Source organism: Enterococcus sp. AMC1251 (assembly GCF_058216535.1).
Genome location: NZ_CM177098.1, coordinates 1,498,045 through 1,555,715, shown reverse-complemented (window position 1 = coordinate 1,555,715; position 57,671 = coordinate 1,498,045). Strand labels below are relative to the sequence as shown.

Sequence of the window (57,671 nt, the reverse complement as noted above, 5' to 3'; positions counted from 1 at the left end):
TCTTTTGCCATGTTATTTTGCCTCCTTCGTCGCTTGATTTTCTTTGTTTAAAAGTGGAAATCCAAGTTTTTCACGTTCTGCCACGAAAATTTTCGCTACAGCTTTTGCCATGTTTCTGATACGAGCCAAATACCCAGCTCGCTCCGTTACAGATACCGCACCACGAGCATCCAATAAATTAAAGGTATGACTACATTTCAAAATATAATCATAAGCTGGATGCACTAAGCTTTCATCAATACAACGTTTCGCTTCTTTTTCAAATTTATCAAAGTTTTCTAATAGCATTTCTTGATTACTAATTTCAAACGAATATTTTGAATGTTCATACTCTGGCTGATTGAAAATTTCTCCATACTTAACGCCTTGCGTCCATTCTAGATCATAAACACTTTCTACTTCTTGAATGTAAGATGCAAGTCGCTCAATCCCGTAAGTGATTTCTGAAGTTACGGGATGACAAGCGAGTCCGCCTACTTGTTGGAAATAGGTAAACTGAGTAATTTCCATTCCATCAAGCCAAACTTCCCAACCTAGACCTGCACACCCCATAGAAGGGTTTTCCCAGTTATCTTCAACAAAACGAATATCATGGGCTAACGGATCAATTCCTAGCAATTCTAAACTTTCTAAGTATAATTCTTGAATATTTTCTGGAGAAGGTTTCATTACAACTTGGAATTGATGATGTTGGTATAAGCGATTGGGATTCTCGCCATAACGACCATCTGCCGGTCTTCTAGAAGGCTCTACATACGCCGCATTCCAAGGTTCAGGGCCAATTGCTCGTAAAAAAGTATAAGGACTCATTGTCCCCGCCCCTTTTTCCGTGTCATATGCTTGCATTAACATGCAACCATTTGATGACCAAAATTTTTGTAAGGTTAAAATCATTTCTTGAACAGTAAGTTTCTTTTCCATTGTACTCCTCCTAAGTTAAAAGCTGAAAGAGCTTGTCAGCCTCGACTAGAAAATAGGAAAAATGAACGAGAGGTGCTTTTCCTCATTCATTTTAATCTTTTCCCCGGGGAGACTAGCCCTTACAGCTAGATAGATTTAAACGCATAGCGGGCTCGTTTAGGCTCGTCTGAAAAATAGGGAATTATGACTGAAGTATTTTTTACCTCATTCATAATTTATCTCTTTTCCGAGAGACTAGCCCACGAAGCTAGATAACGCTAAATACTTAAACACATAAATTGAACTCATTTTTCTATAACGCCGTAATAACTGGATAAAATTCGATTACTTCATCTGGAACAACTGAAACTTCAACTTTCATCGTTGAAACTAATTCTGTATTGATTTTGTAGATCTTTTCGCTAGGATTGGTTTCAAACTCTTCAATTATCGTTCCATCATTGTCTATTATCCGAACAAACAATCTAACTAGTGATAAAACTTTCAACTTATTCTCTGAAAAATCAGTAGGTAAGAATGTTGCATTGAATTGCATGCTATACCTCCTTTCGATAATATAAATGTTCAACAAAGTAATGCTCTTTTTGATTATACCAATACATACTTGGAAAATTGCTACGACAATCTTTGGCAAAAAAACAAAAAGTCCCTATGCCTCTAAGAGACATAGGGACGAATAATCGCGGTTCCACCCTACTTCCGATACCAACTATCGGCAGCTTCGTTTAAACATACTCAAAAGCGCCATTCAAAAGTTGCATGTACCTGGCTTACACTCTCCCAGATTCGCTATGACAGCAGTTCTTTTTACTCTTCTTTTTCAACGTATTTATTTAATTACTCTTTATAATAATCTTTGATTGATGAGATGTCAAATTATTTTTTAAGATTCAAACAGCATTTGGAAAAATTGTTCTTTTTTTTCAAAAATCATTGCCCAATCTTGATAGATTTTCGTTTCTTCCAGTGTACGTTTGATAATTTCACCATCAATAAATTCATAAATTCTAGCATTTGGAAAAAACAATAATACTGGGAAATGAGTAGCAATCACAAATTGTGAGTCGGCGTTTACTAATTCCTGCATTGAAACCATTAATTGCAATTGGGTACTAAGAGACAAACCTGTTTCCGGTTCATCTAGTAGATAAAAACCTTGATCAAAAAAACGAGTTGTAACTAACTCATAAAACGATTCCCCTCTTGAATACTTATGTAGCTCTCTATCAAAAACTCCTTCTCCGTCTTGGTCACGCAAATCAATATCTGTCATTAAATTGTAATAGGATTCTGGTCGATAAAAATAACTATCCCTCAGATAATTAGGATACTTTATTGGTCGACTCGCTTCAACTAATAAAGATTGTTCTTCATAAGAAACAAATAAATTATTTTTTGAGCCACCTTCAAGAGTTAAATCCATTAGTCCAGCTATTGTTTCTATAATTGTTGACTTTCCAGAGCCATTCTCACCAATCAAAAAAGTAACTGGAGTTTCCAAAACGAGTTGATCTAGACCAGTTAAAATAGGCAAATTAAAAGGAAATCGCAATAACGATCTCTTTTTATCATACTTTATCCCTTTAATATATAGTTTTATCATCATCTTCATCTTTTTTTTCACGTTTAGGCAACTTCAAGGTGTCTTCCCAACTTTTCATTTGATCGATAAATTTCTTACTCTTCAGATGAATTCCTACATACTCATCATATAATTCATCAACCGTTTGTCTTATCGCGGTTTTCGTCTCTGGTTTAACATTGATATCTTGAACCTTATCATACGAAATAGCCGAAAAAAGACGAATAAAATGGATTGCTCTAGGATCAGCGTGGTAACGATGGCTGTCAAGATGCCAATGTCGTTCACAAAGAATCCCACTATATTTTGAAGAATAATCAAACTTCCCTCGCGTTTCTTGGCAAACTGTACAACATCTCCATTCGGGTGTAATACCAAAACGACTTAATAATTGGATTTCAAAAATATTAGTGATAATCTCCGCATCTTTATTCTCGTTCAACAAGCAAAGTGCTTGTTGAACAAAATGATACAAGTTCGGATCATATGTCCGATCATCGATTGCCGCATCAACTAAATTTAAAATATACGTTGCATAAGCATTTATAAAAATATCTTCCTGAATCATTCGAAACGGTTGGACATCTTTACTTCCATTTAAAAATGACAACCCATCTTCTCTATAATCTCCGATATATACAGCTTCTGTAAAAGGTAAAATTGCAGGACCGATTGGATTATTTTTACGATGTGCTCCTTTGACAAAAAACATCAATTTACCAAACGATTCCGTAAAAATCTTTACTAGTTTATCTTTTTCTTTGTAATCCTTGGTAAATAAAATAATTCCTTTTGTTTCCCCTAAGGTCATGTTTTCGCCTCCTATATATTCTAATCTATTTTAGCAGAGATACAAACAAAAAAACAATCCCGTAAAAATACAGAATTGTTCCTTCCTTTCTCATTAATAATCGTCTTTGCGATAACCAAAGTCTTGTAAATGAACTTTTTTATCACGCCAATCTTTTTGCACTTTTACCCAAAGTTCTAAGTAAACTTTATCATCAAGTAAATGTTCAATATCTTGTCTGGCTTTGGTTCCGATTTGTTTAAGCATCTTGCCGCCCTTGCCGATAATGATCCCTTTTTGACTATCACGTTCAACGATGATCGTTGCTTGAATGCGTACTTTATCATTTTCATCACGTTTCATTGAATCAACAACAACCGCAACTGAGTGAGGAATTTCATCTCTTGTAAGCAGTAGTACTTTCTCGCGAACTAGTTCCGAAACAATAAAATACTCAGGGTGATCTGTCACTTGATCATCTGGAAAATACTGTGGCCCTTCCGGCATTTGATCTACTAAAACATCCATCAAACGATCCACATTATTCCCTTCAGTAGCTGAAATCGGCACAACTTCTGCAAATTCCATTTGGCTAGCATAATCTTCTATGATTCCCAAAAGCTGATCTGGATGAACTGTATCGATTTTATTGATCACGAGATAAACAGGGCTAGTCATTGTTTTAAGACGTTCAATGATGAAATCATCACCTTTACCTCTTTTTTGATCTGCACTGATCATGAATAGCGTTGCATCTACTTCACGTAATGCACTATAAGCTGTTTCAACCATAAAATCACCTAAGCGATGTTTTGGCTTGTGTATACCAGGTGTATCAATAAAAACGATTTGAGCTTCTGGAACTGTATAAATACCTTGTATCTTATTTCTAGTTGTTTGAGCCTTATCACTCATAATCGCAATTTTTTGTCCGACAATTCGGTTCAATAAAGTAGATTTACCAACATTTGGTCTTCCTACTATCGCTACAAATCCAGATTTATGTTCTGTTGTCATTGTTTCTCTCCTCTATAAAAAACCTTGTAGTATCTGCCAAATTTTTGGGACAAACAGCAGAGCTCCAACAACCACAGCAAATCCTGTCGTTAAAAGAACTGCGCCTGCAGCCATATCTTTGATTTTTTTGCCAATTGGATGAAAATGGAAATCCGTTACCATATCAACTACATTTTCAAATACAGTATTGATGATCTCCGTCACTAACACAAGAAAAATTGCAAGTAACAACCACAACCATTCTGAAATCGCTAATCGAAAAATGAAACCGATAATGATTGCTACTATTCCCATTGACAAGTGTATCCGCATATTTCGCTCTTCTTTAAATACTGTTTTGATCCCTTGAAGAGCAAATTCCAATGAAGCTATAAAATGTTTATTCTTAGTTGTCCGTTTATCTTTTGAGTCCATAAGCATCTAAGATCTCTTTCTGTAAACCAAACATTTCTTTCTCATCATCAGGTTCCATATGATCATAACCATTTAAATGTAAAAAACCATGCACAGCTAAAAAACCTAATTCACGTTCAAAAGAATGACCATATTCAGCCGCTTGTTCGGACGCACGTTCAGTTGATATCATAATATCGCCAAGGTTTCTCGGAAAAGCTTCTGCTGCATTTTCAAAAATAATCGGCAACTCATCTTCTCCTTCTTCTTCCAAAGCAAAACTGATAACGTCTGTAGGTACATCTTTCCCACGATAATCTCTATTTATCACCTGAATACCTGCGTCATTCATAAATGATACGGACATTTCAGTATCTTCAGATATTTTCAGAAAATCAGCTGCAAACTGCAGCAGATTTTCTACTTCTTCCAAATTTTCTTTTGATAAATTAGTTGTTTCATCAATGAATGAAATATCCATTAGTCATCTCTCTTTTCTTGTTCAACTTTCATTTCTTCTGCTTCGGATTTCATTTTTGGATATTTGATTCTAGAATGAAATGTACTACATAAGCCGTTAACTAGAGACTTCTCTACGATCCGAATTTCTTTCATCGTTAAACCGCAATCATCTAGTTGTCCATCTGAAATCCGATCTTGAATAACATTATGAACAAAGGCTTGGATTTTTTCATTCGTTGGGTGATCCATCGCACGAACTGCAGCTTCACAGGTATCAGCAATACTAACAATACCCGCTTCTCTAGTTTGAGGTTTAGGACCAGGATATCTAAAATCCGCTTCAGCGATCTTAGGATTGCGTTCTTTCGCTTTCACATAGAAAAATTTCATTAAAGTCGTTCCGTGATGTTGCCGACAAATGTCGATCACCATTTCAGGCATATGATCATCTTCCAAAATTTTAGCTCCGTCGATAACATGGCCAAAAATAATTTGTTTACTATCTTCCGGCAATAAGAAATTGTGCGGGTTTTCAGCTCCAGCCGGTAAGTTTTCAACAAAGAAATTTGCATGTTTTATTTTTCCAATATCATGATAATAACAAGCAACTCGTGTTAATAAGGAACGACCACCGATCTCAGCTACTGCATTTGCGCTTAAACTTGCCACCATCATACTGTGGTGATAAGTTCCAGGTGCTTCTTCAAGTAATTGCTTCAGAAGAGGATGATTTGGATTACTCAATTCATTTAAAACAATCACACTATCATCTGTCACAAGCAATTCAATATACGGGTGTAGCCCCATTGTTGCAAGAAAAGACAAGACCGTTCCAGCTAAAGCACAGATCATCATCGTCCAAGATTTCCCATCAACAAAGCTCATTCCTTGATAGATCATTAAAATAAAGTCTAAACAAACAGGAAAAATAATCACCCAAAATACTGCAACTAATCCTTGCTCAGCGATCCGTGTCCGTTTAACTACTGTTGCCAATAACCCGGAAAACATATATCCTACTAAAATAATCGTCAACGAGTTAGTTCCTATAGAATTATAAAACACGAATAGTGAAAAAATAACTTGGAATACAGCTGCTAATACTCCAGCTCTTCGGCTTACAAAATAATTTAACACAAGGGGAGTAAATGCTGCTGGGAAAAACAATGAAATATACATCATTTGTTCCGTTTGGAATATTTGGAAAAACTTCATTAATAAGACACTTAAAGACATTGCTCCAACATAAAATAAAATGAAATGCCTACGTTTGCCTTCTTCTGTCACTTGTTTAGTAAAGAATAAAAGAACTAAGATTTGCAACACAATTGCTAATGCTAATGCCGCCATTGGAAATATTGACGTGCTTTGATTTGTCATACCTAACAATTCAAGTTTTTCCATTGCTTTACTATCGATCTGGGTTCCTTCACGAACAATAATTTCACCTTGATAAATCATCGCAGGGGGAACGGCATCCATCGCATTTTGACGCATCTCTTTTGTCTTTTTGTCATTAGCAAAATCATTCGCCACGATACCTTGATTTACAATATAACGGATTTCTTGCTGCATGGTGCTAGTCACATCAAGAAACTGTATTGACTCAATCGCATTTTGACGAATGTTATCCAGATCAGCCTCACGAACATGATCTTTCATCTTTTCGTCTACAATTCTTAAACTTTCAGTTTTTACTTGCTGAAGCTGATTTTCATCCAATGAAAAAATATTTTCATAAAATACATTAGGAAATTTTTGGTAAAAAGCTACCTCATCTTGATCCAGCGATTCAAATTGAGCTTTCAAATTAGCAATTCTTTCTTCTATTGTTGGTTTTGGAATTGTTTCATCCTTTTTTGCTTTCGCCTTTTTCTCTTCATAATCTTTATCTGTCTTCTCATTTGCATTCATAATCAATTTAAACAGCTTTTCGATTCGTTTATGCTGAATATCCGCTGTTTCTTCTTGATAAATGTACTCTGGTGTGATAGCTTCAGCAGCCAGCTTTTTCTTTTGAGCTGTTTCATACGTATTCTCAACATTTTTGTTCGCGCGAATTGTATTTTCAGCAAGTTGCCCTTCTTTTATTTCTACTTTTTTTTGGTGTACACTCCCAAACATAATAATAAATAGAAAACATGAAAAAATGAGTAAAAGTATAGGAATATAGGCTTTTCCTAATTTATCGCGTAATTTTAGTAACGAGTATTTCAACGGAATTTCCACTCCTTTCCGCAGGTTTCAAACTATTTTGTACTTTCTTTTTCATACGCTCGAATAATCTGAGCAACAACAGGATGCCTCACAACGTCTCCTGCATCAAAATGAACAAATGCGATTTTATCGATCGACTGTAATGTTCTTTCAGCATGAATCAAGCCACTAGTCACACCTTTAGGTAAGTCGATCTGACTTGTATCACCATTGACGATCATTCTAGAGTTAAAACCGAGTCTCGTCAAAAACATCTTCATTTGAGCAACGGTCGTATTTTGCGCTTCATCTAGAATGACAAACGCATCATCCAAGGTTCTTCCTCTCATATATGCTAATGGTGCGATCTCGATTACACCGCGTTCCATTAAACGGTTCGTATGATCCATGCCGAAAATTTGATACAATGCATCGTAAACAGGGCGGAGATATGGATCAACTTTTTCTTTTAAATCACCAGGTAAAAAGCCCAGACTCTCTCCCGCTTCAACAGCTGGGCGAGTCAAAATAATTTTTTGGACTTCCCCTTTTTTTAACGCTAACACTGCCATGACCACGGCTAAAAAAGTTTTTCCGGTTCCTGCTGGGCCAATTCCAAAAATAATATCACGTTTTCGTACAGCATCGATATATTTTTTTTGTCCAACATTTTTAATCCGAATCGCTCTACCATGGTGATCTTTTAGGATCTCTTCTTCATACATCGTCACAAAAACATCCAACTCGCCGTTTCTTGCCATTTTCAAAGCAGAAACAACATCTGGTGTACTGATTTTAATGCCGCGCTTAATCAGCACTTGTAAAGTGCGCAGAATAGAAGCAATCAAATGAACCTCAGCATCTTCACCGAGTAGTTGGATCATCTCACCGCGCGTGTTGATCGTTACTGTAGTATTTTCTTCTAAATATTTTATATGTTTATCATGGGTTCCTAAAAGCATACTCACATCATCAGAATCATTTAATTTCAATTCCAAAGATATTGACTGATTTTCTGTCAAAAAATGCCCATCTCCTTTATTTTTCATTCTTTACAATCATACCATATTATTTATTTATTAAAAAGAGAGTGAGCTAAAACTAGATACTTGTTTTTTTCTCCTTAGAATCTTAAAGTACATATTTTGTTCCCAAAACTTCTTTATCAGTTTTTTTGAACAAAAAAACCAACGGAATTCCGTTGGTTTTTCATTTTAACTAATTCTCTTGTAGTAATTCTTTTACAATTGCATTGACCTGATTGCCATTTGCTTTACCTTTTACTTCTGGCATCACAGCACTCATAACTTTACCAAATTCTTTTGGCGAAGACGCTCCGGTCTGATCAATTGCCGTCTGAACAATCTGGCGAATCTCTTCTTCAGAAAGTTGTTTTGGCATGTATTTTTCAACAATTGTGATTTCGACTTTTACTTTATCAGCAAGGTCGTCACGTCCCGCTTTTTCAAACTCTGATAAAGAGTCCCTTCGTTGTTTCATCTCACGAGACAAAACTGTTAACTCTTCTTCTCCGTTCAAATCACGGCCAGTTTTAATCTGCTCATTTTGAATGGCTGCTTTCAACATGCGAAGTACAGACAGAGTATCTTTGTCTTTTGACTTCATCGCTGTTTTGATATCGTCATTCAATGTTGTTAGTAATGACATACAACCAACCCCAATTCATCGAAAACTAGAATTTTTTACGTTTTCTAGCTGCTTCAGATTTTTTCTTACGCTTTACACTTGGTTTTTCGTAGAATTCACGTTTACGAGATTCTTGTAAAGTACCCGCTTTTGAAACGGAACGTTTGAAGCGACGAAGAGCATCGTCAAGAGATTCGTTTTTACGAACGACAGTTTTTGACATGTTAATTCCCTCCCTCCGAGCTTAAAAAGTAACCGTTTTTTCTATTTACGCATTAATTTAACATAAATAAAATACCGTTCTTTTTACATTATATCGAATGGTTATTTTAACGTCAACCTTTGTATTAAAAAAATGTATAAAAAACACCAAAATGAGTAAATTTTCACACCCATATGTAATATTCATAGTTTTTTCTGAAAAAAATGATCATTTGCAGTCTTCACAGCGTCCAAAAATCTCAAAACGGTGTCCTTCAATATCACATCCGCTTAATTGTTCTTCAAAAAAGTCCATCGGGCACATGTGAATTTCTTTTGTTTTTCCACAAACCGTACAAATAAAATGATGGTGATGTCCTACTTCCTGACAACAATGAAAACGAAATTTCTTTTCTCCATTCAACTCCGTTGTCTCCAACAATTCAAATCTTTCAAAATCGTGTAGATTTCGGTAAATAGTATCATAACTTACACCTTTATATTCTTGATTCATAAACTCATAGACTTCTCTTGCAGAAATATAACGATTCCTTCTAATTAAATAGGTGATCATCGCTTCTCTTTTTTTTGTATATTTCAAGCCATACTTTTTCATCACTGCTAATGACTGTTCTACTTTGGAATTTGACTGCACCATTTGATAACCTCCAGCTTTCAAATCAGAATCATTACGAATAAGATTCATGAAGGTATGGTATACTAAAATTATAAAAAAAGCAAGAGAGGTTATCCTACTATGACAATTGATGAACAAAAAAAATGTGTAACAATCTTCGTTATTTCTGATTCGGCTGGCGAAACAGCTTCAAAATTAGCTGCAGCTTCTATGGCTCAATACCCTACTATCGATTTCTCATTATTTAGACGAACATTTGCAAAAGAAGAAGATAAACTTAGAAAAGCACTTGAAGATGCAAAACGTGAAAATGCTATGGTTTTACATACAATCGTTAATGATCGTTTAGTGAAGATTGCCAATGATTTTTTTAAAAAGCATAATTTATATCATTTTGATATATTAACACCACCTGTAGCTGAAATCGAGCGGCTAACTGGTATTGCTCCTACTAGAGAAGCAGGTGCTCTACATCATTTAAATGAAAACTACTTTAAACGGATCGAAGCTATGGAATTTGCCGTAAAATATGATGATGGGAAAGATACTAGAGGTTTCTTGGAAGCAGATGTACTTTTGTTAGGCGTTTCAAGGACATCAAAGACGCCGCTTAGTCTATTTTTAGCAAACAAAAATTTGAAAGTTGCCAACTTACCTCTGATCCCAGAAGCTCATTTGCCAAAACAACTATGGGAAACAAATCCTAAAAAAATTGTTGGTTTAACAAATGATCCTGATATCTTAAATGGTATTCGCAAAGAGAGAATGAGAACTTATGGACTACCAGCGGATACTTCTTACTCAGATATTGAAAAAATCAGAAAAGAACTTGCTTTTGCAAATGATTTATATGAAAAACTTGGTTGCGTTGTGATCAATGTCGCATCATTGTCTATTGAAGAGACTGCTTCAATGATTTTAAATGCTTTGAATTTGGAAGATCATAGTTACTATGCAACAGAATCGCCTGAAGGCTAATAGACAAATAAAAAAACTAAGAGTGTTCGGTATGAGAAAAAAACGACCTGGCTACTCTTAGTTTTTCTGTTTTAAAACACTTGAATTCCTTCTTGATCTATTGATAACACATTGATAGTAGCAGATTGAGGTAATTTCTCCAATTTTCGAACCATTTGTTCCGTTTTTTCTTCTGGGGACAAAACTAAAACAGTTGGTCCAGCACCACTTAAAAATGCTCCATAGACTCCAATTTCGTGGCTGAGAGCTCGAATTTTATCTAAATGTGGCACTAATTTTCTCCGATATGCTTCATGCCAACGATCTTTTTCCATCATTTGACCAGCTAAAGGTAAATTTCCATTTAAAATTGCAGCGATCATAACATTTGCGATTGAGCTCGCTTGGACAGCTTCTTTATAAGGAATAGAAGTAGGAAGTACACTACGACTTTCAGCCGTTAATAGATGAACATCTGGAATATAAGCAATCACATCACACATTGGAAAATGGTGTTTCGCAGAATACACTTCGCCATCAACATAACTTGCAACTACAAAATCTCCACATATGGCTGGAGCAACGTTGTCTGGATGCCCTTCAATTTCAGTAGCTATTTGTAATTTCTCTTTTTGCGACAAGTTCAAGTTGCCTAGGCGGTTGGCTAATTCAATTCCTCCAACAATGACACTGGAGCTACTCCCTAAACCTCTAGCTAAAGGAATATCTGAAGTCATTTTCAGCACTTTAGGCGGAAGACCAGGTACTAATTTTAGTGCAGTTTGAATCAATAAATTCGTCGCATCAGATGGGATGTCACTTCCTAAGGAATGTAATACTCTCCATTCTTTAGCGTTTTCCAACACTTCGATATTCAGATAATGTGACAAAGCAATGCCACATGAGTCAAAACCCGGACCTAAATTTGCGCTGGTTGCGGGAATTCTTATTTTCATAGTTCTGATACTCCATTACGTAAGTGCATTCGCATTTCTTCTAAATCGCTCATTTTTGAGATTTTGACATCTGTTGCAGTGATTGCGGTATCAGGGTCTTTCAATCCATTTCCAGTGAAAACAGCTACTACCGTCTCACCTGATTTGATTTTTCCATTTTTCACGTGTTGGATTACACCTGCTAAAGAGGCTGCAGAGCCAGGTTCAATGAATACACCATCTTGTGCAGCTACTTTACGGTAGGCGTTTAAAATTTCTTCATCTGTCACAGAATCAATATAACCTTTTGACTCATCACGAGCAGCTTCTGCTAATTTCCAACTAGCTGGATTTCCGATACGGATCGCTGTTGCAATTGTTTCAGGTTCTTCAATTACTTCTCCTTTCACGATAGCTGCGGCTCCTTCTGCCTCAAAACCATGCATTCTCGGCAAAAGTGTTTCTTTTTTGTCATGCCATTCTTTAAAACCTTTCCAATAAGCAGAAATATTTCCTGCATTTCCAACTGGGATTGCTAAAACATCTGGTGCTTGTCCAAGTTGTTCACACACTTCAAAAGCAGCCGTTTTTTGACCTTCTAAACGATAAGGATTTACAGAATTTACAAGAGCTACTGCTTCTGTTTCTGCAATCTTACGCACAGCTTTCAACGCCTCATCAAAATTTCCAGGAATCGAAATGATGTCAGCACCATAAATAATTGCTTGAGCTAGTTTCCCCATTGCAATTTTGCCATCCGGAATAACGACATAAGCTTTAACACCTGCTCTTGTTGCATAAGCAGCTGCCGCAGCACTCGTATTTCCAGTCGAAGCACAAACAATAGCTTTTGCGCCTTCTTCAACTGCCTTAGCCACAGCCATAACCATTCCACGGTCTTTAAACGACCCTGTCGGATTTAGACCTTCATATTTTCCATATAAATTGATTCCTAATTCTTTTGATAAACTATGCAATGGAATCAATGGCGTATTTCCTTCTGTTAATGAAATCATTGGTGTTTTATCCGTGATTGGTAAATATTCCTTATATTGTTTTAATAATCCTTCGTACATTGATTAATCCTCCAATACTTTAAATGTATTTAATAACTCGAATCCCTCTGTTGATTCGATTTCTTTCGCAACTTGTTTCATTTGCTCTTTTGTAATTGTATGTGTGATTGCAACAATTCTGGCTCTGGTTCCATCAGATTTTTGTTGAACTAATTGATCAAAACTAACATCGGCTTCAGTCATAATCTGAGTTAATCTCAAAATTTGCCCCTGTTGATCGGGCACTTCAATTGAGAAATAGTACTTTCCAGAAATTGTTTCATCAGCAGCTAATCTTGTATCATGCTGATAGGAATTAAACATGTGACCTGTTGTTCCTAAACGAATGTTTTTGGCAATTGTGATAAGATCACTGACTACACTTGTTGCAGTTGGTTTTGCACCTGCACCTGGTCCGTAATACATCGATTCACCCACACCTGAGCTTTCAATAAAAACAGCATTAAACTCATTACGAACAGAAGCAATAGGATGAGATTTAGCCACAAGCATCGGTCCGACTTCAACAGCAATACTGCCACCTTGATTATTCTCAGAAGAACCGATCAACTTCACTTCATAGCCCAGCTGAGCAGCCATTTCAACATCGTCTAAAGATAAGCCGCGAATGCCTCGTGTATCTACTTGATCCAATCGAATATTCATTCCGAATGCAAACTGGCTTAAAATCACCATTTTATAAGCTGCATCGATGCCATCTACATCATTCGTCGGATCAGATTCAGCAAAACCTAATTCTTGCGCTTCTTTTAGCGCTTGATCGTATGATTTTTTCTCAGAAACCATTTGCGTCAACATATAATTTGTTGTTCCATTAACAATTCCTAACACTTTTTGGATATTATCAGCAGCTAAACTATTGGCAATCGTTCGTAAAATAGGAACACCACCGGCAACACTTGCTTCATAATATAAATCACAATGATTCTTTTGAGCTAAAGCTACCAGTTCACTTCCATGTTGTGCCAAAAGATCTTTGTTTGCTGTTACGATATGTTTACCATTTTCTAGCGCTTTGGTAATGAAGGTTTTTGCAGGCTCTACTTTTCCTATTAATTCCACAATTATTTTGATGTCATCATCATTGATAATATCCTCAATCGCTGTTGTAAGTTGGATATCAAATTTCTCAGCCAAACGTCTTTTCTCTTCTTCATCACGAACTAGTGCTTTGGAAATAGTGATCTCCATCCCTGTCACTTGTGAAATTTTTTCTTGATGCTCTTGTAAAATTGTCGGTACACCAGATCCGACTGTCCCTAGACCAAGTAAACCAATTTTCAGTTTTTCCTTCATTCTTCTTCCTCCAACTATAAAATTAGAAACATTTCATTTTCTTCTAATAAAGCATGTTTCTAGTATACCCAACTGACATAAAAAAAACTACCCTTTTCTTTGAATTTCCAATGGGAATCCTAGGAAAGGCGAGTTATTGGTGTTTGATATGTTCAAATGTTTGATTGAGAATATCGATGACATGATGGTCATCCAATCTATAATAAATTGTTTTACCTTCACGTCTTGATCTTACCACATGATTATCTCGTAATAATTTCAACTGATGGGAAACTGCCGACTGCTCCATAGTAAGTTGTTCTCCTAAAGCTGTGACATTTAGCTCTCCTTTTTTTAATAAAAGTAAAATGCGTAATCTTGTTGGATCACTCAACACTTTGTACAACTGGCTTACTTTTTGAATCTCATCTATTTCTTTCATCGCTGAGCTTCCTTTCCTGTTTTTCTATTGCCCATTATAGCAAACTTTTTTCGAAAGAGAATAGATTTTTCCTCTCACAAATAAAAAAAGACAATCAGAGAAAGAATCCCCCACTTGTCTTTCGTAATTATTTTTTTAGCTATTTGCCTTTTTGACTGCATCAATCACAGCATACCTAAATCCGTTTTTTTCTAAAGCTGTCACTCCTTTAATCGTGCTTCCGCCTGGAGATGTCACACCATCTTTTAACTCTCCAGGATGTTTTTTAGTATCGAGCGCAAGTTTAGCAGACCCCAACATCATTTGTGCAATGATTTCATAAGAAAGAGCACGAGGCATACCTTCTAACACAGCGCCATCTGCCAAAGCTTCCATAAATATATCAACAAATGCCGGACTACATCCAGCCACCGTACCAAATGTACCTAAAATATTCTCACTAACTTCTTCAACTTTGCCTAAAGATCCTAACACACGAGTTGCTTCAGCTTTTAACTCTGTAGGCATCTCATCTGTAAAAACTGCACCGATCATTCCAGCATTGACACTGACTGGCGTGTTGGGAATTGCATGAACAACATAGATTTCTTTGCCTAAAATGGCTTGCGCTTCTTCTACTGTATGTCCCGTTGCAACCGAAATAAGAATTGTATTTTTTGATATAAAAGGCGCTGCCTGTTTTAAAATTTCTAAAACGATCTTCGCACCTGTAGCAATAAAGATTACTTGACATTCTTTCAAAGCATCATAATCTTTGATCAACTTAAAGCCAAGTTTTTCTTGCAATGCTTCAGCGGTACCACTTGAGCCACCTTTTACAAACAAATTTTCTGGTACTACCGTTTTAGCTTTTAGCAAGCCCTCAATCATCGCACTGCCCATGTGCCCAGCGCCGATAAATCCAATGTTCATATCTACCACTCCTTATAATAATACCAATGAAGGGACTGAAACAAAACTTTTTTCCAGTTTTTTTCAGTCCCAATCATTTTATTTTGTTAATAGATTAACTGCTTGCTCAAAGTTCTTAATTTTTTGATCAGCTTCTGATTGAGAAACAGCTTTTGTTGCCAAATAAAATTTGATCTTGGGCTCAGTTCCAGATGGACGAATGGCAATCCAGCTACCATCTTCCAAGAAATATTTTAACACATCTGACGGCGGGGTCGTTAATGCTTCGGCTTTTCCATCAGCAAATGTTCTTGTCAATTCTTTGAAATCTTCTGTTTGCGTTACATTGATCTCAGCAAATGAAGTAGGCGCATCTTCACGGAATTTTTTCATTAGAGCTTTGATCTTTTCGCTACCTTCAATCCCACTCAATGTTACCGAAATTGTTTTTTCTTCAAAATAACCATATTCTTTAAAAATATCTTGTAAGCCATCATAAAGTGTTTTTCCTTGTTTTTTGTAGAAAGCCGCAACTTCCGCCAATAAGACAAGTGCTTGGATCGCATCCTTATCACGAACGAAGGATTTCACTAAATAACCGTAACTCTCTTCAAAGCCAAACATAAAGGTTTGAGAATGATCTTCTTCATATTGCTCGATTTTTTCTGCAATAAACTTAAAGCCTGTTAAGACATCTACCATTTTTGTATTGTATTTCGTTGTAATTGCAGTCGCTAATTCACTGGACACGATTGATTTCAAAACAACGGCATTTTCTGGTAAAGTCCCAGCTTGTTTGTGCGCTTCTAAAATATATTGAATCATGATCGAGCCTAATTGGTTACCCGTTAAAACCTGATAATTTCCATTTGGCAAGCGAACTGCTGCACCTAGGCGATCAGCGTCCGGATCTGTTGCGATCAGTAGATCAGCATCTTCTTTTTCACCTAGACGAATAGCATATTCAAACGCAGAATGTTCTTCTGGATTTGGTGATTTTACTGTTGTAAAATCAGGGTCAGCTATCGCCTGTTCAGGAACAAGTACAAATTTTTCGAATCCAGCTTGTTTCAAGGCTTTTTCACCGAGCATTTTCCCTGTACCATGTAATGGTGTATAAACTAATTTTAATTCTTTCCCCATGTTATTGATCAATTCTTGGTTGATTGTAACAGTTTTCACTTCTTTTAAATATGCAACATCGACTTCTTCGCCAATGATTGTGATTAAATCACTTTCTTTTGCTTGATCATCGGTTAGAACTTCTACTCTCAAAGGATTCTCAACTTCACGAACATATCTAGTTAAAGCATCTGCATCAGCAGGTGGCATTTGCCCACCATCTGCTCCATAAACCTTATATCCATTGTATGCAGCAGGATTGTGAGATGCGGTAATCATAATTCCAGAAAAAGCGTTCAAATAACGAACCGCAAAAGATAACTCAGGTGTTGGTCTTAAACTTTCAAAAACAAAAGCAGGAATATCATGTTGCGCTAACGTTTTGGCTGCTTCCATCGCGAATTCTGGTGACATGTGGCGAGAATCATAGGCTATTGCGACTCCACGTCGTTTTATCTCCGCACCTTCAGCATCCATAAAGCGTGCCAATCCTTCTGTTGCTTGACGGATCGTAAAAATATTCATCCGATTGATGCCAGCACCTAAAATACCGCGCATTCCCGCCGTTCCAAACTCTAATGGTGCATAAAAAGCATCCTCACATTTTTCAGGATCTTTTTTTAAATCATTTAGTTCTTTTTTTAAATTTTCTGGTATATTTTCTTCATTTATCCACTGTTCATAGACTTGTTTCCAAGACATGTTAGCACCTCTTTTATCATTTGTTTTCTTACCCACTAGTAAGTATATCATTCTGTAGCTTGAGAAGAAAGTGAAGCCCTATAAAAATAGTATCCTCTTCGAATCAATTCAATAATTACTTTAATAATCTTTGAAATTGTAATAATTGATCGGTAATCATCGTTGGCTTCGCTGCAAAAAAATCTGAGAATTTATGGCTCCACTGTTTCGTTTCCCTTGCTTCACCAAACACTTCCATTGTTTGATTGTATTGTTCAATTAAATTATATGTATATGGTTGGTATCGGTCATAATGAACAACAGAGGACTCTGGCAAACGTGGCTTAACGTTCATTTCAACAATTGGTTTTCCAATACTCAAGCCAAACAACGGAAATGTATGATTTGGCAACCCTAACAATTGACTGATCTCTTTCCCATGTTTACGGATACTTCCAACAACTACAGATCCTAATCCTAAGCTTTCAACAGCAATCACTGCATTTTCAAGCGCTAAAGACGCATCTGTGGTCGCTAAAATAATTGATTCAATACTTTCATCGATAGGGTATGAACTTTCATGTGCAGCACTAACCATTTTCGTACGGTGAAGATCTCCAATAAATAGTAAAAAAACAGAACTTTTCAACATATGGGGATTTCCTGGGTTCCACTCAACAAATTGTTCCCGAAGCTTCTTATCTTGAACAACTATAATAGTGTAAAACTGTCCATTCATCCAACTCGGCGCTTGTCGAGCCGCATCTAATATCGCCTGTAGTTCCCCTTTCAATAGGACATGATTCTCATCAAAATCACGATAACTACGTCGATTTTTCAATATCTCAATCGTTTTGTTCATCTTGATTCCCTCCATTTATCCTTATTTTATCATAGTCGCTAGGAATCGAAAGTAATTTTTTTGTAACCGCTAATAATTTTCTTTGAAAAACAAGTATTTTTTCCTCATCTAATCTGGTGAAATTTATCCGAACGCTGTCTTGGTTTTCACTAAAAAAGAAACTTGGTGCTACCAATAATCCTTCTTGGATAAATACTGCCCAATCTTTTGATCGGATTTTTCCTTGCTTCCACCTTGCCCATATGTAAAATCCTCCTTTCGGCATGCTAACTTCCCATTCTTCCATTTTATCAACCACTTCAAAAACTGCTTTCCCTCTTTGCTCTACAATTTGTTTTAGAGTAGAAATTTTGTCTGTAAATCCTTTATCTGTTAAGGCTAAATTGGCCAATAATTGTGGAAAAATACTTAAAGAAAAATCCATCATCTTTCTAGCTTCTGCTAATTGCTGATTCACTGAAGTTGGAGCACTTAGCCAGCCGATTTTCGTTGTAGAACCGAGAATTTTTGAAAGAGAACCGATATATAGAACATTTTCTGGATCTAGTTTTTTCAGCGGTTGAATCTGATCAGAAGAAACAAAATTTAGTTTGGCGAAAACATCATCTTCTAATATTGGAATTTGATAATTTTGACATAGTTTAACTAACGATTTTCTGCGTTTCATCGACATCGTCTTCCCTGTCGGATTTTGAAACGAAGGATTGACCATGATCATTTTGACTCGATGCTGACGAATCGCTTTTTCAAGAGACTCTAAATTGATTCCCTCTTGATCCATTTTGACACCATAAAGTCGGATACCTGCTGCTTGAAAAATCGGTAACGCGTATAGAAAAGAAGGATCTTCAATTGCCACACTATCACCTGCTTGCAGCAACACTTGTAAAATCAAAAATAAAGCTTGCTGCGCTCCTGATGTGATTAGCAAACTTTCCGGAGGCAGTGAAAAACCATACTCTTTCTCCGTTTCTCGACAGATCGATTGCCTTAATGGTAGATAACCTAGGTCGTCTTGTTGCTCTTCTTCTAAAAAGTGTTTCCATGTTAATGGTGGAAATGAGAAGCTTGGAATTAGATCTAACGGTAACTCTCCTGTATATAAATCTAGCTCGTTACCGCCCGATTGACTGATTAACCTTTCAATTTGTTCAGCAAAAGGATCGGCTTTAGCAAAAGCATTTTGTTTTAGATAATGATGCCAATCCGTTCTTGGCGTTGGATTGATTCCCCACTTACCTTCATTGACGATCGTTCCACTTCCTTGTTTTCTAATGATCCATCCTAAAGAAACAAGCTCGTCTAACGCATGAACAACAGTAGAACGATTAACTTGAAAATAATTTGCTAATTTTCTTTCTGAAGGTAAACGTTCTCCAGGTAAAAGATCACCATTTTTTATGTAGGACAGAATTAGTTCGATGATGCTTACGTATATGGGAACGCCTTTTTCTTTTTTTAACGACCACATTATTTTGCCTCCTATTTTCCCTTAACTAGTTAGTATTTTTGTTATTTCTATTTAAATATTTTATAATTGATTAAATTTGATGATTGTTTGATTGAATTTTTACAATCTTTATTGCCCTATTCCTTGTTCTTATGTGGCAATTAGTGAAAATTGATGAAAAAGTTTAGATGAGGATCAACTCTCCTTTCAGTCGTCTTGTACTGCTCATCATCGGATCACTTCGTTCTCCGTGATTCAATGCTAAGGACCAACTCTCCTTTCAGTCGTCTTGTACTGCTCATCATCGGATCACTTCGTTCTCCGTGATTCGCAGCAATTGGATGACCTGAAAATAACCCAATTGGCTGTTTTTGTCAACTCAGGTTTGTTTTACAATATACATATTAAAATATATCTGAATAGAGGTTGGATAATGATTAGAAAAGTATTAACAGTTGCAGGTTCTGATTCTAGTGGTGGCGCAGGAATCCAAGCTGATTTAAAGACGTTTGAAGAATATGGCACATTTGGTTTTTCTGCTTTAACTAGTATTGTGACTATGGATCCTGATGAAGGGTGGAGTCACAATGTTACGCCAATTGAACCTAATTTAGTGGAAAAACAATTAAAAACTATTTTTGCTGGTGGTGCCCTTGATGCTATGAAAACGGGAATGCTTGGAAGCATCGAGGCAATTGAAATAACGCGATCTTATATTGATAAATTTAAAATGAATAATATTGTGATTGATCCTGTTATGGCTTGCAAAGGTACAAGTGAATTATTACAGCCAGAAAATGTCGCTGCTATGACGCGTCTACTTTTACCCAAAGCAATTATAACAACACCAAACTTAGTGGAAGCAGGAATTTTATCTGGGATGGGTGATTTGACTTCTATTAATCAAATGAAAGAAGCAGCAAAAAAAATTATTGACTTAGGTCCTGAAAATGTTGTAATCAAAGGTGGTCATCGTTTAAATTTAGATAAAGCAATTGATTTATTTTATGACGGAAATGATTTCACACTGTTTGAAAATGAATTATTTTTAACTGACTATAACCATGGGGCTGGATGTACCTTTGCAGCAGCTGTCACCGCTGGTCTTGCAAAAGGCGATTCAGTCATTGATGCTGTAGCGTTAGCGAAGAAATTCGTAGCAGCAGCGATTCAAAACGGTCAACAAATCAATCCGTTTCTCGGCCATGTATGGCATGGCGCCTATAATCGTGCAGAAAACCGAATGACAGAGAAGTAAGGAGCAACAAAATGAATAAAAAAAACTCAACAACGTCTATTGTATTAGTAGGATTATTTGCCGCATTAACTGTGCTTGGAACAATGCTCAAAATCCCTTTACCCACTGGAGCGTTTGCTCATTTAGGCAATTCAGTTTTATTATTGGCTGTACTTTTGATCGGTTACAAAAGAGGTGCTCTTGCTGGTGGTTTAGGTTTTGCTATATTTGATGTTTTAAATGGTTTTGCATCTGAAGCCCCTTACTTTATTTTAGAAAGCTTTATTGTAGGTGGCGCAGCGGCATTGACGATCTATTTTTTCCATCAAAATATTGATACTATTTGGAAAATCATTGTAGTGGCTAGTATAACTGGTATAGCCAAGATCATTATGACTCAAATAAAAAACACTACAACAGGACTTATTGCAGGTGCAGATGTTCATGTCGCATTCATAAGCGCCTTATCTAAGTTACCAGCAACTTTTATTAACGTAGCGACAACCATTGTTATTGTGACTTTTGCCTATTTTCCTTTAAAAAAGGCAATGAACGTAATTTTCTCGAGACAATCGTTTTAATTGTTTACAAAAAAACTCAGCTAATCTTGGAAGTTTTCCAAAACAAGCGGAGTTTTTTAGTCCTTTTTATTGAAAATGTTTTCCAGTATTCCAAAGACAATTCCGGCTACTGGAAAAATGACCCAGTTCGTTCCCCAATTTCCTAGCAAAAATCCTTGGCATAAGAAAATTCCAACAATAATCGGCCAATAAATTTTTTCAAGCGTTTGTAACCAAACTGGTTTTTTACTGTCTCGTTCAGCTTTAGCCCTTGGTCCTAATTCTCCTTCATCTGAAATAAAATAAGTTTGTTCAAGCATTTTAGTGAAACTTCCCATAATCACACCACCAAAAATTAAGAAGAAAACGCCAAAGGAAACAAGAACTAACAAACAAGCCATACCGAACAATTCATAAACTTCTGAATTATATAGTTCTGAAAGTACCACGAACGGAATCACAGATAAAATGCATAACGTTACGCCAATAACTATACAAATAACAAATGAGCGTTGAAAAGCTTCTTTTCTCTTTTTAACTTCATTTTTCACCTGAATTGAAATAAATCGATCATTCAGTTTCTTATTAAAATTAGCCATACTAGTACCTGCAATAATAAATAAAGGAACACCCATTGCTGTGCCTAACAAAACAAATAGTAACCCAAAGCTTTCACCAATAGTTTCACCATATAAAGTCATCGATCCAAATAATGCCGCTGTACCTAATATGATAATCATCACACCTAAACCAATTAAAGTAGCTCCTCTTCTGCGTACTCTAATAAAATCAACGGCTTCCTCCAAAGAGATGCTATCAAGTTCATACCCTTTTTCATCGATAAAATCTTGTTTTATGTTCATTTCTTCTACTAATTCATCAATTGATCCAAACTCTGAAATCACACTGCCAATCGCTTCATTTTCAGACTTCCCTTGGCTTTTTAAATCTTCATACCGATCTTCGGCACTGGCTAGTAAATCCTCTTTTAATTGTTTTGTTTGATTTGTTTCAGCGATTCCTAAAAATAAACTGTCGATATAATCCCGAATAGTTTTCATTATTTTTCCTCCTTGATAAAGCGCTCAACGACTTTTTTAGTTAGTACCCATTCTGCTATTTTTTCTTCTAAATATTCTTTTCCCAACGCGGTAATTTTATAGTACGTTCTCTTTTTACCATGTGTGATTTGGCCTGGAAAAGAGTCAATAAAGCCATTTTTTTCTAGACGGTTAAAGGCAGAATACAACGTCGTTTCCTTAATGGAATAATTATTTTCTGAAATTTCCGTGATTCTTTTAGAAATTGCATAACCATAAGAATCACCTTCCTCTAATACAGATAAAATAAATGTGTCATTGTACCCTCTGATTGCATCACTGCCGATCATTGAATCGCCTCCGATTACTCTATCTAACGTACTACGTCTGTCGTTGTAATTATCATAACACGATTACTACGATAGGTAAAGTAAAAATAATCAAAATAAAAAGGAGCGTAAAATGGCAGCTAACAATGGAACACTAGTTATTAAACCTATTAACTTATAAAGGATAAGATAAGCTTTTCATAGAAAAATTTGAAATTCTACGGCTAAATTTAAGGACTTAAATTAGCCTAGTCCTTTTTATTAGTTGTTCCTCTATTAAACCTCACCAACTAGATTCTAAAATCCATGAAATTTTAAACTAGGCTTGAAATACATTTTATATCGATATACTATGAATGCAGACACCGGTGTACTAAAATTCAAGCAAGGAGAAATTAATGGATATTAAACAAATTCCTGAAACAAAAATTATATACAGGAGAAGAACAGGAGCCTATGGAATTGAAAATAAGAGCTTGATGGAAAACTTCAAGAAGTGGTTAAAAAAAAACAATTTATTTAATAATGATTCTGTTATTTTAGCTATCTCAAGAGATAATCCGCAAAGTACCGAGCCACAAAATTGTCGATATGACGTAGCTTTGGAAATTAATTCTTTTGATGATGTAGAGCAACTTGATATTAATACAGACGTTTTAGGAACTGGAAAGTATGCAATTTTTACTATCGAACATACAGAAGAAGCTATAATACAAGCTATGCGAAATATGTTCTCTGAAATAGTCAGCGAAGGTTATTCTTTAAATACCCAACAACCAATTATTGAACGCTATGCAGTCAAAATGGTAGAAAGTAATAAATGCGAGATTTGTGTTCCTTTATTATAACTATCTATTTTAATACTGACGATTAATACCATAAAAAGAGCTCCCTTATACAAAAAAGATGAGCGTGGGACAAAACTAACGATCAGTTTTGTCCCACGCTCTAAATCCGAATAAACGGCGAGAAAAAAGCAGCGACTACGCTTCGCTCGGAGCTAAACGCTTTTGTCTCGGCCACATCTTTTCTAATCAAGTTAACCATATCTAAAATAAAAACAGTCCATAATACGCTTTTTTTTATTGCTAATCACAGCAACTGATTGCAAAGCTGATGATACGCAGTACTTAGTGTCAAAAGAAACGATTCTCTTTTACTTTAATTAAATTGTATCACCATTAAAAATAGAATTTTTCACAATCACATAATCCACTTTACGAATGGCTTCGAGATCGCGACCACCAGCATAAGAAATTGAGGATTGTAAATCTTGCTGCATTTCTGTAAGTGTGTCCGCTAAGCTCCCTTTATGTTGAATCCAGATTTTCTTCCCTTCAACATTTTTCTTTTCACCTTTTTGAAACTCAGACGCACTACCGAAATATTCCTTATAGACAACACCATTTTCTACTTTTGTTTCGCCTGGAGATTCTTCATGACCTGCAAATAGAGAACCAATCATCACCATCGTTGCACCAAAACGAACTGATTTTGCAACATCGCCTGGAGTACGAATCCCGCCGTCTGCAATAATTGGTTTTCTTGCCGCTTTCGCACACCAACGTAGCGCCGCAAGTTGCCAACCGCCCGTTCCAAATCCTGTTTTGATTTTCGTGATACAAACTTTACCAGGACCAATTCCAACTTTTGTCGCATCAGCTCCAGCATTTTCTAATTCACGAACGGCTTCAGGTGTTCCAACATTCCCAGCGATAACAAACGTATCAGGTAAATGTTTTTTTAGATGTTGAATCATGTTGATTACTGCATTGGAATGACCATGTGCAATATCAATCGTTACATAGTCGGGAACCAAATTACGCGCCACTAATTCTTCTACAAAACCATATTCGGCTTCTTTAACCCCCACACTAATAGAGGTGATCAAGCCTTTAGCGTTCATTTTTTCAATAAATGGAATTCGAGCATGTTCATCAAAGCGATGCATGATATAAAAATAATCATTTTTTGCTAAAAATTCCGCAATTTCTTCATCAATAATCGTCTGCATGTTCGCAGGTACGACTGGCATTTTAAAAGCATGCTTCCCTAATCTCACAACTGTATCACATTCTGAACGACTATTCACAATACATTTATTGGGAATCAACTGAACATCTTCATAATCAAAAACTTTCATACTGCTTTGCCTCCTAATAAGTTCTAATAAAAACACGCAAAAAATAAACATTAAACTGGTAATCGTTCGCATTTTCGAGCACCCATGTTAATTTACACCATTCATATACAAAAGTCAAAGATAAATAACGAAAAATCTAGAAATATAAAGACTAATGTTCGTGTTAAAAAAATAGTCGTTCTATTTAATTATCGTTGTAAACTAAAACAACATTTGGCAATTGATCATCTGACCGATAGTTTTTCTTTCTATAATTGATCGATTTTGTCATGAAACTTCGCAATCCTATTTTTTAAGCACTATTGACCATAGAAGCTTCTAAAGCTCTCAAGACATGGATATAACTCTCTACTATCAAATAAATATTAGCAGATGGGTATACTTTTTTCAAAAAGGAAGACCACATTGGTATAATGAAAAAACAACAAACATAGAAAAAAGAAATAGAAAGATAAAAATGGACATCTCACCAGATAATAACGCAGAAATTTATTCTAAAACGGTTTCATTCCCCCTTTTTAGTCGACTCCTTTTTTGATGATCACTTTTAAGAAACTGTCTTTCTCATGATTGAAAATAAACTATCAGTAAAGCTCTATTTTCAATTTTATCTTTAATATTTCACTTAAAGAACACCGCTGCCTTTTGATTCTTGATAAAATTGAGTTATACTTAGAAGTGAATCATATTTACTAGGAGGCAAATAACTATGCTGAAAATCGAACGAATTCTAACTGGTGTTATCCAAGAAAATTGTTACTTAATTTATAATGAAGAAAATTTATTAATCATTGACCCAGGAGCTGAAGCTGAGAAAATCACTACTTTTATTGAGAAGACAGGTAAAAAACCGATAGCCATTTTACTAACGCACACGCATTATGACCATATCGGAGCTGTTGAAGAACTCCGTCACCAATACAGCATTCCTGTCTATGTAAGTCCATTAGAGCAAAAATGGCTATCAGACCCGATCTTAAACTTATCTGGATTGGGTCGGCATAATGATATAGCTGATATTATCGTTCAGCCTGCCGAAGTAGAATTTGAACTAACTGATTACGATTTAGGTGGAATGCAATTTTCTGTTGTAGCAACACCAGGTCATTCGATTGGTAGCGTAAGTTTTATTTTTGATGACTTTGTCGTCACTGGAGATGCGTTATTTAGAGGGAGCATCGGCAGAACTGATTTACACACTGGCGACATGCAACAATTACTTCATAGTATTAATACCTATCTTTTCACATTACCGGATGAATTTCCAGCCTATCCTGGACATGGTGATGCCACCACCATTGAGCACGAGAAGAAAACAAATCCATTTTTTAACTAAAAAAATAATAAGATGTTGTTATTTAGCTATTAAAGGAGGACACACAATATGAATGAACCAACAACACTATATATTATTCGTCATGGTAAAACAATGTTTAACACTATAGGGAGAACCCAGGGCTGGTCAGATACTCCATTAACAAAAGAGGGAGAAGAAGTAATTCAATATCTAGGGCTTGGTTTACGCGATATCGATTTCAAAGAAGCTTATTCTAGCGATAGTGGACGAGCGATGCAGACAGCGCGCATTATTTTACAAGAACACCTTAGTGGCACAACTATTCCTTATGGTACAGATAGCCGTATTCGTGAATGGTGTTTCGGTTCTTTGGATGGTGGTTACGATGGGGAACTTTGGGGAGTCGTTCCTAGGATTTTAGCATTTAAAAATTATGAAGATATGATGACTAATAGAATCAGTTACAAAGAGTTAGCCAATGCTATTGTGGCTGCTGATACAGCAAACTGGGCAGAACCTTATGAAAAAATTCGTGAACGGGTTTGGAGTGGTTTTGAAGATATTGCTTACCATCGAGAAAAAAATGGTGGCGGAAATGTAATGGTCGTCTCTCACGGATTAACAATTTCATTTTTAATGTCATTGATTGATAATAGTTTACCTATGCAAATTGGACTTGAAAATGGCAGTGTGACTAAACTTATCTATGAAAATGGAGTATTCACAATTGACACTGTTAATGATACTCAATACATCGATAATGGACGTAATATTGCTTTTGCTAATTAAACAATCAATAAAGAGAAGGCTAGGATATGACTCGTAGAGTTATGTCCTAGCCTTCTCCTATTTTCAGAGAATTTTTATTCCAGCTCTTTTTTTACAGTCTCAACAGCTTCTTTAGAATGTTGAATTTTTTCTAGTGTTACATTGTAATTTTTCGCTGCATAAGCAAAAAATAACACATCAACTACATAAAGCTGGGCTGTCAAAGAAACAGTTGCTGCACTTCTTAAAGGTGCCTCTCCACCAACAGGCGTCAGTAGTAAAACTGAACTTTTTTGCGCTAATACTGAGTCAGAATTAGCAGTTAAGCCGATTATCTTTAGCTCTTTTTCACTAGCAAGATCCGTTAGTGCATTCGTCTCCTGGTTCGTACCTGAATTTGAAATGCCAATAAAGATCCCTTTCAATTTATTGGTGCCAATTGCAGAAGCAAACAAATGATGATCCATTGTATAAAATACACTTAAACCTAGTCGAGTAAATTTTTGATAGATATCTTGAGCAACTAATGATGAAGCCCCGAGTCCGTAAACAAAGATGATTTCTGCATCTTGTAATTCTTCAACAGCCAGATCAATTGCTTGATCTTCTAAACGTTCATTGGTGCGTTCTAATACATGAATCAAACGATGTTGAAGTTTTTCTTTGATTGCGGCTGTTGTCTCACCATTTTCGACCTCAGTATACATTTGCGTATGAACTGCTCCGAGATTCGCTGATAGTAACAATTTTAAATCAGTAAAACCGTTAGCCTTGATCGATCGACAAAAACGAATGATCGCAGCTGGACTAGAGCCAGACTTTTTGGCGAGTTCTTGAGCACTCAGATTAATCACTTCACTAGTATTTTTCAAAATATACTCTGCTACTTTTTGTTCTGAGCCTGGTAAATATTTGAGATGATCTTGAATTGTCAAAATTATATTTTGTTGCATTACCTACACATCCTTTTTCCTTTAGAAATCATACTCCTTCGGTAAGTATTTCAGCAACTCACTACTTTAGTATAGCGAAAATAAAACAAAAAAGAAATGCTTCTACTAAATAATGTGCTCCTTTTCCTCTTAAAAAAACTGACTTCAATTAGCTTAGCAATCAAATGCTTTCTACTAAGAAATCAGTTTATTTTTAATAAATTATGTTTTTAATTTTCTTGCAAATCTTTTGGAATCCCAAAGAAAAATGTTGCTACAAAACCACCAGCATATGCTGCTAATAAGCCTATAATATAAACCAACCATTGATTGTTAGCGATTAACGGGATTAGCGCTGCGCCACTTGGTCCAATTGCGATCGCTCCAACATTTCCAAAAGCTCCAATCACAGCACCACCGATACCGCCACCAATACAAGCAGTAACAAACGGGCGTCCTAATGGCAATGTTACTCCATAAATTAATGGCTCTCCAATACCTAAAATCCCTACAGGTAAAGCGCCTTTAATCATTTCAACTAATTTTTTATCATTTTTACAACGAATCCATAATGCTAATGCCGCTCCAACTTGACCTCCACCAGCCATTGCAAGAATCGGTAATAATAGCGTCATTCCAGTTTGATTAATCATTTCAATATGAATAGGTGTAAGTATTTGATGCAAGCCGAACATTACCATTGGCAAGAATGTCGCTCCTAAAGTAAATCCAGCTAAAATTCCACCTTTTTCCAACACAACATTGATCACACCTACAAGACCATTTGAAATCAATCCTGCCACAGGCATTATAAGGAATATTGTAATCAAACCAATCAAAAGCAGAGAAATAGTTGGTGTAACAATAATATCAATTGAATCTGGAATCACTTTGTGCAGTCGTTTCTCTATTAAAGAAAGCAACCAAACTGCAAAAATAACTCCGATAATTCCACCTTGTCCTGCTGATAAATTATCACCAGTAAAAATGTTTGGTAGTGGCGCCTCGGGATTCATTCCCGTAAGCATAGTCACTGCACCGATGACTCCACCAAGTGCGGGTGTTGCACCAAATTCACTAGCACTGTTAATCCCAGTATATAAAGCTAGATAAGCAAAGATCCCATTTTTAATGATATTTAAAACATCAATATACTGTTGCCAAGAATCACCAATTGTTCCAGCCACTAAAAGGTTGGACATCACCGCAGCAATCCCTCCGATGATCCCAGCACCAACAAACGCAGGAATCAGTGGAACAAAAATATTAGAAATTGATTTCAAAACTACCTTAAACTTGGAATTATTTTTGTTTTTTTCTTTTTGTGCTGCCTTTACTTGAGCGGCTTTTTCTTCAACTAATTCTTTGCCAGAAGATTCATTTTGTTTGTTTTCAAAGTTTGGAAATGGTTCTCCCAGCTTTACGCCAACCATATCAACCATTTCTTGTGCTACTTTATTAACGGTTCCAGGTCCAATCACAACTTGCAAGGTATCATCTTCTACAACACCCATTACACCATCAATATTTTTTAGACCTTCTAAATTAACTTTATCGTAATCACGAATATCCATCCGAACGCGAGTCATACAATGTCTAAGCTTCTCAACATTGTCTTGACCACCTATTTCGTCATAGATTTCCCTAGCTAAACGTTTGATTTTATCTTCTGCCATGATCTTTTCCTCCTATAATTTTTTTAAATTGTATTTTTTATAAAATTATTGCCTTGTCTTAATTTTTCGACCGCTTCTTCTTTTGAAGTGTTTGTCAACAACATAACAATCGCTAGTTTTACATTTTCATCTGCTTTTACAAAATAAGCTGCTGCTGTTTCATAATCACAGTTTGTAGCTTCCATAATAATTCGTTTTGATCGTTCAACTAACTTTTCATTCGTTGGTTTTACATCGACCATCAAATTATTGTATACCTTGCCGATTCCGATCATCGAAATTGTTGATAACATGTTTAAAATCAATTTTTGCGCTGTTCCAGATTTCAATCGAGTTGATCCAGTTAAAAATTCTGGTCCTGCATCTACTTCGATTGGCATTTGAGCATATTGACTGATTTCAGCGTTCTTATTGCAAGAAATTGATGCAGTAACTGCTCCAACAGAATCCGCGTAAACCAAACCACCGATTACATATGGCGTTCTACCGCTTGCAGCAATTCCGACCACAACATCTTTATTAGTCAATCCGATATCTTTTAATTCTTGCTGACCTAATCCTTTAGAGTCTTCCGCTCCTTCAACTGCTACAGTCATAGCTTTTTGACCTCCTGCGATCAATCCTTGAACCATAGAAGCCTCAACTCCGAAAGTTGGAACACACTCTGCTGCATCTAGTATTCCTAAACGTCCACTCGTTCCTGCCCCCATATAAATCAATCGACCGCCATTATTAAAGGCATCAATAATCGATTTTATAACTGGTTCAATTTGAGGAAGTGCTTCTTTTACAGCTAAAGCGACTTTCTGGTCTTCTTGGTTCATTTTATCTAATGCTTCTCTTATCGTTAGTTTATCTAGATTCATGGTTTCTTGATTTCTACGTTCTGTGGTTAATTTTTCTAAATTCATTTTATAGTGTCCCCTTCTCTATCAAATTAAACGTTCTTCCTGCTTTTATTAATTTCAGTAAAGAACAATCTTTTGGTACAATTTGTGCGACAACATTGATTTTTTCATTTGCTGGTAATGTTCTTTTTGTTACTTGTATTTCACCCATATATCTTCCGTAATGAAGATTATCAATCGTTACGCTACCTGTTTTTCGTTCTAATAACATTTCTGGTTCAATCGTTGCTATTTTTTTAAATCGTGCCTCAGCACTGCGTATCACATCACGGGCGTCATCTTGCCGATTTTGGTGTTCTCCTAAAATATGCCGATAATAACTGCTCCCAATGTCTGTTACTTCAAGTTGAATAATCTGATTGCGGTTATATGCTTCAAATTGTTTCATCGTTCGCTTAGAAATTTCTGGATCTCCCAGATAAACACCATCGACTTGATAATTCTCGTGCAAATCCAATGCTGATGAAAACGGATTATCAAAACGATGTTTTTCAAGTGTTGGCAATCCTTCGTATAATGGTCCTCTTAACTGCTGGTCTCCTGGAACAAACGCAAATACTTGAAAACCTGATTGCTTCAACCAACGATTTTTTTCATTAAAAAAATGACTAGATAAACCAGTTTCAGGTCTTGGATAATAATTGTGCCAAGCTTCAAACTTTGTAAAATCTGCGTTGAATGACTGCAGTTCTTCCACATCTTTTGCAGAAATCGTACTCGCATTCAAACCGATAGTTAGATATTGGGAAGCTTTGGCAATTTCTTGATTTGAAATAGCATAATCCATGCGTAAGCCAGTGACACCTATAGATGAAATTTCATCTAAACGTTCAAAAGAAAATCCTGCTCTTTTTAATGCTTCACCCGAGATGTCAACCATGAGTTTCATATTAAATCTCTGAGCAATCTGTCCAAGTTTTTTTAACCTTTGCGCATATAATGCCACATCATCTTCTGGAATATGTAAAGAAGTGAAAATTCCTTTAAAACCTAACTTGCTCATTTCCTGAATATATACGCATGTTTCATCTGTCATCTCATCACTCAAAAAAATCGAAATTCCATACATTTTAGCCACTCCTTTCTAATCCGCTTTCATTATAATTCATTTGAAATAATATTTCAACTATAATAAACAAGTTTTATTTGTTGTGAAATTTATTTTCAAAAAAGTGGCAAATTAAAAATAGTAGAAAAATAGTTTAGTATTTTTCTACTATTTTAAAATTAATGAAATAATAGATTATGCTTTAGCAGTACCAACTTCATCTCCTGCATTAACATGTCCTGTACGACTCAAATCGAAGCTTCTTACTGCATCCATATTAGTTATCACAACAATCATATCAGTCGCTTTCCCAGCCGCTACAATTCCTTGTAAATCAACTTGGGCGATCAATGTTCCTTGAGAGATTTTAGTTCCCTCACTTACTTTCACTTCAAAAGGTTCTCCATTAAGCTCAACTGTATCGATACCCATATGAAGTAAAATTTCAAGTCCATTTTCCATTTTCATACCAACAGCGTGTTTTGTTTGGAAAACACTCAACACAATTCCGCTAATTGGAGAATAAATATCTCCAGTTTCTGGAATAACTGCAAAACCATCACCCATCATCTTTTGTGAAAAAACAGGATCATTGACTTCACTGATTGGGATCAAATTTCCCGTAGCAACTGCATAAAGCGTTTCGTTTACTTGAACTGGTTCTTTCTTTTTTAAAAATCCAAACATTTGTTTTTTCCTCCAATTTTCATGAATAGTAACAGTATAGGAAATTATCAGCATAATTACAACTCTGAATAGTTTTGATTCTAATCTTTTTTGAGCTTATGAAAAGTTAGTTGGTTTTTTTTAGACTTACAGGTATACTATTAGTGATTTACTATTTTATGCTAGAAAGGATTGAACCTATGCTTTTATCAAATTTATGGAAAGCAATTATTTTGGGCATTATCGAAGGAGTAACTGAGTGGCTCCCTATAAGCAGTACTGGTCATTTAATCTTAGTCGATGAATTTATTAAAATGAATCTCAGCAAAGACTTTATGGAAATGTTTAATGTGGTGATCCAACTCGGTGCGATTATGGCTGTTGTTGTTCTCTATTTTCATAAGTTAAACCCTTTCTCGCCACAAAAAAACGAGGTTGAGAAAAAAGATACTTGGATTCTCTGGTCCAAAGTTGTTGTTGCTTGTGCACCAGCAGCAATCATCGGAATTCCTTTAGATGACTGGTTGGAAGCGAAATTTCATAATTTCTTTACAGTCGCTTTGATGCTGATCATATATGGGATTGCCTTTGTGGTAATTGAAAAAAGAAATCGCGATCACAATCCAAAATGTACTGATTTAAAAGACTTTACGTACAAAGCTGCTGCAATTGTCGGTTTCTTTCAGGTATTGTCGTTGATTCCAGGCACCTCTCGTTCTGGTGCAACAATTCTTGGAGCAATCATTATTGGCGCATCTCGATTTGTTGCGACAGAATTTTCATTTTTCCTTGGTATCCCTGTCATGTTTGGAGCAAGTTTTTTAAAAATAGCAAAGTTTGTTATGAAAGGTAATTCATTTGGGTTTAGTGAAATTTTTATTTTGCTGACTGGTTCTATTGTTGCGTTTATTGTCTCGATTATTGTTATCAAGTTCTTATTAAACTATCTAAAACGAAACGATTTTACCGCTTTTGGCTGGTATCGAATTATATTAGGAGTTTTACTTATCAGCTATTGGTTATTTTCATAATTACTATTAGAACCGATTGGATCGGTTCTTTTTTTATGCCAAACTGATTACCCCCCTCAAACAATTGATAATGATTATCAATCTTATTTATAATTGATATCAATAAACAACATACTAAAACACCCTATTTAACAACTTTTATCCAATTGATAATCACTATCGTTCTCATTTAGAAGATTTCATTATCATTTAGCTTTCTTTTATGTTATTCTCTTTATGAGGAGTGATAACCATGAAACTTTCAAAAGAAAAAAAAGCACTATTCTCTACTATTTTATGTTTTGTATTTATGATCATTGGCTTTATCTTAGAAAAATCAGGTACAGCATTTTATCCAATCAGTTTTATTTTTGCAATATTCTTTGGTGGATTCAAACAAACAAAAGAAGGTCTACTTGAAACATTTGAGAATAAAAATCTAAATGTCGATTTACTTATGGCTTTAGCTGCCATCGGAGCATGTATTATTGGTAATTGGTTTGAAGGAGCGATGTTGACGTTCATCTTCTGCCTTAGCGGTGCAATGGAAGAATATACTACTAATAAAAGTAAAAAAGAAATAGCTAGTTTAATAAATCTACAGCCTGAAACAGCTCTTTTACTTAACGACCTTGGTAAAACAACTGAAGTAGCTGTCACTCAATTGCAGATTGGCGATCAATTACTTGTGCCTAAAGGAGCACGTATCCCAATCGACGGAATTTTAACTAAAGGTGCGTCAACAATTGATGAAGCAGCTATTACTGGGGAATCTGTCCCTGTAGAAAAAGGAATAAACGATGATTTATTTGGTGGAACAATTAATTTAGGTGAAGCAATCACGATAACTGTTAGTAAAAATAGTGAAGATACCTTATTTGCCAAAATTATTCGACTTGTTGACGAAGCTCAAAATACACCTTCACAAACAGCTAGTTTTATAGAAAAATTAGAAAATACCTATGTAAAGATTGTCTTAATTACGATTCCCATGATGATTTTAATGCCGTACTTATTTTTAGGTTGGTCACTAAATGAAAGTTTTTATAGAGGAATGGTCTTATTAGTTGTTGCTTCTCCTTGCGCCTTAGTTGCTTCAGCTACTCCAGCAACATTAGCGGCTATTTCCAACAGCGCAAAGAATGGTGTACTGTTTAAAGGTGGCGTTTATTTAGAAAATTTAGCTTCCCTACAAGCAATCGCATTTGATAAAACCGGAACCTTAACACATGGTGTTCCTGTAGTCACAGATGCTATATTTTTAAAAAATAAACAGGACAGTTTAAATATACTTTTAGCAATGGAAAGACAATCCACTCATCCTTTAGCTCAAGCGCTCATTACTCGATTTGATCATGAAGATACAGCAAACTATGAACAAATCGAAGTGAAAAATATTATTGGTTTCGGAATGGAAACAACTGTCGATTCAATTACTTGGCGAGTGGGAAAAAGTTCTTTCAATGATCAAACAACTATATCGGAAAAAATCCAAACTGAAATTGAAGAACTGCAAAATGCAGGAAAAACAGTGATTTATCTATTTCAAAATCAAGATCTCGTCGCTTATTTTGGATTACTAGACGTTCCAAAACCAGAAGCAAAAAAAGTAATTAGTTATTTTAAACAATCTGGTATTCATACCACTATGATCACCGGAGATCACGAAAAAACAGCTACTGCTGTGGCGGTTGAACTTGAAATTGATGAACTTCATGCGGATTGTTTACCTGAAGATAAAACACTATTAATCAAGAAGCAAAAAGAGGCGTATGGTATTAATGCGATGGTCGGAGATGGTATTAACGATGCCCCTGCTTTAGCAAATGCCGCAATTGGTGTTGCCATGGGACAAGGAACAGATATAGCAATGGATGTAGCAGATATGGTATTAATGCAAAATGATTTAGAAAAATTACAAATCAGTCACCAACTTTCGAAAAAACTAAAACGAATTGTTACTCAAAATATTGTCTTTTCTTCAGTAATCATCGCGTTGTTAGTTTTATCAAATTTTTTCCAGGTCATTAATTTACCTCTTGGTGTGATAGGTCATGAAGGAAGTACAATTCTTGTCATTTTAAATGGATTAAGAATGCTAAAAACAATTCCTAGTGAACAAACTTCCGCTAGAAAATATCCTACACAAAAAACTGAATTTGTTTAACAAATAAGCGAAGAAACGTTTATGTTCAAAAAGGAAGGATGAACGCACGAAATTTGTTAAGTATCATAGTGACCTTGTAGACTGAAAGCAATTGATACTTGTCTTAGAGCTTTTCAAATTTTTGCGATCGCAATTCACTATGTTTTACAGCAATTTCTACTTAGTACCGTGAAAAAAACTGATACTTAGTTTTTTTCACGGTACTTCGTCTTAATCCCATTCTTCAAAAAATTCAATTAAAAATGACTCCAAAAATTTTTGACGTTTTCGACCTAACACTTTGGCATGCTCCGTATTTAAGCGTTCGTTAAGTAAAAGAATTTTTTCATAAAAGTGATTGATGATTGTGCTGTCTTCTCGATATTCTACTTTTGAGTGAAGTGTTCTAGGTTGAATCTTTGGATCATAGATTTGAGTTCCCTTACGTGCACCATAATAAATCGTTCGTGTAATTCCAATTGCACCCATAGCGTCTAGACGGTCAGCATCTTGCACAATTTGCCCTTCAATTGTGAGTTTTTCTGCTGTTCCATTAAGCTCTTGACTAAAAGAAATATTCTTGATTATATGTGTTATTTGCAAGATTTGGATATTTGAAAGTTTAATTTCTTGCAAAAATTCTTTTAGTTGTTGAAAGGCCTGATCAGAATCAGAAACTAATTTGTCATCTATCGTGTCATGAAGATACGCTGCAGCCATAACAATAAAATGATCACAGGTTTCAGTTGCAGCAATTTTATCCGCTAAATGAACAACTCTATTTATATGATCCATGCCATGACCTGTTTTATCTTCTTCCATTTTAGACTGGGTAAAATGTTTGATTGCAGCAATTTTTTGATTATCCATTTACATCCTCCAACTTTGATCCAAAAATAAAAAATTGATGTAATTGAGACTCAGCGTAATCTGTGTTTTTCTTTTCAGATTTAGAAAGCGAATCGAACTGTATAGTTAGTTTTTCAGCTCTCATTATCTTTCATTAACTATTTTTTATAACTAAACCACCAATTAAATCAACAACTGATTCACTGGCATTTAATATTCCTTCTAATTGATCATACACATTTTTCCAGCGGATAACCTCAATCGGGTTTTGTTCATTCGTAAACAAATGTTTCAGAGAATCACTGTATAATTTATCTGCTTTCCCCTCTATTTCACTTACTTCATCAATCATTGCATGCAATGTCTTTGAATTCTTAAATTTCGCAAACTCTTTTGTTGCAGTTAAAACCCCTGCTGTGGCCTCTACTCCGTATGTAATAAATACCATGGCATTGTCATTCAACTCTTTTACAACTAAACTACTTAATAAATAAGCAATACTGTTGATTGTATCAAGGACATCATCTAAACGTTGTGTAATTTCAACGATATCCTCCCGATCAATAGGTGTAATAAAAGAAATATATAGTTCACTCATAATTTTTTGAACAATTTGATCCCCTTCACGTTCTAATACATGAATTTTCTCTTCTTCTTTTTCTAATGTTTCAAGTGAATAATCAAGCGCGATCATTTCTAAAATTTCTGCAGCTTGATGCGCATTTTTTGCTAAATGCTCCAACTCACCAAAATAATCAAATTGTTTTTTTCTAGCCATTTTATTCTCCCCTTAAAATAATGCTATAAATAATTTTGCCATAACAAAGGCAATGAGCCCGCAACCTGGAAAAGTCAAGATCCAAGCAATCAGCATTTCTTTTACAATCCGCCAATCAACACTAGATACTCGTTTTGAAGCCCCGACACCCATGATTGCAGTTGTTTTCGTGTGCGTAGTAGAAACTGGAATACCAAAAATAGAAGCCGCAAATAAACAAACTGCCGTACTTAAATCAGCTGCAAAACCTTGATAACGTTCTAATTTCACCATATCCATACCGACTGATTTAATAATTCTCATTCCTCCTACAGATGTACCAACCCCCATGGTAACAGAACAAAGAACCATGACCCAAATTGGGATAATAAATCCTGAGCCAGATTTTTCCGCTAAATTATTATAATAAAGTCCCAACATGAAAACACCCATAAACTTTTGTCCATCTTGAGCACCATGTAAAAAGGCATTTGCAGCCGCACCAAATGCTTGTCCATATGTGAAAACTTTATTCGCTGTTCTTCTAGCTACACCTCTGAAAAGGATTACAATTAGCTTCGTGACAAGAAACCCTCCACCAAAGCCCATAGCTGTAGAGACAACTAAACCAACTAGCACTTTTGTCCACTCAGCACCGTTGACTGCCCCGATTCCTCCTAAAGCCATTGCGGAACCCGTCAAGCCAGCAATCAACGCATGACTCTCACTCGTTGGAATACCAAAATACCACGCCGCTACTGACCACACGACGATTGAAAATAAAGATGCTGCTAAAGCCACCTGCGATGCATTTCCTTGTGCATCAAAACTAACGATGTTACTGATCGTTTCAGCTACCTGAGCATTAAAATAGGTCATTACTAGCGCACCAAAAAAATTCATTACGACAGCCATCCAAATCGCAACATTCGGTTTTAAAACACGAGTCGAGACAGCGGTTGCAATTGCGTTTGGAGCATCTGTCCAACCATTAACAAAAATAACGCCCATCACAAGTGTAACTGTTACAATTAGAGCAATATTCACATTGACACCACCATTTCATTTTTTCCCCTGTTATGATAGCATATTTTCTATAAAAAGTATCTACTTTTTATATCAAACTTAAATTCAAAATGATTTTCGTAGTATAAAATCACTATTTTTACTGTTAAGGAAAAAAACTTGTCATCTTTTATTGCAATGCCTGTTTGGATTAGGTATAATGATTAGTGTTGAATTACATATGGATTTTCCTGTGTAAGACCTTAATTTATCGGAGGTGAAAGAAATGCCAAATATTGAATCTGCAATTAAACGTGTACGTACTAACGCTAATAAGAATGCTCAAAATTCATCTCAAAAAAATGCAATGCGTACAGCTATCAAGAAATTTGAAGATGCTGTAGCTGCTGGTGCTGACAATGTTGATGCGTTATATACAGAAGCTATTAAAGCTGTTGATATGGCTGAAACAAAAGGATTAATCCATAAAAACAAAGCAGGCCGTGACAAATCACGCCTTAGCAAAAAATTAGCAAAATAATGATTGTTAGAAGCTAACTGATTGTTAGCTTCTTTTTGTTATAAAAAATGGGTATGAGATCACTTTTGACTCATACCCTAAAACTAGATAGACGATAGATACAGAGACAATCTTGAATTTCTAATTCAATTTGCCTATAAAGCTCCTCCATTTCTTGCACATGCATAATATAAACTTGCGAAGATCTCGTAATTGTATATTCAATTTCAGCCTGGACTTGATGAACAATCACATATTCATACATAAAATCATAGAAGATCTTATAATTTTTTCCAGAACAAACGCTCGAAAAAAAATTCTCTTTATTTTTATCGGGTAACTTGTCCAGATAATTTGAGAATAAATAATTCAAAAAGGAGCTCTTTATCCATCTTCCCCGTTTTCATTTGAAAATCATTTTCGACTAATTCGTCATAGATTGCCTCTAAACGATCTAGCTCAAAGCGTCGAACCTGTTGCAAAGCTAATTTTACACGATACGGATGAATTTTCAATGTTTCAGCAATATTCCCTTGTTGATAGCCTAATTTTACTAAAATTTTTGTTTGTAAAAATAACCGAATTTGATTTAATAAAATCGCATTTAATTTGATTGTCTCTTCCCCCTGGAGTAAGAGATCTTCATATAATTGAATCGCTTTTTCGCCATTGCCAGATAAAACGTCATTTGTTAAATTAAATACATTATGTTCTAACGATTTAGGCACAAGCTCTTTGATAGCTTCTAACGAAATTCTTTTGTTATCAAAAGAATATAAAAATAACTTCTGTAACTCCCCCATCACTTTTGACAAGTTCAAATCTGTCAGCTCTAAAAGCAATTCAAATGCCTCAGGGCGAATCTCGTATCCTTCACTTTGAATCGTATGTTCTACGTATTGCCTTACTTCACGTTCCCCCATTGGATTAACGTCAATAATTTCAGCCTGTTTTTTTATTGCTTTCGTTACTTTTTTTCGTTCATCTAATTTGTCAACAGTTGCAATAAATACTAAAATAGTCGTTGGTGAAGGTTGCGCTAAATAGTTTAATAAACTATCGATATCATGATCCAGTCCATTGGTTTTTCTTTCTGACGTTAAAAAATAAGGATTTTCGATAAAAACTAACCGATAATCACCAAAAAAAGGAATTGTTTCTGCTTCTTCCATTGCTACAGATAATGGAACTTCTTCCATATCAAATGAAGAATAATTGAATTGATCATCTTTTGTTTTGATTAATTGACTCATCAATTCTGTTTTAAATAGTTCGCTTAAATATCCTTCTGTTCCTTGGATTAAATAAACAGAAGCAAAATGCTGTTGTCTCAGTTGTTTTAATGCCTCTTGTAAGTTCATAAATTCCCTCATTTCTCTTTTCAATCCTATCACGACATTTCAAGAAATGCTAGTCTTCTTTGATGATTGTTTTAGCAGAAGACATTTTTGAAAATGGTGTCCATTCATAATAGATCATACCATGTTTATCCGTTTGAAAATGTGTTATATTTTCTTGCTCTAATACAGCTACTGTTTCTTCATGAGGGTGATTAAAGCGATTATTACGCCCACTGGAAATAATTCCATCTGTTGCTTCAATCTCTTGTATAAATAAAGGATCAGATGATGTTTTACTACCGTGATGACCTACTTTTAATACGTCTACTTTCAGGGTTGGAAATTGTTTTATCAATTGTTGTTCCCCTTCTTTTTCTAAATCACCTGTAAATAGAAAGCGTCGTCCAGAAACTTTTGAATATACTACCATTGAATCTTTATTTTCGCCCGTTCCTGCGACGGTTGGAGCAAGAATTTGCATTGAGATCGACCGACTAACTGACGCTCCAGCCAAGATTGGATAAGTTCTTGTTCCTTTTCGTTTTAAACGATCTAATAGCCGGCGAAAACTAGGTTTGTTTTCTGTACCAACAGGAAAATATATTGAACGAATCGGAATTTTTTCATTAATCGACAATAAATCACCACAATGATCCATATCTCCATGGCTGATTAAAACTTTGTCCAAATATTTTACTCCTTTACTTTTCAAATAGGGAATCACCGAATAGTCTGCATTGGCTGTTTGTTTTATTTTCACTGCCCACTTTTCTTTTTCAAAATCAACCTTGCCGCCAGTATCAATCAAAATGTTTTCTTGATGAAACGGGGTTTGAATGAAAATACTATCTCCTTGTCCAACATCAATAAAGGCAACTGTTCCAACGGGAGAAAAATACTTATTATACATCAACAGTGCTATTCCTACTCCTATCAAATATGCTTTTTTTGAACGCTTATACATCAGATGCAATAATAAAAAAAGTAAGAGGCAACTCAATAGAAACAGAACTGGAGAAAAAATACCCGTAACAATCGTGAAAGTACTATAACGATTTAGCCACTCAAAAACTAATTGCTGAATCAAAAAATAAATTTCCAAACTATCAATTAATAAGTTGATTTTAACTATAAAAGAACTCAACAAACTAATCGTTAGTACAGGTAAGATAGCTCGCTCAAAAATTGGTAATAATAAGAATGTGAACAAACTACTTGTCAACTGCCACTCGAAAAATGTTAAACCAATCAAAGGAATCATCGTAATATTTAATAAGAGAGAAAAACAATACATACGGATATATCTATTACTAATCCGTTCTACAATAGGATGTACATATATAATAAAAAAAGATAACCCATAACTTAATTGACCACCAGCTGAAAACAATAAGTAAGGTTGAAAAAATAACCCTATCATCAATGATAAACTCCAACAATCCAACTTAGACAAACGCCAGTTAAATTCTTGATTACTAAGAGAAATCATACTTTGCATCAACGCTCGAACCACGCTAATGGAAAAACCAGTCAGTCCTGCATAAACAAACGAAAATAACAATTGTAGCCAAAATAATCTTTCTACAGTGAGCCCACAACGCAAGAATAAATATCTAAAACGCCCAACAAAAAAAGTCACATGCATTCCTGATAAGCTAAATAAATGAAGTATACCCAAATTCGCTAACATACCTTCTTTTTGTGAAAATTCACTTGCTTTAAAACCGAAAATTAACGTTTTAATATGTAATGCGGTTTCTTTCAAAAATGTATTGTCACAATAATTAATAGCCTTTTTTCTGATAGTGCTTAACCAAGCAAAAATCTCATAAAATTTTGGACTTTCAGTTTCAATTTTATATATAGTACTAACCGATAAAGTTTGATATATTCTATTTTCCTTTAAATATTTTCGATAATCAAATCCATTAAGATTCGTTTGCGAAAGCGGTGTTTCAAATTCACCAGAAAGATTGATTATTATTGGTCGATTCTTTTTCTGCCAGCTTTGTTGTTCCTGTTCCGTTGCAAATCGATAAAAAGCTATTATTTTACGTTTTTCTTTTTTTTGAGTAGAAAAGCTACCTTCCAGCTGAAGACGATCACCATCGATTTTAAATTTATCAGGTAACACAGATAATTGACCCGTCACTTTTGTTGTTTCAGGAAATTTTTGTTGTTGTTCTTTATTTAAAGTCTGCCAGCAAGAAATTGTTAGAACAAGCATACATAAAACACTGATACTAATAATCGTCTTATTTCCTGTGCGAAGAACTCGACTAATAAAACAAAACCAAATAACACCTGATAGTGGGGTCGGTTCTAAAATTAAAAAAACTGTTCCTATAGTTAATAAAACTGGAAAAATCCAGTAATTATTGATCTGTTTGAGGTGCTTCTTCAATTGAAGCAATCTCTTCTTCTCCTAATTGTAGTTCAGCAAAATATTTCTTCGATAAAGTTACTTGATCTACGGTTGCACCAACTTGTTTAATCAAAGCCATCGCATACTCGTCGTTTCTATAATCTTTCAAATAATGGATTTTTTTGATGCCTGCTTGTAAAATCATTTTTGTGCATTGCAAACATGGAAAATGAGTCACATAAATTTCGGCACTCTCTGTTGGAATCCCAAATTTAGCACATTGTAACACAGCATTCATTTCAGCATGGATTGTTCGAACACAGTGACCATCTACCATATAACAGCCGTCGTCGATACAATGGACATCTCCACTGACAGATCCGTTATAACCACCTGCAATGATACGCTTGTCCCTAACTATCGTCGCACCGACCTCTAAACGTGTACATGTACTTCTTAATGATAACAACACACTTTGTGCCATAAAATATTGATCCCAAGGAATTCGTTCTAATGTCATATTCTGCTCCTTTTTAATAAGTATTTGTTGTTAAAATTCTTTTTGCTGATTGCTAAATTAAGCTTAGGATATACAAATAGTAAATTATAGAAAAAGTCTCGTCAAGAACCTGCACAAGATATTCGTAAAATAGTTGCGTATTATTATACGTAAGTCAAGAAATATTTTATATGGTAATTGAATCTTTCAATTTCTCAAACGTTTTTTCGCCGAATCCTGAAATATTCTTTAAATCTTCGATCGTTTTAAATCCGCCATTTTCTTCCCGATAACGAATAATTTCTTGTGCTTTCTTTTGGCCAACACCTGATAAAGTTTGTAATTCGGTCTCACTAGCTTGATTAAGATTGATTTTGTTTGTGTCTTTACTTTGACTCTCTTGTGAACCATTGTTTTTCTCAGACATTTGGATCTCTTCGCCTATCTTTGGTACATAGATGACCATCTGATCTGCAATTCTCTTTGAAAAATTGACTTGTTTTGTATCTGCCTCATCACTTATTCCCCCAGCAAGCATCACAGCATCCCAGACACGCATATCCGCAGTTCCTTCATACATCCCTGGTTTTTTCACAGCGCCCTTTATATCCACATATATTTGCTGAGAAAACGATTCTGTATCACTCGACTGAGATGAACTTACCAAAGTCGAGACAACCTCATCCTCTGGAAATTCATCTGAAGTAGATTTAGTCACAAAAAAAACAATAATACTAGCAATAATAATGCCGAGCAGAATCGCACCACCAATTATATATTGTTTATATTTCTTTAACAACATAGGATAATCCATTAAATTTTCCCCCCTTCTAAATAAAGATACGCATTATTTTTGTTTTTTCATGATAGAAATCATAAAATTTTATTGTATAGATGTATATAAGAGAATCTTAAAAAATTCTAGTTTAATAAGTACAGTGGCTTTTTTCATTAAAATAAAGAACAGGACGATGAAGTATCTAAAACTTCATCGTCCTGTTCTTTCACTTTTCTTTCAACGTTTCAAGATAATCTAACGCATCCTGTACGTTCTTTACAGGAACAATTTTCATTTTTGTTCCGATTTTTTCAGCAGCTTCTTTCGCTTCTTCGTAATTAGTTTTGATTCCTGGTTCAGCTTCTTTCATTTCTTTTGTGATTTCGTCATCTGGTGCAAAGAAAATTTCTGTTTCGTTCTTGCTGGCAGTGACAATTTTTTTATCAATACCGCCGATCCGTCCAACAACTCCTTGAGCGTTCATTGTTCCTGTCCCAGCAATTTTGTGCCCTTTGCGAATTGCTTTTTGCGTTAATTGCTCATATGTCTCTAACGTGAACATTAGACCTGCTGACGGCCCCCCAATATCTCCTGCATCGATTTCAACAGGAACCGAAGAATCTATCTCGGTATGATCAGTCAGACCAATACCAATACCAGCCTTTTTATCAGTTGGCAATTCAATCAATTTTCCTGTAGCTTTCTTCGATTCGCCATCTTGTAAATAACTTACAGTAACTTCTTGACCAATTTTTTGTTTTTTTACATAGTTTATAAACTCTTCACTGCTTTTAAATGTTTTACCATCAATTCCTGTAACAGTATCTCCAACTGAAATTTTCCCTTTAAAACTAGAATTATTTTCTAGAGCTAAAACGTATACGCCTTTAAAAGTCATTTTATATGAAACATCGGCAAGCTTTAATGCTTGCTCAATAGCGGCGTTTTTTGAAGAATCCATGTAATATTGTTGAATTCGATCGTATTCACTATTTGTGCTAGTCCCCATCAACTCTTCTTTACTAACTAATTCTTGAAAATCTGAGAATTTTGCTTTCAAAGCTGAACCAACTGTTGCTTTACGAACGCCAACTGTTGTTAAATAAAAAGCACCTGGTTCCGTATCTTTTTTATTATTTACTGTCACAAAATCTTTTAAATTTTCCGTTGTACCAGGTCCCTCAATATAGTAAGGGATGGGAAAAATCATAATAATAATCAATAAGATGACAACTGCGAAAGGTAGCATTGACTTAATCGATAATTTTTCTTCATGTTCATTCTTCATTTAGCTTCATCTCACGATTCTTTTTATTTAATGCATGATGAATGGGCTTTGGCAAATACGTAGAAACATCTCCGCCAAATTTCAGTACTTCCTTTAACAAACTTGAACTAATATGCGCATAAGTTTCATCAGCTAATAGAAAAACAGTTTCTATTTCTGGCGCTAAATGGTGATTCATCCTAGCAATATCTTTCTCGTATTCATAATCTTTTACATTCCTTATACCTCGGATTAAAAAGTTAGCACCTAAGTCAGAAGCACTTTCAACAGTGAGTTTCGTTTCCTGCGCAATCACTTTCACGTTATCTAAATGAGCAAGTACTTCTTTGATCAAAACGAGCTTTTCTTCCAACGTAAAAAGAGCTTTTTTATTTGTGTTTACAAAGACACCTACGATGACCTTATCAAACATCTTTGTACTACGCTCGATCAGATTCAAATGACCATTTGTCAATGGATCAAAACTTCCTGGAAAAAGAGCAATTTTAGTCATCATTTACCTCCTGCTTATAAATCGTTATTTGCGTGATACCATATGTTGTCTCACGAGATTTCATAAATGATCCAATATTTCCGGGCAGCTTTACAGATTTATCTGTCTCGCAAACAATAACTCCATTCTGACTCAGCAACTGGTAAGCAAGCATTTGCTTGATTTGCTTTTCAATTTCTTGCTTAGCATACGGAGGGTCTAATAGCACTAAATCAATCTGAGTTCCTTCTTCTTTCAGAAACTCTAATGCTTTGTTTGCGTCCATTTTTTTGATGATAAATTTTGAAGCTTCTTTTGTTACTTCGATATTTTCTTTAATGATTTTGATAGCAGAAAAGTTTTTTTCAATACAAATTCCTACATCCATTCCTCTGGACACAGCTTCAATTGCAAGCCCACCGCTGCCTGCATATAAATCTAATACTGTTCCTCCATCGAAATATGGACCAATTATATTAAAAATCGATTCTTTTACCTTATCAGTTGTAGGACGCGTACTATCACCGTCTAAAGCTTTTAAACGTCGTCCCCTATATTCTCCTGAAATAACTCGCATCTTTTAACGCTCCTTTGCATAATCAGCTAGTGTATTTTAACAATATATCAAATATACAGAAAAAAGATGAAAAATGTTTGAAATTCGCTCACATTTTTCATCTCAATTTTTATACATTTTCAGCTAAACGGATTTGAGTATTTAATTCTTCCACTTCAAACCCTTCTTCTTTCTTATACTGATATGCAGCCTTTGTTCCAATCTTTTCAGCAAAATTCATTTCTACATCGGGGCGATATGAACGCTCTACTTTACGAACAAAGTGTAGACCATTGATTTTAGCTTCTGAGCTCTCAATATTTTCTTCATTCATATAAATAACAACATACTTCATTTTGCGAGATACATAGTGAATTAGCCCAAAGCGTTTCAAAGTTTTCAATTGTTTTAAACTATATACAAAAACCACTAAACAGCGCCGTTTCTGGATAGTAAACTCTTTTCCATCATTAACTTGCATGACAATTACCTCCGCAACCTGAGTGTTTTCCTTTTTCAAAAAATGGATTTCCTGCATCTACTTTAATGTCATCTGAAATTGTTTTCGCTACTGTCATTCCCACTAAATCTAAAATCGTTTGCACACTCGTCTCAGAGAAACGGAATTCAGCCACTTCTTCACTCATATCCAACGCTCGTTTTGCCTGACGAACTGCACGTTGTTTAATACGAAAATCTGGTACATGACTTCCATAAGCTTCAATTCGTTCAAATGCATCTTTTGCATCTAAAAATGTTTTTTGTTTTTCTTGAACATTATTTGATTGATACATTGTCTGACGATTTATTTTATAAGATTCAATACTTTCGCTTGCTAAGATAGCTTGAACAAGTTTTTCTGTCTGATCTTCTATTTCAAAAAGGTTTTCTGTCACTATCATACTTATTCACTTTCCTCTGTTTGAGATATTTCTTTTTCTGTCTCTTGTAATAAGACTAACATACTTGCTTTAGAGAAAGCAATGCCAATGTTTTCATTTTCTTGATGCGCGAAACGGGAATGATACAACGAATCAGAAAACCAAGAAAGCACGGTGAATGTTGGGTCATAAACTGGCTCTGTATACATACCGGTTGCTTTTTTCTTATCTAATTGAGCAATTTTCAATAATTTTTGATATTCATCGTTTGTCAAAGTAAAAATGGTGCTTGAGATTAGTTGCTCTTTGCTATATTGCCAATTTTCTGTTCGTTCTGGTGTAAGAACATTTTTTTGATTCTTGTTTAAGGTCTCAAAAAGTTTTTGAGCATTCTTTTGACTTTCAGTATTCACGCGATAAATAGGTAAGTTTTCCTTGAGCTTTAACAAATTGATCGTTCTGATAACTTGGTTACTTTTAACAGCATCAAAACCAGAAGCCTGTCCCGTTACAGAAAAGGGCAAAACTTCTCCATCAACCAATTGATATGGCATCAATGTCAATAATGTTTCTTTATCTAGATAAGTAACTGCTGAAAGCTTACCAGTACCATGATTGAAAAATAAAATAGCAAATGTCTTATTGTCAAAAGCAATCAGAGGACGATAATTCATATCTTCTTCCATTAGTTCCACATTATAATTATTTTCTTTGTATGTAAATGCAAAATTTGAATAAATAGTCATCTGTTCTGAAACATCAGACAACTTCATACCAATCGAAAATGGTGTTGTTTCTTTTGAATCATTAAATGATTTGATTGCAGAAATTTTTTCATTCTGCACATTTATTTCTAAATAATCTGAATCTTTTTCACCATATATCCATAGCTCATAGCCCATAATTGTCTTCTGTTTTTCGAGAGGTTCCCCAAACTCAGCTATAAAATCTATTGTTTTTTTACCTATGTACGTAGCATAACCGGCAGTTGGAATTTCTTCATAAGGTAAAGCAGTATGGGAGACATTTTGACTCCCATGTTCTGCTTCTTGCTGCATTTTTTCAGCCGGGAAAAAGACTGGCTGTAAATAACCGCCTATTAGGACTATAAAGAAAACGCCTAAGAACGTTAAAAATCGTTTCATCTTTTCCCCCTACTTTTCGTTTAATTTTCTTTTACTTCTATTAATAGATCTCCTGAACTGATCGGTTCTTCTTCAAAAACATAAATATGTTCAACAATACCATCAAAGCGAGCTTCAATCGTTGTTTCCATCTTCATTGCTTCTGTTACTAACAAAGCATCTCCCTTTTTAACTTTGTCTCCTTTTTTAACTAAAACTTGGAGAACAGAACCTGACATCGTTGCTCCAATTTGCTCTTTATTGGTTGGTTCTGCTTTGCGTTTTGCTTGAACAGACGATTTGATAGACGTATCTTTGATGACTATTTCACGACGTTGACCGTTCAAATTGAAGAACAATACTCTATTTCCTTCAATATCAGGATCACCAATTTCATCTAAACGAATGATCAATGTCTTGCCTTTTTCGATTTGAACTTCTACAGACTCACCTTGGCGAATTCCTTGGAAGAACGTTGGCGTATCTAATAATGTAACATCACCAAAATTTTGATAAGAAGTATGGTAATCCAAGAATACTTGAGGATACATCAAATAACTCAAAACCTCTTCTAGTTTTGGCTCATAGCCGATTTTTTCAGCTAATTTTGCTTTTACTTTATCAAATTTTACTGGTGCTGCCAAACTTCCAGGTCTTTCAGTAAAGAATGGACGTCCTTTCAAAATAATTCTTTGCAAATCTTTAGGAAATCCGCCTACTGGTTGACCTAAATCCCCTTGGAAGAACGTAACTACTGATTCAGGGAAACTCAATTCTTCTCCATTAGCATAAATATCTTCTTCTGTTAGGTTATTTTGAACCATAAACAGTGCCATATCTCCTACAACTTTGGAAGATGGCGTCACTTTTACGATATCGCCAAACATCAAGTTGACGGTATGATACATTTTTTTGATATCATCCCACTGATGACCTAAACCAACTGCTTTTGCTTGTTGTTGTAAATTAGAATACTGTCCACCTGGCATTTCATGCATATAGACTTCTGTTTGTGGTGCGTTCAAGCCATTTTCAAATGGTTGATAATACATACGAACATCTTCCCAGTAATGGTTGATTTTTTGCGTATTATCGATATTGATATCAGGCGTACGATCACCATTAACCAATGCATAATATAAACTGCTCATGCTTGGTTGGCTTGTTGCCCCACTCATTGCACTTGTAGCGACATCTACAATATCTACTCCAGCTTTCGTCGCAGCTGAATAGGTAATAATGCCATTACCGCTCGTATCATGGGTATGCAAATGAATCGGCAAATCAGTTGTATCTTTCAATTCACTGATTAAACGATACGCTGCTTGTGGTTTTAACAATCCTGCCATATCTTTGATGGCAATAATGTGGGCACCCATTTTTTCAAGTTCTTTTGCCATATTTTTGTAATACTCAACATTATACTTTGCTCTCGTAGGATCATTGATGTCACCTGTATAACAAATAGCAGCTTCTGCAATTTTTCCAGTATCTCTAACGCTTTGAATACTTTTTTCCATTTGTGGCAACCAATTTAAGCTATCAAAAATGCGGAAAACATCAATTCCCTGTCGTGCTGACTCTTTAATAAATTCTTCAATAACATTATCAGGATAATTTTGATAGCCAACAGCATTTGATCCTCTAAACAGCATTTGCAACAATGTATTCGGCATTAACTTACGGATTTTACGTAGTCGTTGCCATGGATCTTCATTTAAGAAGCGATACGCAACATCAAATGTTGCACCGCCCCACATTTCACTAGAAAATAGCTCTGGCAATCCTTCACCAGTTAAACGCGCGATTTCTTTAAAATCTTGTGTTCGTACACGAGTTGCTAATAAACTTTGGTGTGCATCACGGAAAGTCGTATCAGTCAGTAACACATTTTCTTGTTTTTTGACCCAATCAATTACGCCTTTGGCACCATCTTTATCTAAAATATTTTTTGCGCTCACGTAATCACTACGTAATTCTAGATCAGTTGGAATACGCGGGGCATCAAAATATTTCTTTGTTGATTTTTCGATACCCGGAAAGCCATTGACCGTTACTTCACCAATATATTTCATCGTTTTATTACCGCGATCTCTTAACTTTGGAAACTCAAATAATTGCGGAGTATTATCGATAAATGTTGTTTTAGCTTCTCCTGACTGAAACTCAGAATGATCAATCACTTTGTGTAAAAACGGAATATTTGTTTTAACACCACGAATTCTAAATTCTCTTAAGCAACGTTCCATCTTTTGAATTGCTTTTTCAAACGTAAATCCATGAGTACAAACTTTTACTAGCAATGAATCAAAATAAGGGGTAACGACTGCACCAGAATAAGCATTCCCAACATCTAGACGAACGCCAAAACCTCCTGGTGAACGATACGTATCAATCTTCCCCGTATCCGGCATAAAGTGATTCAACGGATCTTCTGTTGTGATTCGGCATTGGATCGCAGCACCATTTAACGTAATGTTTTCTTGCTGTGGAATCTTCATATCTTCATGCAGATCAAGCCCTTGAGCAATTTGTAATTGAGATACTACAATATCAATATCAGTAATCATTTCAGTAATTGTATGCTCTACTTGAACACGAGGATTCACTTCTATAAAATAAAATTGATCCCCTTCAACTAAAAATTCAACTGTTCCAGCATTGATATACTGAACATGTTTCATTAATTGAACTGCAGCATCACAGATTTCTTTTCGTTTCACTTCACTCATTGAAACACAAGGAGCTACTTCCACGACTTTTTGATGACGACGCTGAACCGAACAGTCACGTTCAAATAGATGAATTACATTACCATGAGTATCACCTAAAATTTGAACTTCTATGTGTTTCGGATTGGAAATATATTTTTCAACATAGACTTCATCCGAGCCAAATGCTGCCTTTGCTTCACTTTTTGCCCGATCATAGCCTTCTCTAGCTTCTTTTTCATCATGAGCTACTCGCATACCACGACCGCCACCACCAAGTGCAGCTTTAATCATAATAGGAAAACCATGTGTATGACCAAAATCCAAAACGTCTTCTACTGTATTAATAGGCCCATCAGAACCTGGAATTGATGAAATCCCTGCAGCAACAGCTGCTTCTTTTGCTTTGATTTTATCTCCAAAAATATCTAAATGGTGTAATGAAGGTCCAACAAAAATAAGACCTTCTTCTTTACAGCGACGAGCAAACTCTAAGTTCTCAGAAAGGAACCCATAGCCAGGATGAATAGCATCAGCCCCCGATTTTTTAGCGATTCGGATAATATCTTCTATATCAAGGTAGGATTCAATCGGTTTTTTACCTTCCCCAACTAAATATGCTTCATCCGCCTTAAAGCGATGAACCGAATATTCATCTTCTGCTGCATAGATTGCCACTGTCCCGATGTGCATCTCTGTACAAGCTCTAAAAATTCGAATTGCAATTTCTCCACGATTTGCTACTAAAACTTTTTTCATTTTTTCACTCCTACCCATTTAATAAAATCAAAACATAAACGTTTAACTCTTCTCTTAGTTTAGACCGCAACAACTCTTAGAAGTTGCTACTTTTGCCTCAGCATTTATTTACCTTCATTTACTAAGCAATTGGTATTCTTGATCCATTTTTTGTTTTTTCTCATCCGCACTAATGTTTAATACAAAAGCTACGGCAATAGAAATAATCAGTACACTGTTTCCACCTTGACTTAAAAAAGGAAATGTCACCCCTGTTAAAGGAATTACTCCAGTGATTCCACCCAAATTGATGAAAACTTGTAATAACAACATTGAGCCAATACCAATACACATCAATGAGTTAAATGGTTTTTTAGAGCGAACACCCACTAAAATAATTCGAGCAATCATAAACATTAAGAGCGCTAATATAATTAATGATACAAGCAAGCCTAATTCTTCAATCGTAATAGCAAAGATGAAGTCAGAATGTGCCTCAGGTAAAAAGCCTTTTTTTTGAATACTATTTCCTAACCCTTTTCCAAACCAGCTACCATTATTTATAGCATAATAAGAATTTGCTAATTGATGTCCAGCATTTCGTTCATCCTTAAATGGGTTAAGAAAAATGGCGAAACGTTGATATACATATTGATATCTAGCTGGAATAAAACTACCTTCAGTTAAAAGTAATGTTTGGATAATAGCAATACTACCTAAAATTCCAGCACCACCAACAAGATAGGTATACATGTAATTTATACCACTGGCAAGTACCATGATAATCACAAGTAAAGTTAAAATAGCTGCATTCCCTAAATCTGGTTGAATGGCAACAAGAAAAATCAAAAAACCAACCAATAGCATTGGTCTGAATACAGCCTTTTTAAATTCTTTATCAATGTACTTCTGTCTTCGTCCCAAAATATAAGCTAGATACCAGATCACCATTATTTTTAAATACTCGGCTGGCTGCATTGAAAACGTACCGATTTCAATCCAACCTTTGGCTCCATTGATCTCTGATCCTAACATTGTAAATCGAACTGCTAGAAGTAACACAGAAATAACTACGATTGCAAACATGATAAAACCTTTAATTTGAAAAACCGTCGTTTTCATCTTATAAATGAAAAACATCGCTATCAAGCTTAGTAGCCAAAACTGTAATTGACTGACGACCATACTTGTTGGGGGTTTCCCTTGGGAAACTAGCAAAGAGGATGTTGAACTATAAACCATAATCAATCCAACTGCACTAAGGACTAAGTACGGGATTAAAATGCTATAATCTAACAGATGCCTCTTTTTTATCTTATCTGGCAAAGTTTAACCCTCCTTGCCAATCTCTTTTTTTTCTTGTGTTTCCTCATAAACGTCACTATATAATTGGTTAAGCTCTTTCTCTAAATCGCTTAACAATTGATGTCCTTGTTCTGAACTTAAAATACCTAATCGAATGGCATAAGTTACTTGGCGAGAAAAACCATACATTTGTGTGTCTACGACTTCTTCAAAAGCCTTACACTGGGAAATACATAAGCTATTTTTTTGATTGCGGATCAGCATCATGATTCTTTGAGCGTCATCGTTTAACAGCTGAATAGCAAAAACTTTTGATATGGATTCCATTTGCACTAAACCTCCCATCTTAATTATGTAATTATAGCATAATTTACGCAACAATTAACAGACATTTACTGAAATTCTCTTGCTTTAAATTCTTTTTCATTTTTACAAAAAAAGAAATATCCTCTATTTAATATTTCTACTCACATTGTTTTTTTCTAAGTTCATCTGTATGATTAATTTTCTTTCTCATCACAGCTTATTCAGATTTCAAGGATTTGAGAGAACTCGAAGAATTATGTCCAGCCCCCCTTTTGATACACGAATATTTTTTAGTTAAAACCATAAACAATTACATAATAAATAACGTAAAACCAACTCAAAGCTCCGTGAAATACTGCCCAAAAAACACTGTGCCAATTCACGTATGAAATAACTAATGCTAATGCGCATCCAAATGAAATGCCTGCTTTTGCACTCTCTTTCATGACCATTCCTCCTATGCTTACCTTTATTTTCAAGCGTTAAGCTGCAACACTTACACTTCCAGAAAAATCTTTTGCACTTTCTTCATTCGTTTTTTTAGCTAACAAGTATTCAAACAATAATTCTTTATCTGAAACACTTTCAAATAGACTTGCTTATTCATTATCATAATGCTTGTAGAATACTAAAGATTCAATAAAAAAATCACTTAACGATACTTATTACAAAAATCAAGAAATACATCTAGCACCTTCAGCACTCGATATGCAATATTTTTTTCTATCAATTATAATGAATAGTTTAATATCAATAATAACAGAACCTTTTTTCAGAAGCTATCAAATAACCTAACAACTGTTAAAATATAAAAAAAGCCCTTTAAACGTTTAAATGTCACAACGTTCAAAGGGGTCTCTTGCTATTTTTTTAAATCAACAACCATTCTACCTTTAATTTTTCCTTGTTCCATCTCTTCAAAAATATCATTTACTTCATGTAGACAACGTGTTTCCACAACAGGCACTACTTTTCCTTCTGCTCCAAATTGGAATGCTTCTTCCAAATCTTTACGCGTTCCTACTAAAGAACCTACGATTTGAATCCCATCTAATACTGTTTTAACGATTGCTAAGTCCATCGTTTCTGGAGGTAATCCAACTGCAACAACTTTCCCAGCAGCTCTTACAGAATCCACCGCTTGGTTAAAGGCAACTTTTGAAACAGCCGTAACGACTGCCGCATGAGCTCCGCCGACTTTCTCTTGGATCCAAGCACCTGCGTCACCAGCTGTTAATGGATTACACACTAAATCAGCGCCTAGTTCTTTAGCAAATTTTAACTTGTCATCGTTGATATCAACTGCGATTACTTTAGCATTAAACACATTTTTAGCATATTGAATCGCTAAATTACCCAATCCGCCAATACCGTAAATCGCAACCCATTGTCCTGGTTTTACATCTGATACTTTAATGGCTTTATAACACGTAACACCTGCACACGAAATACTGCTAGCCTGTGCTGGATCTAACCCCTCAGGCACTTTAACTGCATAGTCAGCTTTAACGATACATTGCTCCGCCATCGCACCATCTACTGAGAAACCCGCATTTTTTACTTTACGGCAAAATGTTTCGCGACCTGTAATACAATATTCACAAGTGCCGCATCCTTCAAAGAACCAAGCGATACTAACACGGTCTCCAACTTTTAAGCTTTCGACACCAGGAGCAATCTCTTTAACAATCCCGATTCCTTCATGACCGATCACTCGTCCTGGAACTTCACCAAAATCTCCATGAGCTACATGTAGATCAGTATGACAAACACCACAATATTCAACATCCACTAAAGCTTCACCTGCTTCAAGTGTTCTAATATCTACTTCTTTGATTTCTACTTTCCCATTATTTTCTTTCGTTACAACAGCTGCTTTCATTCTCTCACTCCTATAGTTCATATTATATGGTAACGTTTATATTTTACCATGTATGAAATCGTTTTAAAAGCATTTTTGAAATAAAGTTCTCATCAGAGGAAAGTTTGTTCAAAGTATCTAAAAAAGAGCAAGAAAGAATCACTTTGCATGATTCATTCATACTCTTTTACATTGTATAATTAAAGTTTTAGATAGCTGTAGTTGCGCCACGGTATACAATACCACGACGAGGATCAACAGTGATTAATTCATCATCTGCAATCAAGTTCGTTGCGTCAGCTGCACCAACGATTACTGGAATATCTTTCGCAATTGCAACAACTGCTGCATGAGAAGTTAATCCACCTTCTTCAACAACCAAAGCAATTGCTTTGTCGATGGCTGGCATATAATCTTTGTCCGTTGTTTTTACAACTAGAATAGAACCTTCTACTGCATTTGCTACTGCTTCTTCAGCTGTATTTGCTACAACTGCTTTCGCAATAACTGACGACTCGCCGATTCCTTGACCTTGAACTAATTTTGATCCAATCATTTGAATCTTCATCAAATTCGTTGTACCTCTTTCACCTACTGGTACACCAGCAGTGATAATGATCAAATCACCTTCGCTTGCAAATCCTTCTTCTTGAGAAGTGTGAGTTGCTAAATTGAACATCTCATCTGTGCTTGACGGTTTGGCAGCAACAGTTGCATAGACCCCCCATGATAATGATAAGCTACGCGCTTTTTGTTCAGTAAAAGTGATCGCTACAATATGAGATTTTGGACGATATTTAGAAATCATACGAGCTGTGTGACCTGATTCAGTTGCCGCAACAATTGTTTGAATTCCTAGGTTACGTGCAGTATGTCCAACTGATTGACCAATTGCTTCTGCCATATCAGTTTTGCTGTATAGTTTTAATGCAAATGAATCTTGGTTGATCAACGCTTCTTCAGTACGAACCGCGATACGAGCCATTGTTTGAACAGCTTCTAACGGATAATCGCCAGCCGCCGTTTCACCAGAAAGCATTACTGCATCTGTTCCATCATAGATTGCATTGGCTACGTCATTTGCTTCAGCACGTGTTGGACGTGGGTTACGTTGCATAGAATCAAGCATTTGAGTTGCAGTGATAACTGGTTTACCTAAAGCATTACATTTTTTGATCAACTCTTTTTGAACAACAGGAACATCTTCAGTCGGGATTTCAACTCCCATGTCACCACGAGCAACCATCAAACCATCAGAAACTTTTAGGATTTCGTCAATGTTGTCAATCCCTTCTTGATTTTCGATTTTAGGAATGATTTGGATGTGCGTTGCATCTTGTTCTTCTAAAATTTTAGTGATTTCTAAAACGTCAGTTGCACGACGAACGAAACTTGCAGCGATAAAGTCAACGCCTTGTTCGATACCAAAACGGATATCAGCAGCATCTTTATCAGTGATACCCGGAAGATTTACAGAAACACCAGGTACATTAACACCTTTTTTATTTTTAAGAACACCTTCGTTTTTAACCAGTGTAACGATTTCATTTGCATTTCGATCGATATCAGTTACTTCAAGGTCGATTAATCCATCATCTAAAAGAATATGAGAACCAACGTTTACATCGTTGATTAATTCTGGATAAGTGATTGAAAATTTTTCGTTCGTTCCTAAAACTTCTGTCATAGAAAGACGTACTGAATCACCAGTTCTTAAAGTGATTGCGCCATTTTCCATTTCGTTCGTACGGATTTCAGGACCTTTTGTATCAAGTAAGATCGCTACACGTTTTCCTGTAATTTTTGCAGCCTCACGAATATTTTTGATGCGGTTGCCATGTTCTTCAAAGTCACCATGTGAGAAGTTCAAACGGCAAACATTCATTCCTGCATTCATTAAGTTTACAAGCATATCAACTGTTTCGCTAGCTGGTCCGATCGTACATACGATTTTCGTTTTTTTCATTACCAAACGCTCCTATTCCATTTTTGTTTATACTTTTATGAAGATTATCTATTTTCCTCAAGGGATACTTCGCATAACTAATTTCTAAAAAGAAATCTCTTGATTTAAATCATAAAGTGATAAGTCCGGTTTATGTTTGTGGTTTTCCAAAGTATCAACAATATCTGCTGAAACCACTTGATTATCAAGCATACCGATGCACTGCCCGCCAATTCCTGCTTTCAGTAATTCGACAGCATATGAACCAAATTTACTTGCTAACACACGGTCACGGGCACTTGGTGAACCACCGCGGACAACGTGTCCTAAAATAGAAACACGTGTATGGAAATCTCCATGTTCAGAAAGTTTATCAGCAAATTCATTCCCGCCCATAACGCCTTCTGCTAAAATAATCAAGCAATGTTTCTTACCACGATCACGGCCTTCTCTAATACGTTTAGCCACATGAACCATATCAAAGTCATGTTCTGGAATGATGATTTCATCAGCACCACCAGCAACTCCTGACCAAAGAGCAATATCACCTGCACCGCGTCCCATTACTTCAATAACGAATGTACGCACATGCGACGTTGCTGTATCACGAATGCGATCAATTGATTCTAACACTGTATTAATTGCTGTATCAAAGCCAATCGTAAAATCAGTGCCAGGAATATCATTATCGATTGTCCCAGGAATACCTACAGCAGGAAATCCACGTTTTGTAAGTGCCATTGCCCCATGATAAGAACCGTCACCACCGATGACAACTAATCCTTCAATACCGAATTTTTTCAATTGTTCAATGCCTTTTAATTGTCCTTCTTCTGTTGCAAATTCTGGATAACGGGCAGAATATAAAAATGTTCCTCCACGTTGAATTTTATCACCAACATCAGCAATGTCTAAACGGCGAATATCGCCTGCCACTAAACCAGCAAAACCATAGTTAATCCCATAAACTTCGATTCCGTCAAAAATCCCTTTACGTACCACTGCACGAATTGCAGCGTTCATTCCTGGGGCGTCTCCCCCGCTGGTTAAAATACCGATACGTTTCATTCGTTC

General features: G+C 35.5%; 58 protein-coding genes (1 of these 58 running past the window's edge). 9 read left to right on the top strand and 49 right to left on the bottom strand.

What is annotated here, in order from left to right; genetic code table 11:
* The 13 genes from glyS to AC4BBR_RS07285 all read right to left on the bottom strand — a co-directional run.
* Positions 1–11 carry the 5' portion of a glycine--tRNA ligase subunit beta gene (glyS, locus tag AC4BBR_RS07345; RefSeq protein ID WP_490461884.1) on the bottom strand. It extends 2,071 nt beyond the left edge of the window, so 11 of the gene's 2,082 nt are visible here — the first part of the coding sequence; its start codon is at positions 9–11; its stop codon lies beyond the left edge, outside the window.
* A gap of 1 nt (position 12) precedes the next feature.
* Positions 13–921, bottom strand: a complete 909-nt coding sequence (gene glyQ, locus AC4BBR_RS07340; RefSeq protein ID WP_490461883.1) for a glycine--tRNA ligase subunit alpha — start codon at positions 919–921, stop codon at positions 13–15.
* A 292-nt stretch (positions 922–1,213) separates the two neighbouring features.
* A complete protein-coding gene (locus AC4BBR_RS07335; RefSeq protein WP_490461882.1) occupies positions 1,214–1,456 on the bottom strand; it encodes a hypothetical protein in 243 nt (80 codons plus the stop codon).
* Positions 1,457–1,804: 348 nt separating this feature from the next.
* A complete protein-coding gene (locus AC4BBR_RS07330; protein ID WP_490461881.1) occupies positions 1,805–2,524 on the bottom strand; it encodes an AAA family ATPase in 720 nt (239 codons plus the stop codon).
* Complete coding sequence (recO, locus tag AC4BBR_RS07325) at positions 2,505–3,314, bottom strand: DNA repair protein RecO (protein ID WP_490461880.1); 810 nt, start codon at positions 3,312–3,314, stop codon at positions 2,505–2,507. The genes AC4BBR_RS07330 and recO overlap by 20 nt, the downstream gene beginning before the upstream one ends.
* Before the next feature lie 93 nt (positions 3,315–3,407).
* Positions 3,408–4,310: a GTPase Era gene (gene era, locus AC4BBR_RS07320; RefSeq protein WP_490461879.1), complete on the bottom strand. Its 903-nt coding sequence runs from the start codon at positions 4,308–4,310 to the stop codon at positions 3,408–3,410.
* 12 nt (positions 4,311–4,322) lie between these two features.
* Complete coding sequence (locus tag AC4BBR_RS07315) at positions 4,323–4,724, bottom strand: diacylglycerol kinase family protein (RefSeq protein WP_490462086.1); 402 nt, start codon at positions 4,722–4,724, stop codon at positions 4,323–4,325.
* A complete protein-coding gene (gene ybeY, locus AC4BBR_RS07310) occupies positions 4,708–5,184 on the bottom strand; it encodes an rRNA maturation RNase YbeY (RefSeq protein ID WP_490461878.1) in 477 nt (158 codons plus the stop codon). The genes AC4BBR_RS07315 and ybeY overlap by 17 nt, the downstream gene beginning before the upstream one ends.
* Positions 5,184–7,382: an HD family phosphohydrolase gene (locus tag AC4BBR_RS07305; protein WP_490461877.1), complete on the bottom strand. Its 2,199-nt coding sequence runs from the start codon at positions 7,380–7,382 to the stop codon at positions 5,184–5,186. Before AC4BBR_RS07305 ends, ybeY begins: the two co-directional genes overlap by 1 nt.
* Before the next feature lie 32 nt (positions 7,383–7,414).
* Positions 7,415–8,383 carry a PhoH family protein gene (locus AC4BBR_RS07300; RefSeq protein WP_490462085.1) on the bottom strand — a complete coding sequence of 323 codons (969 nt, stop codon included), beginning with the start codon at positions 8,381–8,383 and terminating at the stop codon, positions 7,415–7,417.
* A gap of 196 nt (positions 8,384–8,579) precedes the next feature.
* Complete coding sequence (locus AC4BBR_RS07295; protein ID WP_490461876.1) at positions 8,580–9,029, bottom strand: GatB/YqeY domain-containing protein; 450 nt, start codon at positions 9,027–9,029, stop codon at positions 8,580–8,582.
* 25 nt (positions 9,030–9,054) lie between these two features.
* On the bottom strand, positions 9,055–9,231 hold the full coding sequence (gene rpsU, locus AC4BBR_RS07290; protein WP_002356740.1) for a 30S ribosomal protein S21: 177 nt from the start codon (positions 9,229–9,231) through the stop codon (positions 9,055–9,057).
* 207 nt (positions 9,232–9,438) lie between these two features.
* Positions 9,439–9,867 (bottom strand): Fur family transcriptional regulator, encoded by a 429-nt coding sequence (locus AC4BBR_RS07285; RefSeq protein WP_490461875.1) that lies wholly within the window; start codon positions 9,865–9,867, stop codon positions 9,439–9,441.
* 99 nt (positions 9,868–9,966) lie between these two features.
* Here AC4BBR_RS07285 and AC4BBR_RS07280 point away from each other — a divergent pair, with 99 nt between their 5' ends.
* Positions 9,967–10,824 carry a pyruvate, water dikinase regulatory protein gene (locus AC4BBR_RS07280; protein ID WP_490461874.1) on the top strand — a complete coding sequence of 286 codons (858 nt, stop codon included), beginning with the start codon at positions 9,967–9,969 and terminating at the stop codon, positions 10,822–10,824.
* Positions 10,825–10,895: 71 nt separating this feature from the next.
* Here the strand turns inward: AC4BBR_RS07280 and thrB are convergent, their stop codons facing one another.
* The 8 genes from thrB to AC4BBR_RS07240 all read right to left on the bottom strand — a co-directional run bounded on the left by thrB (position 10,896) and on the right by AC4BBR_RS07240 (position 19,558).
* A complete protein-coding gene (gene thrB / locus AC4BBR_RS07275; protein ID WP_490461873.1) occupies positions 10,896–11,759 on the bottom strand; it encodes a homoserine kinase in 864 nt (287 codons plus the stop codon).
* Positions 11,756–12,814 carry a threonine synthase gene (gene thrC, locus AC4BBR_RS07270; RefSeq protein ID WP_490461872.1) on the bottom strand — a complete coding sequence of 353 codons (1,059 nt, stop codon included), beginning with the start codon at positions 12,812–12,814 and terminating at the stop codon, positions 11,756–11,758. The genes thrB and thrC overlap by 4 nt, the downstream gene beginning before the upstream one ends.
* A 3-nt stretch (positions 12,815–12,817) precedes the next feature.
* A complete protein-coding gene (locus AC4BBR_RS07265; RefSeq protein WP_490461871.1) occupies positions 12,818–14,110 on the bottom strand; it encodes a homoserine dehydrogenase in 1,293 nt (430 codons plus the stop codon).
* Between the two features lie 133 nt (positions 14,111–14,243).
* Positions 14,244–14,531, bottom strand: a complete 288-nt coding sequence (locus AC4BBR_RS07260; RefSeq protein ID WP_490461870.1) for an ArsR/SmtB family transcription factor — start codon at positions 14,529–14,531, stop codon at positions 14,244–14,246.
* Positions 14,532–14,666: 135 nt separating this feature from the next.
* The gene (gene proC, locus AC4BBR_RS07255) at positions 14,667–15,443 is read right to left on the bottom strand and encodes a pyrroline-5-carboxylate reductase (protein ID WP_490461869.1); all 777 of its coding nucleotides are present in this window, start codon (positions 15,441–15,443) and stop codon (positions 14,667–14,669) included.
* A gap of 78 nt (positions 15,444–15,521) precedes the next feature.
* A complete protein-coding gene (locus AC4BBR_RS07250) occupies positions 15,522–17,246 on the bottom strand; it encodes a phospho-sugar mutase (protein ID WP_490461868.1) in 1,725 nt (574 codons plus the stop codon).
* A gap of 115 nt (positions 17,247–17,361) precedes the next feature.
* Entirely contained in the window at positions 17,362–18,087 is a 726-nt protein-coding gene (locus tag AC4BBR_RS07245) for a nitroreductase family protein (RefSeq protein ID WP_490461867.1), read from the bottom strand.
* Complete coding sequence (locus AC4BBR_RS07240) at positions 18,071–19,558, bottom strand: aminotransferase-like domain-containing protein (RefSeq protein ID WP_490461866.1); 1,488 nt, start codon at positions 19,556–19,558, stop codon at positions 18,071–18,073. Before AC4BBR_RS07240 ends, AC4BBR_RS07245 begins: the two co-directional genes overlap by 17 nt.
* Positions 19,559–19,970: 412 nt before the next feature.
* Here AC4BBR_RS07240 and thiD point away from each other — a divergent pair, with 412 nt between their 5' ends.
* Both thiD and AC4BBR_RS07230 read left to right on the top strand, forming a co-directional pair.
* Complete coding sequence (thiD, locus tag AC4BBR_RS07235; protein WP_490461865.1) at positions 19,971–20,795, top strand: bifunctional hydroxymethylpyrimidine kinase/phosphomethylpyrimidine kinase; 825 nt, start codon at positions 19,971–19,973, stop codon at positions 20,793–20,795.
* 11 nt (positions 20,796–20,806) lie between these two features.
* Positions 20,807–21,355 (top strand): ECF transporter S component, encoded by a 549-nt coding sequence (locus tag AC4BBR_RS07230; protein WP_490461864.1) that lies wholly within the window; start codon positions 20,807–20,809, stop codon positions 21,353–21,355.
* Between the two features lie 56 nt (positions 21,356–21,411).
* Here the strand turns inward: AC4BBR_RS07230 and AC4BBR_RS07225 are convergent, their stop codons facing one another.
* Positions 21,412–22,395, bottom strand: a complete 984-nt coding sequence (locus AC4BBR_RS07225; protein ID WP_490461863.1) for a permease prefix domain 1-containing protein — start codon at positions 22,393–22,395, stop codon at positions 21,412–21,414.
* A complete protein-coding gene (locus AC4BBR_RS07220) occupies positions 22,395–22,724 on the bottom strand; it encodes a PadR family transcriptional regulator (RefSeq protein WP_490461862.1) in 330 nt (109 codons plus the stop codon). The genes AC4BBR_RS07225 and AC4BBR_RS07220 overlap by 1 nt, the downstream gene beginning before the upstream one ends.
* Before the next feature lie 377 nt (positions 22,725–23,101).
* Between AC4BBR_RS07220 and AC4BBR_RS07215 the strand changes: the two genes are divergently transcribed.
* On the top strand, positions 23,102–23,551 hold the full coding sequence (locus tag AC4BBR_RS07215; protein WP_490461861.1) for an AraC family transcriptional regulator: 450 nt from the start codon (positions 23,102–23,104) through the stop codon (positions 23,549–23,551).
* A gap of 317 nt (positions 23,552–23,868) precedes the next feature.
* Here the strand turns inward: AC4BBR_RS07215 and guaC are convergent, their stop codons facing one another.
* Complete coding sequence (guaC, locus tag AC4BBR_RS07210) at positions 23,869–24,846, bottom strand: GMP reductase (protein WP_490461860.1); 978 nt, start codon at positions 24,844–24,846, stop codon at positions 23,869–23,871.
* 709 nt (positions 24,847–25,555) lie between these two features.
* Between guaC and AC4BBR_RS07205 the strand changes: the two genes are divergently transcribed.
* Together AC4BBR_RS07205 and AC4BBR_RS07200 are read left to right on the top strand one after the other, a co-directional pair.
* A complete protein-coding gene (locus AC4BBR_RS07205; protein ID WP_490461859.1) occupies positions 25,556–26,182 on the top strand; it encodes an MBL fold metallo-hydrolase in 627 nt (208 codons plus the stop codon).
* 48 nt (positions 26,183–26,230) lie between these two features.
* Complete coding sequence (locus tag AC4BBR_RS07200; RefSeq protein ID WP_490461858.1) at positions 26,231–26,932, top strand: histidine phosphatase family protein; 702 nt, start codon at positions 26,231–26,233, stop codon at positions 26,930–26,932.
* A 74-nt stretch (positions 26,933–27,006) separates the two neighbouring features.
* On the opposite strand, the gene AC4BBR_RS07195 is transcribed toward AC4BBR_RS07200, so the two are convergent.
* The 5 genes from AC4BBR_RS07195 to AC4BBR_RS07175 form a co-directional block, all read right to left on the bottom strand.
* Complete coding sequence (locus tag AC4BBR_RS07195; protein ID WP_490461857.1) at positions 27,007–27,864, bottom strand: MurR/RpiR family transcriptional regulator; 858 nt, start codon at positions 27,862–27,864, stop codon at positions 27,007–27,009.
* A gap of 209 nt (positions 27,865–28,073) precedes the next feature.
* The gene (locus AC4BBR_RS07190; protein WP_490461856.1) at positions 28,074–29,519 is read right to left on the bottom strand and encodes a PTS transporter subunit EIIC; all 1,446 of its coding nucleotides are present in this window, start codon (positions 29,517–29,519) and stop codon (positions 28,074–28,076) included.
* A 23-nt stretch (positions 29,520–29,542) separates the two neighbouring features.
* Positions 29,543–30,430, bottom strand: coding sequence for an N-acetylmuramic acid 6-phosphate etherase (gene murQ / locus AC4BBR_RS07185; RefSeq protein ID WP_490461855.1), 888 nt, complete (start codon positions 30,428–30,430; stop codon positions 29,543–29,545).
* Position 30,431: 1 nt separating this feature from the next.
* A complete protein-coding gene (locus AC4BBR_RS07180) occupies positions 30,432–31,496 on the bottom strand; it encodes a DUF871 domain-containing protein (RefSeq protein ID WP_490461854.1) in 1,065 nt (354 codons plus the stop codon).
* A gap of 174 nt (positions 31,497–31,670) precedes the next feature.
* The gene (locus AC4BBR_RS07175; protein ID WP_490461853.1) at positions 31,671–32,162 is read right to left on the bottom strand and encodes a PTS sugar transporter subunit IIA; all 492 of its coding nucleotides are present in this window, start codon (positions 32,160–32,162) and stop codon (positions 31,671–31,673) included.
* A 179-nt stretch (positions 32,163–32,341) separates the two neighbouring features.
* On the opposite strand from AC4BBR_RS07175, the gene AC4BBR_RS07170 reads away from it, so the two are divergent.
* Together AC4BBR_RS07170 and AC4BBR_RS07165 are read left to right on the top strand one after the other, a co-directional pair.
* Positions 32,342–33,172: an undecaprenyl-diphosphate phosphatase gene (locus tag AC4BBR_RS07170; protein WP_490461852.1), complete on the top strand. Its 831-nt coding sequence runs from the start codon at positions 32,342–32,344 to the stop codon at positions 33,170–33,172.
* 232 nt (positions 33,173–33,404) lie between these two features.
* Positions 33,405–35,318 carry a heavy metal translocating P-type ATPase gene (locus tag AC4BBR_RS07165; protein ID WP_490461851.1) on the top strand — a complete coding sequence of 638 codons (1,914 nt, stop codon included), beginning with the start codon at positions 33,405–33,407 and terminating at the stop codon, positions 35,316–35,318.
* Between the two features lie 210 nt (positions 35,319–35,528).
* Here AC4BBR_RS07165 and AC4BBR_RS07160 read toward each other — a convergent pair whose 3' ends face one another.
* The 3 genes from AC4BBR_RS07160 to AC4BBR_RS07150 all read right to left on the bottom strand — a co-directional run bounded on the left by AC4BBR_RS07160 (position 35,529) and on the right by AC4BBR_RS07150 (position 37,914).
* Entirely contained in the window at positions 35,529–36,167 is a 639-nt protein-coding gene (locus tag AC4BBR_RS07160; protein ID WP_490461850.1) for an HD domain-containing protein, read from the bottom strand.
* Positions 36,168–36,300: 133 nt separating this feature from the next.
* Positions 36,301–36,924, bottom strand: a complete 624-nt coding sequence (locus AC4BBR_RS07155) for a DUF47 domain-containing protein (RefSeq protein ID WP_490461849.1) — start codon at positions 36,922–36,924, stop codon at positions 36,301–36,303.
* Positions 36,925–36,936: 12 nt separating this feature from the next.
* A complete protein-coding gene (locus AC4BBR_RS07150) occupies positions 36,937–37,914 on the bottom strand; it encodes an inorganic phosphate transporter (RefSeq protein WP_490462084.1) in 978 nt (325 codons plus the stop codon).
* Positions 37,915–38,194: 280 nt separating this feature from the next.
* On the opposite strand from AC4BBR_RS07150, the gene rpsT reads away from it, so the two are divergent.
* Complete coding sequence (gene rpsT / locus AC4BBR_RS07145; protein WP_010764753.1) at positions 38,195–38,449, top strand: 30S ribosomal protein S20; 255 nt, start codon at positions 38,195–38,197, stop codon at positions 38,447–38,449.
* A gap of 308 nt (positions 38,450–38,757) precedes the next feature.
* Here rpsT and holA read toward each other — a convergent pair whose 3' ends face one another.
* The 17 genes from holA to pfkA form a co-directional block, all read right to left on the bottom strand.
* On the bottom strand, positions 38,758–39,789 hold the full coding sequence (gene holA, locus AC4BBR_RS07140) for a DNA polymerase III subunit delta (protein ID WP_490461848.1): 1,032 nt from the start codon (positions 39,787–39,789) through the stop codon (positions 38,758–38,760).
* A 49-nt stretch (positions 39,790–39,838) separates the two neighbouring features.
* Positions 39,839–42,181 carry a DNA internalization-related competence protein ComEC/Rec2 gene (locus AC4BBR_RS07135; RefSeq protein ID WP_490461847.1) on the bottom strand — a complete coding sequence of 781 codons (2,343 nt, stop codon included), beginning with the start codon at positions 42,179–42,181 and terminating at the stop codon, positions 39,839–39,841.
* Positions 42,144–42,653 (bottom strand): ComE operon protein 2, encoded by a 510-nt coding sequence (locus AC4BBR_RS07130; protein WP_490461846.1) that lies wholly within the window; start codon positions 42,651–42,653, stop codon positions 42,144–42,146. Before AC4BBR_RS07130 ends, AC4BBR_RS07135 begins: the two co-directional genes overlap by 38 nt.
* Before the next feature lie 166 nt (positions 42,654–42,819).
* Positions 42,820–43,446, bottom strand: a complete 627-nt coding sequence (locus AC4BBR_RS07125) for a helix-hairpin-helix domain-containing protein (RefSeq protein ID WP_490461845.1) — start codon at positions 43,444–43,446, stop codon at positions 42,820–42,822.
* Positions 43,447–43,636: 190 nt separating this feature from the next.
* Positions 43,637–44,698: a SepM family pheromone-processing serine protease gene (locus tag AC4BBR_RS07120; RefSeq protein WP_490461844.1), complete on the bottom strand. Its 1,062-nt coding sequence runs from the start codon at positions 44,696–44,698 to the stop codon at positions 43,637–43,639.
* The gene (gene coaD, locus AC4BBR_RS07115) at positions 44,688–45,191 is read right to left on the bottom strand and encodes a pantetheine-phosphate adenylyltransferase (RefSeq protein ID WP_490461843.1); all 504 of its coding nucleotides are present in this window, start codon (positions 45,189–45,191) and stop codon (positions 44,688–44,690) included. The genes AC4BBR_RS07120 and coaD overlap by 11 nt, the downstream gene beginning before the upstream one ends.
* A complete protein-coding gene (gene rsmD, locus AC4BBR_RS07110; protein WP_490461842.1) occupies positions 45,184–45,747 on the bottom strand; it encodes a 16S rRNA (guanine(966)-N(2))-methyltransferase RsmD in 564 nt (187 codons plus the stop codon). The genes coaD and rsmD overlap by 8 nt, the downstream gene beginning before the upstream one ends.
* 109 nt (positions 45,748–45,856) lie before the next feature.
* Entirely contained in the window at positions 45,857–46,207 is a 351-nt protein-coding gene (locus AC4BBR_RS07105; protein WP_490461841.1) for a YlbG family protein, read from the bottom strand.
* Positions 46,197–46,628: a YlbF family regulator gene (locus AC4BBR_RS07100; protein WP_490461840.1), complete on the bottom strand. Its 432-nt coding sequence runs from the start codon at positions 46,626–46,628 to the stop codon at positions 46,197–46,199. Before AC4BBR_RS07100 ends, AC4BBR_RS07105 begins: the two co-directional genes overlap by 11 nt.
* Before the next feature lie 2 nt (positions 46,629–46,630).
* The gene (locus tag AC4BBR_RS07095) at positions 46,631–47,752 is read right to left on the bottom strand and encodes a CAP-associated domain-containing protein (RefSeq protein WP_490461839.1); all 1,122 of its coding nucleotides are present in this window, start codon (positions 47,750–47,752) and stop codon (positions 46,631–46,633) included.
* Positions 47,753–47,772: 20 nt separating this feature from the next.
* Positions 47,773–51,201, bottom strand: a complete 3,429-nt coding sequence (locus tag AC4BBR_RS07090; RefSeq protein WP_490461838.1) for a pyruvate carboxylase — start codon at positions 51,199–51,201, stop codon at positions 47,773–47,775.
* Positions 51,202–51,315: 114 nt separating this feature from the next.
* Positions 51,316–52,506, bottom strand: coding sequence for an FtsW/RodA/SpoVE family cell cycle protein (locus AC4BBR_RS07085; protein ID WP_490461837.1), 1,191 nt, complete (start codon positions 52,504–52,506; stop codon positions 51,316–51,318).
* A gap of 3 nt (positions 52,507–52,509) precedes the next feature.
* Positions 52,510–52,812 carry an Fpa/YlaN family protein gene (locus AC4BBR_RS07080; RefSeq protein ID WP_490461836.1) on the bottom strand — a complete coding sequence of 101 codons (303 nt, stop codon included), beginning with the start codon at positions 52,810–52,812 and terminating at the stop codon, positions 52,510–52,512.
* Positions 52,813–53,081: 269 nt separating this feature from the next.
* A complete protein-coding gene (locus AC4BBR_RS07075; protein ID WP_490461835.1) occupies positions 53,082–53,237 on the bottom strand; it encodes a hypothetical protein in 156 nt (51 codons plus the stop codon).
* Positions 53,238–53,653: 416 nt separating this feature from the next.
* Complete coding sequence (gene adhP / locus AC4BBR_RS07070; protein WP_490461834.1) at positions 53,654–54,673, bottom strand: alcohol dehydrogenase AdhP; 1,020 nt, start codon at positions 54,671–54,673, stop codon at positions 53,654–53,656.
* 187 nt (positions 54,674–54,860) lie between these two features.
* Positions 54,861–56,618, bottom strand: a complete 1,758-nt coding sequence (gene pyk, locus AC4BBR_RS07065; RefSeq protein WP_490461833.1) for a pyruvate kinase — start codon at positions 56,616–56,618, stop codon at positions 54,861–54,863.
* Between the two features lie 84 nt (positions 56,619–56,702).
* Positions 56,703–57,665 carry a 6-phosphofructokinase gene (pfkA, locus tag AC4BBR_RS07060; RefSeq protein ID WP_490461832.1) on the bottom strand — a complete coding sequence of 321 codons (963 nt, stop codon included), beginning with the start codon at positions 57,663–57,665 and terminating at the stop codon, positions 56,703–56,705.
* Positions 57,666–57,671 lie beyond the last annotated feature (6 nt).

Bases quoted from the DNA above. Each gene is read 5' to 3' on its own strand.
- glyQ (WP_490461883.1), bottom strand. From the start codon at position 921: ATGGAAAAGAAACTTACTGTTCAAGAAATGATTTTAACCTTACAAAAA.
- AC4BBR_RS07335 (WP_490461882.1), bottom strand. From the start codon at position 1,456: ATGCAATTCAATGCAACATTCTTACCTACTGATTTTTCAGAGAATAAG.
- AC4BBR_RS07330 (WP_490461881.1), bottom strand. From the start codon at position 2,524: ATGATAAAACTATATATTAAAGGGATAAAGTATGATAAAAAGAGATCG.
- recO (WP_490461880.1), bottom strand. From the start codon at position 3,314: ATGACCTTAGGGGAAACAAAAGGAATTATTTTATTTACCAAGGATTAC.
- era (WP_490461879.1), bottom strand. From the start codon at position 4,310: ATGACAACAGAACATAAATCTGGATTTGTAGCGATAGTAGGAAGACCA.
- AC4BBR_RS07315 (WP_490462086.1), bottom strand. From the start codon at position 4,724: ATGGACTCAAAAGATAAACGGACAACTAAGAATAAACATTTTATAGCT.
- ybeY (WP_490461878.1), bottom strand. From the start codon at position 5,184: ATGGATATTTCATTCATTGATGAAACAACTAATTTATCAAAAGAAAAT.
- AC4BBR_RS07295 (WP_490461876.1), bottom strand. From the start codon at position 9,029: ATGTCATTACTAACAACATTGAATGACGATATCAAAACAGCGATGAAG.
- rpsU (WP_002356740.1), bottom strand. From the start codon at position 9,231: ATGTCAAAAACTGTCGTTCGTAAAAACGAATCTCTTGACGATGCTCTT.
- AC4BBR_RS07285 (WP_490461875.1), bottom strand. From the start codon at position 9,867: ATGGTGCAGTCAAATTCCAAAGTAGAACAGTCATTAGCAGTGATGAAA.
- AC4BBR_RS07280 (WP_490461874.1), top strand. From the start codon at position 9,967: ATGACAATTGATGAACAAAAAAAATGTGTAACAATCTTCGTTATTTCT.
- thrB (WP_490461873.1), bottom strand. From the start codon at position 11,759: ATGAAAATAAGAATTCCCGCAACCAGCGCAAATTTAGGTCCGGGTTTT.
- thrC (WP_490461872.1), bottom strand. From the start codon at position 12,814: ATGTACGAAGGATTATTAAAACAATATAAGGAATATTTACCAATCACG.
- AC4BBR_RS07265 (WP_490461871.1), bottom strand. From the start codon at position 14,110: ATGAAGGAAAAACTGAAAATTGGTTTACTTGGTCTAGGGACAGTCGGA.
- AC4BBR_RS07260 (WP_490461870.1), bottom strand. From the start codon at position 14,531: ATGAAAGAAATAGATGAGATTCAAAAAGTAAGCCAGTTGTACAAAGTG.
- proC (WP_490461869.1), bottom strand. From the start codon at position 15,443: ATGAACATTGGATTTATCGGCGCTGGGCACATGGGCAGTGCGATGATT.
- AC4BBR_RS07250 (WP_490461868.1), bottom strand. From the start codon at position 17,246: ATGTCTTGGAAACAAGTCTATGAACAGTGGATAAATGAAGAAAATATA.
- AC4BBR_RS07245 (WP_490461867.1), bottom strand. From the start codon at position 18,087: ATGAACAAAACGATTGAGATATTGAAAAATCGACGTAGTTATCGTGAT.
- AC4BBR_RS07240 (WP_490461866.1), bottom strand. From the start codon at position 19,558: ATGTGGTCGTTAAAAAAAGAAAAAGGCGTTCCCATATACGTAAGCATC.
- thiD (WP_490461865.1), top strand. From the start codon at position 19,971: ATGATTAGAAAAGTATTAACAGTTGCAGGTTCTGATTCTAGTGGTGGC.
- AC4BBR_RS07230 (WP_490461864.1), top strand. From the start codon at position 20,807: ATGAATAAAAAAAACTCAACAACGTCTATTGTATTAGTAGGATTATTT.
- AC4BBR_RS07225 (WP_490461863.1), bottom strand. From the start codon at position 22,395: ATGAAAACTATTCGGGATTATATCGACAGTTTATTTTTAGGAATCGCT.
- AC4BBR_RS07220 (WP_490461862.1), bottom strand. From the start codon at position 22,724: ATGATCGGCAGTGATGCAATCAGAGGGTACAATGACACATTTATTTTA.
- AC4BBR_RS07215 (WP_490461861.1), top strand. From the start codon at position 23,102: ATGGATATTAAACAAATTCCTGAAACAAAAATTATATACAGGAGAAGA.
- guaC (WP_490461860.1), bottom strand. From the start codon at position 24,846: ATGAAAGTTTTTGATTATGAAGATGTTCAGTTGATTCCCAATAAATGT.
- AC4BBR_RS07205 (WP_490461859.1), top strand. From the start codon at position 25,556: ATGCTGAAAATCGAACGAATTCTAACTGGTGTTATCCAAGAAAATTGT.
- AC4BBR_RS07200 (WP_490461858.1), top strand. From the start codon at position 26,231: ATGAATGAACCAACAACACTATATATTATTCGTCATGGTAAAACAATG.
- AC4BBR_RS07195 (WP_490461857.1), bottom strand. From the start codon at position 27,864: ATGCAACAAAATATAATTTTGACAATTCAAGATCATCTCAAATATTTA.
- AC4BBR_RS07190 (WP_490461856.1), bottom strand. From the start codon at position 29,519: ATGGCAGAAGATAAAATCAAACGTTTAGCTAGGGAAATCTATGACGAA.
- murQ (WP_490461855.1), bottom strand. From the start codon at position 30,430: ATGAATTTAGAAAAATTAACCACAGAACGTAGAAATCAAGAAACCATG.
- AC4BBR_RS07180 (WP_490461854.1), bottom strand. From the start codon at position 31,496: ATGTATGGAATTTCGATTTTTTTGAGTGATGAGATGACAGATGAAACA.
- AC4BBR_RS07175 (WP_490461853.1), bottom strand. From the start codon at position 32,162: ATGTTTGGATTTTTAAAAAAGAAAGAACCAGTTCAAGTAAACGAAACG.
- AC4BBR_RS07170 (WP_490461852.1), top strand. From the start codon at position 32,342: ATGCTTTTATCAAATTTATGGAAAGCAATTATTTTGGGCATTATCGAA.
- AC4BBR_RS07165 (WP_490461851.1), top strand. From the start codon at position 33,405: ATGAAACTTTCAAAAGAAAAAAAAGCACTATTCTCTACTATTTTATGT.
- AC4BBR_RS07160 (WP_490461850.1), bottom strand. From the start codon at position 36,167: ATGGATAATCAAAAAATTGCTGCAATCAAACATTTTACCCAGTCTAAA.
- AC4BBR_RS07155 (WP_490461849.1), bottom strand. From the start codon at position 36,924: ATGGCTAGAAAAAAACAATTTGATTATTTTGGTGAGTTGGAGCATTTA.
- AC4BBR_RS07150 (WP_490462084.1), bottom strand. From the start codon at position 37,914: ATGGGCGTTATTTTTGTTAATGGTTGGACAGATGCTCCAAACGCAATT.
- rpsT (WP_010764753.1), top strand. From the start codon at position 38,195: ATGCCAAATATTGAATCTGCAATTAAACGTGTACGTACTAACGCTAAT.
- holA (WP_490461848.1), bottom strand. From the start codon at position 39,789: ATGAACTTACAAGAGGCATTAAAACAACTGAGACAACAGCATTTTGCT.
- AC4BBR_RS07130 (WP_490461846.1), bottom strand. From the start codon at position 42,653: ATGACATTAGAACGAATTCCTTGGGATCAATATTTTATGGCACAAAGT.
- AC4BBR_RS07125 (WP_490461845.1), bottom strand. From the start codon at position 43,446: ATGGATTATCCTATGTTGTTAAAGAAATATAAACAATATATAATTGGT.
- AC4BBR_RS07120 (WP_490461844.1), bottom strand. From the start codon at position 44,698: ATGAAGAATGAACATGAAGAAAAATTATCGATTAAGTCAATGCTACCT.
- coaD (WP_490461843.1), bottom strand. From the start codon at position 45,191: ATGACTAAAATTGCTCTTTTTCCAGGAAGTTTTGATCCATTGACAAAT.
- rsmD (WP_490461842.1), bottom strand. From the start codon at position 45,747: ATGCGAGTTATTTCAGGAGAATATAGGGGACGACGTTTAAAAGCTTTA.
- AC4BBR_RS07105 (WP_490461841.1), bottom strand. From the start codon at position 46,207: ATGCAAGTTAATGATGGAAAAGAGTTTACTATCCAGAAACGGCGCTGT.
- AC4BBR_RS07100 (WP_490461840.1), bottom strand. From the start codon at position 46,628: ATGATAGTGACAGAAAACCTTTTTGAAATAGAAGATCAGACAGAAAAA.
- AC4BBR_RS07095 (WP_490461839.1), bottom strand. From the start codon at position 47,752: ATGAAACGATTTTTAACGTTCTTAGGCGTTTTCTTTATAGTCCTAATA.
- AC4BBR_RS07090 (WP_490461838.1), bottom strand. From the start codon at position 51,201: ATGAAAAAAGTTTTAGTAGCAAATCGTGGAGAAATTGCAATTCGAATT.
- AC4BBR_RS07080 (WP_490461836.1), bottom strand. From the start codon at position 52,812: ATGGAATCCATATCAAAAGTTTTTGCTATTCAGCTGTTAAACGATGAC.
- AC4BBR_RS07075 (WP_490461835.1), bottom strand. From the start codon at position 53,237: ATGAAAGAGAGTGCAAAAGCAGGCATTTCATTTGGATGCGCATTAGCA.
- adhP (WP_490461834.1), bottom strand. From the start codon at position 54,673: ATGAAAGCAGCTGTTGTAACGAAAGAAAATAATGGGAAAGTAGAAATC.
- pyk (WP_490461833.1), bottom strand. From the start codon at position 56,618: ATGAAAAAAACGAAAATCGTATGTACGATCGGACCAGCTAGCGAAACA.
- pfkA (WP_490461832.1), bottom strand. From the start codon at position 57,665: ATGAAACGTATCGGTATTTTAACCAGCGGGGGAGACGCCCCAGGAATG.